General features: G+C 68.8%; 54 protein-coding genes (1 of these 54 cut by a window edge). 39 read left to right on the top strand and 15 right to left on the bottom strand.

Features of this window, described 5'->3' with window-relative positions:
- Nucleotides 1–139 carry the 3' portion of a putative toxin-antitoxin system toxin component, PIN family gene (locus ACT9AS_RS09250; RefSeq protein ID WP_445099858.1) on the top strand. The gene continues 350 nt to the left of window position 1, outside the view, so the window shows 139 of its 489 coding nt (coding positions 351–489); the start codon falls outside the window, past its left edge; it ends in the stop codon at nt 137–139.
- Between the two features lie 159 nt (nt 140–298).
- Here the strand turns inward: ACT9AS_RS09250 and ACT9AS_RS09245 are convergent, their stop codons facing one another.
- The 4 genes from ACT9AS_RS09245 to ACT9AS_RS09230 form a co-directional block, all read right to left on the bottom strand.
- Complete coding sequence (locus tag ACT9AS_RS09245) at nt 299–2,593, bottom strand: DUF5916 domain-containing protein (RefSeq protein ID WP_445099857.1); 2,295 nt, start codon at nt 2,591–2,593, stop codon at nt 299–301.
- A 218-nt stretch (nt 2,594–2,811) separates the two neighbouring features.
- On the bottom strand, nt 2,812–3,984 hold the full coding sequence (locus tag ACT9AS_RS09240) for a DUF3734 domain-containing protein (RefSeq protein WP_445099856.1): 1,173 nt from the start codon (nt 3,982–3,984) through the stop codon (nt 2,812–2,814).
- A 10-nt stretch (nt 3,985–3,994) separates the two neighbouring features.
- Nucleotides 3,995–4,795, bottom strand: a complete 801-nt coding sequence (locus ACT9AS_RS09235) for a 3-hydroxybutyrate dehydrogenase (protein ID WP_445099855.1) — start codon at nt 4,793–4,795, stop codon at nt 3,995–3,997.
- A gap of 360 nt (nt 4,796–5,155) precedes the next feature.
- Nucleotides 5,156–5,635, bottom strand: a complete 480-nt coding sequence (locus ACT9AS_RS09230) for an SET domain-containing protein-lysine N-methyltransferase (protein ID WP_445099854.1) — start codon at nt 5,633–5,635, stop codon at nt 5,156–5,158.
- Nucleotides 5,636–5,792: 157 nt separating this feature from the next.
- Between ACT9AS_RS09230 and ACT9AS_RS09225 the strand changes: the two genes are divergently transcribed.
- The 10 genes from ACT9AS_RS09225 to ACT9AS_RS09180 all read left to right on the top strand — a co-directional run bounded on the left by ACT9AS_RS09225 (nt 5,793) and on the right by ACT9AS_RS09180 (nt 18,011).
- Nucleotides 5,793–6,254 carry an SUF system Fe-S cluster assembly regulator gene (locus tag ACT9AS_RS09225; protein ID WP_445099853.1) on the top strand — a complete coding sequence of 154 codons (462 nt, stop codon included), beginning with the start codon at nt 5,793–5,795 and terminating at the stop codon, nt 6,252–6,254.
- A 60-nt stretch (nt 6,255–6,314) separates the two neighbouring features.
- Complete coding sequence (gene sufB / locus ACT9AS_RS09220; protein ID WP_445099852.1) at nt 6,315–7,790, top strand: Fe-S cluster assembly protein SufB; 1,476 nt, start codon at nt 6,315–6,317, stop codon at nt 7,788–7,790.
- A gap of 141 nt (nt 7,791–7,931) precedes the next feature.
- Complete coding sequence (gene sufC / locus ACT9AS_RS09215; RefSeq protein ID WP_445099851.1) at nt 7,932–8,696, top strand: Fe-S cluster assembly ATPase SufC; 765 nt, start codon at nt 7,932–7,934, stop codon at nt 8,694–8,696.
- Nucleotides 8,696–10,003, top strand: coding sequence for a Fe-S cluster assembly protein SufD (sufD, locus tag ACT9AS_RS09210; RefSeq protein ID WP_445099850.1), 1,308 nt, complete (start codon nt 8,696–8,698; stop codon nt 10,001–10,003). The genes sufC and sufD overlap by 1 nt, the downstream gene beginning before the upstream one ends.
- A 62-nt stretch (nt 10,004–10,065) precedes the next feature.
- Nucleotides 10,066–11,277, top strand: coding sequence for a SufS family cysteine desulfurase (locus tag ACT9AS_RS09205; RefSeq protein WP_445099849.1), 1,212 nt, complete (start codon nt 10,066–10,068; stop codon nt 11,275–11,277).
- Between the two features lie 90 nt (nt 11,278–11,367).
- Entirely contained in the window at nt 11,368–11,895 is a 528-nt protein-coding gene (locus ACT9AS_RS09200; protein WP_445099848.1) for a GNAT family N-acetyltransferase, read from the top strand.
- The gene (locus tag ACT9AS_RS09195) at nt 11,892–12,212 is read left to right on the top strand and encodes a Rieske 2Fe-2S domain-containing protein (protein WP_445099847.1); all 321 of its coding nucleotides are present in this window, start codon (nt 11,892–11,894) and stop codon (nt 12,210–12,212) included. Before ACT9AS_RS09200 ends, ACT9AS_RS09195 begins: the two co-directional genes overlap by 4 nt.
- Nucleotides 12,213–12,310: 98 nt before the next feature.
- Nucleotides 12,311–14,635 carry a catecholate siderophore receptor Fiu gene (locus ACT9AS_RS09190; protein WP_445099846.1) on the top strand — a complete coding sequence of 775 codons (2,325 nt, stop codon included), beginning with the start codon at nt 12,311–12,313 and terminating at the stop codon, nt 14,633–14,635.
- 122 nt (nt 14,636–14,757) lie between these two features.
- Nucleotides 14,758–15,450, top strand: coding sequence for a Fe2+-dependent dioxygenase (locus tag ACT9AS_RS09185; protein ID WP_445099845.1), 693 nt, complete (start codon nt 14,758–14,760; stop codon nt 15,448–15,450).
- On the top strand, nt 15,450–18,011 hold the full coding sequence (locus ACT9AS_RS09180; protein WP_445099844.1) for a PepSY domain-containing protein: 2,562 nt from the start codon (nt 15,450–15,452) through the stop codon (nt 18,009–18,011). Before ACT9AS_RS09185 ends, ACT9AS_RS09180 begins: the two co-directional genes overlap by 1 nt.
- Nucleotides 18,012–18,033: 22 nt before the next feature.
- On the opposite strand, the gene ACT9AS_RS09175 is transcribed toward ACT9AS_RS09180, so the two are convergent.
- On the bottom strand, nt 18,034–18,624 hold the full coding sequence (locus ACT9AS_RS09175) for a HutD family protein (RefSeq protein ID WP_445099843.1): 591 nt from the start codon (nt 18,622–18,624) through the stop codon (nt 18,034–18,036).
- A 197-nt stretch (nt 18,625–18,821) separates the two neighbouring features.
- Entirely contained in the window at nt 18,822–19,121 is a 300-nt protein-coding gene (locus ACT9AS_RS09170) for a helix-hairpin-helix domain-containing protein (protein WP_445099842.1), read from the bottom strand.
- A gap of 194 nt (nt 19,122–19,315) precedes the next feature.
- Between ACT9AS_RS09170 and ACT9AS_RS09165 the strand changes: the two genes are divergently transcribed.
- Both ACT9AS_RS09165 and ACT9AS_RS09160 read left to right on the top strand, forming a co-directional pair.
- The gene (locus tag ACT9AS_RS09165; RefSeq protein WP_445099841.1) at nt 19,316–20,821 is read left to right on the top strand and encodes a M20/M25/M40 family metallo-hydrolase; all 1,506 of its coding nucleotides are present in this window, start codon (nt 19,316–19,318) and stop codon (nt 20,819–20,821) included.
- A 59-nt stretch (nt 20,822–20,880) separates the two neighbouring features.
- Nucleotides 20,881–21,144, top strand: coding sequence for a GlsB/YeaQ/YmgE family stress response membrane protein (locus tag ACT9AS_RS09160; RefSeq protein ID WP_445099840.1), 264 nt, complete (start codon nt 20,881–20,883; stop codon nt 21,142–21,144).
- Nucleotides 21,145–21,216: 72 nt separating this feature from the next.
- Here ACT9AS_RS09160 and cysN read toward each other — a convergent pair whose 3' ends face one another.
- Nucleotides 21,217–23,121 carry a sulfate adenylyltransferase subunit CysN gene (cysN, locus tag ACT9AS_RS09155; RefSeq protein ID WP_445099839.1) on the bottom strand — a complete coding sequence of 635 codons (1,905 nt, stop codon included), beginning with the start codon at nt 23,119–23,121 and terminating at the stop codon, nt 21,217–21,219.
- Nucleotides 23,122–23,129: 8 nt separating this feature from the next.
- Nucleotides 23,130–24,041: a sulfate adenylyltransferase subunit CysD gene (cysD, locus tag ACT9AS_RS09150; protein ID WP_445099838.1), complete on the bottom strand. Its 912-nt coding sequence runs from the start codon at nt 24,039–24,041 to the stop codon at nt 23,130–23,132.
- A gap of 151 nt (nt 24,042–24,192) precedes the next feature.
- Here cysD and ACT9AS_RS09145 point away from each other — a divergent pair, with 151 nt between their 5' ends.
- From ACT9AS_RS09145 to ACT9AS_RS09135, 3 genes are read left to right on the top strand one after another with little or no spacing between them, the layout of a single operon-like run.
- The gene (locus ACT9AS_RS09145; RefSeq protein ID WP_445099837.1) at nt 24,193–26,007 is read left to right on the top strand and encodes an assimilatory sulfite reductase (NADPH) flavoprotein subunit; all 1,815 of its coding nucleotides are present in this window, start codon (nt 24,193–24,195) and stop codon (nt 26,005–26,007) included.
- Between the two features lies 1 nt (nt 26,008).
- Complete coding sequence (gene cysI / locus ACT9AS_RS09140) at nt 26,009–27,742, top strand: assimilatory sulfite reductase (NADPH) hemoprotein subunit (RefSeq protein WP_445099836.1); 1,734 nt, start codon at nt 26,009–26,011, stop codon at nt 27,740–27,742.
- Nucleotides 27,739–28,512, top strand: coding sequence for a phosphoadenylyl-sulfate reductase (locus ACT9AS_RS09135; protein WP_445099835.1), 774 nt, complete (start codon nt 27,739–27,741; stop codon nt 28,510–28,512). The genes cysI and ACT9AS_RS09135 overlap by 4 nt, the downstream gene beginning before the upstream one ends.
- 63 nt (nt 28,513–28,575) lie before the next feature.
- On the opposite strand, the gene ACT9AS_RS09130 is transcribed toward ACT9AS_RS09135, so the two are convergent.
- Nucleotides 28,576–29,562: a LysR family transcriptional regulator gene (locus ACT9AS_RS09130; protein WP_445099834.1), complete on the bottom strand. Its 987-nt coding sequence runs from the start codon at nt 29,560–29,562 to the stop codon at nt 28,576–28,578.
- Nucleotides 29,563–29,813: 251 nt separating this feature from the next.
- Here ACT9AS_RS09130 and cysG point away from each other — a divergent pair, with 251 nt between their 5' ends.
- From cysG to murU, 4 genes are read left to right on the top strand one after another with little or no spacing between them, the layout of a single operon-like run.
- Nucleotides 29,814–31,271, top strand: a complete 1,458-nt coding sequence (cysG, locus tag ACT9AS_RS09125; RefSeq protein WP_445099833.1) for a siroheme synthase CysG — start codon at nt 29,814–29,816, stop codon at nt 31,269–31,271.
- Between the two features lie 53 nt (nt 31,272–31,324).
- Nucleotides 31,325–32,302, top strand: a complete 978-nt coding sequence (gene cysK, locus ACT9AS_RS09120; protein WP_445099832.1) for a cysteine synthase A — start codon at nt 31,325–31,327, stop codon at nt 32,300–32,302.
- A gap of 56 nt (nt 32,303–32,358) precedes the next feature.
- The gene (locus ACT9AS_RS09115) at nt 32,359–33,375 is read left to right on the top strand and encodes a phosphotransferase (RefSeq protein WP_445099831.1); all 1,017 of its coding nucleotides are present in this window, start codon (nt 32,359–32,361) and stop codon (nt 33,373–33,375) included.
- 13 nt (nt 33,376–33,388) lie between these two features.
- The gene (gene murU, locus ACT9AS_RS09110; RefSeq protein ID WP_445099830.1) at nt 33,389–34,129 is read left to right on the top strand and encodes an N-acetylmuramate alpha-1-phosphate uridylyltransferase MurU; all 741 of its coding nucleotides are present in this window, start codon (nt 33,389–33,391) and stop codon (nt 34,127–34,129) included.
- Nucleotides 34,130–34,221: 92 nt separating this feature from the next.
- Here murU and hda read toward each other — a convergent pair whose 3' ends face one another.
- Genes hda through ACT9AS_RS09095 form a run of 3 tightly spaced genes read right to left on the bottom strand, consistent with a single transcriptional unit; the run spans nt 34,222 to nt 37,225 of the window.
- Entirely contained in the window at nt 34,222–34,950 is a 729-nt protein-coding gene (hda, locus tag ACT9AS_RS09105) for a DnaA regulatory inactivator Hda (RefSeq protein WP_445099829.1), read from the bottom strand.
- Nucleotides 34,947–36,095, bottom strand: a complete 1,149-nt coding sequence (locus ACT9AS_RS09100; RefSeq protein ID WP_445099828.1) for an AI-2E family transporter — start codon at nt 36,093–36,095, stop codon at nt 34,947–34,949. The genes hda and ACT9AS_RS09100 overlap by 4 nt, the downstream gene beginning before the upstream one ends.
- Before the next feature lie 14 nt (nt 36,096–36,109).
- On the bottom strand, nt 36,110–37,225 hold the full coding sequence (locus ACT9AS_RS09095; protein WP_445099827.1) for a DUF2066 domain-containing protein: 1,116 nt from the start codon (nt 37,223–37,225) through the stop codon (nt 36,110–36,112).
- A gap of 231 nt (nt 37,226–37,456) precedes the next feature.
- Here ACT9AS_RS09095 and purM point away from each other — a divergent pair, with 231 nt between their 5' ends.
- From purM to ACT9AS_RS09075, 4 genes are read left to right on the top strand one after another with little or no spacing between them, the layout of a single operon-like run.
- Nucleotides 37,457–38,524 (top strand): phosphoribosylformylglycinamidine cyclo-ligase, encoded by a 1,068-nt coding sequence (purM, locus tag ACT9AS_RS09090; RefSeq protein WP_445099826.1) that lies wholly within the window; start codon nt 37,457–37,459, stop codon nt 38,522–38,524.
- 8 nt (nt 38,525–38,532) lie between these two features.
- A complete protein-coding gene (gene purN / locus ACT9AS_RS09085) occupies nt 38,533–39,249 on the top strand; it encodes a phosphoribosylglycinamide formyltransferase (RefSeq protein WP_445099825.1) in 717 nt (238 codons plus the stop codon).
- 9 nt (nt 39,250–39,258) lie between these two features.
- Nucleotides 39,259–40,044 (top strand): DUF3108 domain-containing protein, encoded by a 786-nt coding sequence (locus ACT9AS_RS09080; protein ID WP_445099824.1) that lies wholly within the window; start codon nt 39,259–39,261, stop codon nt 40,042–40,044.
- Between the two features lie 6 nt (nt 40,045–40,050).
- A complete protein-coding gene (locus tag ACT9AS_RS09075) occupies nt 40,051–40,773 on the top strand; it encodes a DUF3108 domain-containing protein (RefSeq protein WP_445100340.1) in 723 nt (240 codons plus the stop codon).
- 184 nt (nt 40,774–40,957) lie between these two features.
- On the opposite strand, the gene murA is transcribed toward ACT9AS_RS09075, so the two are convergent.
- The gene (gene murA, locus ACT9AS_RS09070; protein ID WP_445099823.1) at nt 40,958–42,229 is read right to left on the bottom strand and encodes a UDP-N-acetylglucosamine 1-carboxyvinyltransferase; all 1,272 of its coding nucleotides are present in this window, start codon (nt 42,227–42,229) and stop codon (nt 40,958–40,960) included.
- Between the two features lie 3 nt (nt 42,230–42,232).
- Nucleotides 42,233–42,484, bottom strand: a complete 252-nt coding sequence (locus ACT9AS_RS09065) for a BolA/IbaG family iron-sulfur metabolism protein (RefSeq protein ID WP_445099822.1) — start codon at nt 42,482–42,484, stop codon at nt 42,233–42,235.
- 126 nt (nt 42,485–42,610) lie between these two features.
- Here ACT9AS_RS09065 and ACT9AS_RS09060 point away from each other — a divergent pair, with 126 nt between their 5' ends.
- The 14 genes from ACT9AS_RS09060 (at nt 42,611) to mgtE (ending at nt 54,409) form a co-directional block, all read left to right on the top strand.
- Complete coding sequence (locus ACT9AS_RS09060; protein ID WP_445099821.1) at nt 42,611–43,651, top strand: KpsF/GutQ family sugar-phosphate isomerase; 1,041 nt, start codon at nt 42,611–42,613, stop codon at nt 43,649–43,651.
- Nucleotides 43,652–43,654: 3 nt separating this feature from the next.
- Entirely contained in the window at nt 43,655–44,236 is a 582-nt protein-coding gene (locus tag ACT9AS_RS09055; RefSeq protein WP_445099820.1) for a KdsC family phosphatase, read from the top strand.
- A complete protein-coding gene (lptC, locus tag ACT9AS_RS09050) occupies nt 44,233–44,808 on the top strand; it encodes an LPS export ABC transporter periplasmic protein LptC (RefSeq protein WP_445099819.1) in 576 nt (191 codons plus the stop codon). Before ACT9AS_RS09055 ends, lptC begins: the two co-directional genes overlap by 4 nt.
- The gene (gene lptA / locus ACT9AS_RS09045) at nt 44,798–45,388 is read left to right on the top strand and encodes a lipopolysaccharide transport periplasmic protein LptA (RefSeq protein WP_445099818.1); all 591 of its coding nucleotides are present in this window, start codon (nt 44,798–44,800) and stop codon (nt 45,386–45,388) included. Before lptC ends, lptA begins: the two co-directional genes overlap by 11 nt.
- Nucleotides 45,388–46,107, top strand: coding sequence for an LPS export ABC transporter ATP-binding protein (lptB, locus tag ACT9AS_RS09040; RefSeq protein ID WP_445099817.1), 720 nt, complete (start codon nt 45,388–45,390; stop codon nt 46,105–46,107). The genes lptA and lptB overlap by 1 nt, the downstream gene beginning before the upstream one ends.
- A 54-nt stretch (nt 46,108–46,161) precedes the next feature.
- Entirely contained in the window at nt 46,162–47,592 is a 1,431-nt protein-coding gene (locus ACT9AS_RS09035; protein ID WP_445099816.1) for an RNA polymerase factor sigma-54, read from the top strand.
- Between the two features lie 81 nt (nt 47,593–47,673).
- A complete protein-coding gene (hpf, locus tag ACT9AS_RS09030; protein ID WP_445099815.1) occupies nt 47,674–48,000 on the top strand; it encodes a ribosome hibernation-promoting factor, HPF/YfiA family in 327 nt (108 codons plus the stop codon).
- Between the two features lie 5 nt (nt 48,001–48,005).
- The gene (locus tag ACT9AS_RS09025; RefSeq protein WP_445099814.1) at nt 48,006–48,497 is read left to right on the top strand and encodes a PTS sugar transporter subunit IIA; all 492 of its coding nucleotides are present in this window, start codon (nt 48,006–48,008) and stop codon (nt 48,495–48,497) included.
- Nucleotides 48,498–48,507: 10 nt separating this feature from the next.
- Nucleotides 48,508–49,473, top strand: a complete 966-nt coding sequence (gene hprK / locus ACT9AS_RS09020; protein WP_445100339.1) for an HPr(Ser) kinase/phosphatase — start codon at nt 48,508–48,510, stop codon at nt 49,471–49,473.
- Entirely contained in the window at nt 49,474–50,358 is an 885-nt protein-coding gene (gene rapZ / locus ACT9AS_RS09015; protein WP_445099813.1) for an RNase adapter RapZ, read from the top strand. It abuts the gene before it with no gap.
- 46 nt (nt 50,359–50,404) lie between these two features.
- A complete protein-coding gene (locus ACT9AS_RS09010; protein WP_445099812.1) occupies nt 50,405–50,797 on the top strand; it encodes a PTS sugar transporter subunit IIA in 393 nt (130 codons plus the stop codon).
- 22 nt (nt 50,798–50,819) lie between these two features.
- Entirely contained in the window at nt 50,820–51,089 is a 270-nt protein-coding gene (locus tag ACT9AS_RS09005; protein ID WP_445099811.1) for an HPr family phosphocarrier protein, read from the top strand.
- Between the two features lie 8 nt (nt 51,090–51,097).
- Nucleotides 51,098–52,819, top strand: a complete 1,722-nt coding sequence (ptsP, locus tag ACT9AS_RS09000) for a phosphoenolpyruvate--protein phosphotransferase (protein WP_445099810.1) — start codon at nt 51,098–51,100, stop codon at nt 52,817–52,819.
- A 228-nt stretch (nt 52,820–53,047) separates the two neighbouring features.
- Entirely contained in the window at nt 53,048–54,409 is a 1,362-nt protein-coding gene (gene mgtE, locus ACT9AS_RS08995; RefSeq protein ID WP_445099809.1) for a magnesium transporter, read from the top strand.
- A gap of 15 nt (nt 54,410–54,424) precedes the next feature.
- On the opposite strand, the gene ACT9AS_RS08990 is transcribed toward mgtE, so the two are convergent.
- The gene (locus ACT9AS_RS08990; protein WP_445099808.1) at nt 54,425–55,372 is read right to left on the bottom strand and encodes an integron integrase; all 948 of its coding nucleotides are present in this window, start codon (nt 55,370–55,372) and stop codon (nt 54,425–54,427) included.
- 249 nt (nt 55,373–55,621) lie between these two features.
- On the opposite strand from ACT9AS_RS08990, the gene ACT9AS_RS08985 reads away from it, so the two are divergent.
- Nucleotides 55,622–55,954 carry a hypothetical protein gene (locus tag ACT9AS_RS08985; protein ID WP_445099807.1) on the top strand — a complete coding sequence of 111 codons (333 nt, stop codon included), beginning with the start codon at nt 55,622–55,624 and terminating at the stop codon, nt 55,952–55,954.
- Nucleotides 55,955–56,083 lie beyond the last annotated feature (129 nt).

The following is a 56,083-nucleotide window of genomic DNA, read 5'->3' as shown; positions in this document are numbered from 1 at the left end:
CCGCTGGCTGATCAGTCGCGACAACCACCTGCTGTCACTGGCACGCCGCTGCCGGCGCGAGGGCCTGTTCGAAATCCTCACTCCCGAGCAATGGGACCCCACCCGTATGCGCTCGGCCCCACCTGTAGGAGCGACGTAAGTCGCGACCGCACGGCGGAACCGGGAATCGAAACACGTCACGAGGCCGGCAACCCGCGCCGAGGCGCTGATGCGCGCAGCACGCGCCACCGGGACACCAGTGAAATCGCGACTTACGTCGCTCCTACATCAAGGCGGGCCATGCGTTGCCGCCGGCCGGCTACAGCTCGAACCGGTACGCCAGCTTCACCAGCAACTGCTCGCTGTCACGCAGGCTGAAACTGTCGAGCAACTGGTCGCGCGGTCCCACCGAGAATTCGTCGAGCATGTAGCCGCCGCGCCCGTAGACCACGTACAGGTCCGACAGCGGCGCGAGCATGTAGCGGTAGCGGACCTGGAAGCCGAGGTTGCGCAGGCTGAAGTCATCGACCTCGTTGCCGGTCAGCGTGGTATCGACCGCCACCGCACTGCCGTCCGGAGCGACCTCCACCGCTTCCATGAGCTGCGCGTCCAGCCCGATCGCCTGCAGCTTCAACCGCAGTTCCTGGCGCTGGCCGATGCTCCAGTCCAGCCCGGCGTTGAACTGCAGCGAGCGCTGCTCGAACCGGCCGACCAGGTTGTCGTGCTGCCAGACCAGCCAGTCCGGGGTGTACTCGGCGTAGCCGCCGACGAACGCGCTGAGTGCGTCGCTGAAGTAGTAGGTCGGGGAAAACTCCAGGCTGTAGCCGACCTCGTCGTTGCCGGACAGGCCACCGCTGCCGGCCCAGGCGTCGAACTCCCACGCCCAGTTGCCCTTGCGCGGCCGGTCGCGTTCGAATGACAGGCTGAAGTTGCCCGGCTGCCGCAGCGGGTTGTTGCCGCGCGTCAGCAGGTCGGAGTAGTACGGCGCGTTGATGTTGAGCTGGAGGTACTCGCTGCCGCCATCGCGGCGCTCGCTGGAGCGGATCAGGCGCAACTGCCGTTGCAACCGCAGGCCGTGGTCGTTGTCCATGCCGATGATGCGGCCGCGGTAGTCGTGCGAGGCGTAGGCCGAATCGGGCGAAAGCCCGGTCAGGCGGCGGCTGACCTGCCAGTGTCCGTAGTTGAGGTTGTTGCGACCGAGGTAGCCGAAATCGTTGACCTCCAGGTCGTCGCCGAAATGCATCGCCAGCCACTGCTGGCGCCAGCCGTCGCCCATCTCGTACTCGACCACGGTGGTCGCGCCGCTGCCACGGGTGGTCCGGCCGTCCTGCTCGATGTCGCTGCCGACCACGTTGCTGGTGATGGTGAGCGCGTCGGTCGGCTGCCAGCGGTGGTCGATGCCGAGCACGCGCGCCTCGCGATCGAGGTACGGACGCAGCACCTGGGTCGCCAGCAGGCCGACGTTCTGGCGCTCGAAGTCATGGTTGAGCCGCAGCGCGCGGAACGAGCGCCCGGCGTCGCCACCTTCTTCCGCCGCCATCAGCCCGTAATTGGTGCCGCCCAGGCTGCCGTTGAGCTTGACCGCCGCGTCGATGTCGCCGGCGCCGCTGCCGTCATCGGCCGCGCCGCCGACGCGACGGGTGTAGATCAGCTGGCTGTTGTCGATCAGCAGGCCGAAATTGAAGATGCCCTGGTTCTCGGTGAAGAACGGCCGCTTGTCGCTGAAGAAGGTTTCCTCGGCGCCGAAGTTGACCACCAGGTCGTCGCTCTCGACCTGGCCGAAGTCGGGGTTGATGGTCGCGGTCAGCTGGGTCTGGCCGTTGGGCTTCCAGAAGATGTCGGCGCCGGCGTCGAAATCATTACGGCCGCCGCTGCCATTGCCGGTGAAGTCGTGCACGCCGACCACGTAGGGCGTGATCGCCAGCAGCGACTGGCTGTAGGCCGGCAGCTCGACCTTGCGGAAATCCGACAGGAACCGCGCACGCTGGAAACTCGCGCCCGGCGCGGCGACGCGCTCGCCGGTCGAGCCGATCACGCGGTCCAGGTACAGCCCGACCGTGCGCGTGCCGTCCTCGGCCTTGCGCATCGGCGCGATGTACCAGGGGATCAGCATCTCGACGTTCCAGCCGGCCTCGTCCTCGCTGACCGCGTGCGTCCAGCTGCCATCCCAGTCGCTGCTGTAGCTGCCTTCGTTGGTGATCACCTCGTCGGCGATGCCGCCGGCCAGGGTGACCATGAAGTTGTAGCCGGTGCGGCCGTCGCCGTCGAAATCGACCGCGACGTTGACCCGGTCGACCTGCGCGTCCTCGTCGCGCCGGGTACGGGTGCGCACCCGCGGCACGTCCGGCGCCTGCAGGCTGCGGAATGCGACCGCCAGGCCATCCGGCGTCGCCAGCACCCAGGCTTCGGTCGCGTACGGCGACGGCTGCAGCGACAGCGGCTGGGTCAGTACGAAGTCGTCGTAATGGCGCGCGCCCTGCCATTCGGCCGGGTCGATGCGTCCATCGACCGTGATCGTGCGACCGCTGGCGGGGGCAACGGTCGTCGGCGCTTCCACCGCGTGGGCGGGCAGCGCCGGGATGGCGAGGAGGGGCAGCAACAGCTGGAAGCGCATGGAAGGTCCGGACAGGGCGGGATTCGGTGCGCAGACTAGACGGGATCGGCCGCCACACCGACTGTCGCAAGTCATGGCAACCATTCGGGCGCGGGGTGCATCGACTTCCCTGAAGCAACGGCAGCGGCCCCATGTAGGAGCGACGTAAGTCGCGATTTCACTGATGCCCGGGATCGCCGTGCATTCGCGACTTACGTCGCTCCTACAACGAGCGGGCTTTATCCGTCGTCTCCAGCCGTCGCATCGTGGGTCACGAAGGTGTTCTCCCCCGTCGGCAACTCCAGCCACTCCGGGTGCGCCAGCGCGCGGCCGATGTCGGCCAGGCCGGACTGCCAATGCTCGCGCATCGCCACCCGGCCGAACTGGTAGTCCTTGAAATGCCCGAACCGCGCACGCTCGCGGTAGATCAAATGGATCACCCCGATGCGGTTGTCGCAGGCCAGTTCGGCGGCGTGGCGGCACCACGGGTTGGACTCGCGCACGTCGGCGGGGATCTCCTCCAGCAGCTCGCGCAGCAGCCGGCGGTAGTGCTGGCCGACGCGCTGGATGTCGGTGACCATCCGGGTGCGGCTGGAGTACTGGATCTCCTTCTCGCGCTCGGCGACGTCGAGCAGCGTTTGCGGCAGCTCGCCGCGCGCGTTCCACAGGTCGACCTGGAACACCAGGGTGTCGGCCTGCGGTTCGGCCTGCAGCAGGTACGACAGCGGGGTGTTGGAGACCAGCCCGCCGTCCCAGTAGAAGCGGCCGTCGATCTCGACCGCCGGGAACGCCGGCGGCAGCGCGCCGGAGGCGAGGATGTGGCGCGCGTCGAGCCGCATCGAGCGGTTGTCGAAATATTCCAGGTTGCCGCTGGCGACGTCGACCGCGCCGACCGACACCCGCACCTCGCCGTCGTTGAGCCGGTCGAAGTCGACCAGCCGTTCGAGGGTCGCGATCATCGGGCTGGTGTCGTACCAGCTCGCGACGGTCGGGCCGGCCGGTTGCAACGGATTCTGCCCCGGCAGCCAACTGGTCCAGCTGCGCGGCTGGTAGAAGCCACGCTGGCCTTCGGTCATCGCGCGCCAGGCTTCCCAGGTGTCGAGCCAGGCGCGGGCATGTTCGTTGATATCGAGGAAGTGCGCCTCCTGCCCCAGCGTGGTCGCCGGCAGGAAATACGGTTGCGAGATCGTCTCCCAGAATTCGTGCAGCGCATCGATCCGCCGCTGCGGCGGGTTGCCGGCGATGATCGCGGCGTTGAAGGCGCCGATCGAGATGCCGGCGACCCAGTCGGGATCGACCCCGGCCGCGTGCAAGCCCTGGAAGACCCCGGCCTGGTAGGAACCCAGCGCGCCGCCGCCCTGCAGCACCAGGGCGATGTGCTCGGGCAGGCGCAGCTTCGGCTTGGCGGCCATCGTCGCGTCGCTACTGCATGTGCCAGCCGTGGCTGACGATGAAACTCTGTCCGGTCAGCGCGGCGCTGGGGAATTCGCACAGGAAGCGCACGGTCTGCGCCACGTCCTCGACCGTGGTGAAGATGCCGTCGACGGTCTGCCCGAGCATGACGTTGCGGATCACCTCCTCCTCACTGATCCCCAGTTCCTTCGACTGCTCCGGGATCTGCTTGTCGACCAGCGGGGTACGCACGAAGCCCGGGCAGACCACGTGGCTGCGCACGCCGCGCTCGCCGCCTTCCTTCGCCAGCGTGCGCGACAGGCCGAGCAGGCCGTGCTTGGCGGTGACGTAGGCCGACTTGAGCTTGCTGGCCTGGTGCGAATGTACCGAGCCCATGTAGATGACCGTGCCGCCACGCGGCTTGCCGTCGTCGCCGGCCTTGTACATGTGCGGCAACGCCGCCTTGGTGGTCAGGAACGCGCCGTCGAGGTGGATCGCCAGCATCTTCTTCCAGGCCGCGAAGTCGTAGTTCTCGATCGGGTTGACGATCTGGATGCCGGCGTTGGAGACGAGGATGTCGACCCCGCCCAGCTCGGCCACGACTTTTTCGGTGCCGGCGTTGACCGCCGCCTCGTCGGTGACGTCCATCGCCACCCCGATCGCGCGGCCACCGGCCTGCTCGATCTCGGCGGCGACGGCCTGGGCGCCATCAAGGTTGATGTCGGCGATCGCGACCAGCGCACCGGCGCGCGACAGTTCGAACGCGATCTCCTTGCCGATGCCACTGGCGGCGCCGGTGACGATGGCGACCTTGCCTTCGATCGAGGTCATGCGGGGGCTCCTTCGTGTGCGATGGAATCGCCCCATGGTAACGGTGGACCGTGACGGCGCCCGGACGGGCCGCCTGCCCGTTTGGCCGATGGCGCCCGGGCACCGCCCCATGTACCCGTTTGGCCGATGGCGACCGGGACCCGCCCCATGTGCCCGTTTGGCCGATGACGACCGGAGCCCGCTCATGTAGGAGCGACGTGAGTCGCGATCGCACGGCGAAACCGGGTATCGACATACAACGGGTATCGACATACAACGAGGGTCGACTACCCGCGCAGACGCGTCTTCGCGCGCAGTTCGTACCACCGGGTATCAGTGAAATCGCGACTTACGTCGCTCCTACACCCGCGGTGGCCGGGTTCAGGCCTTCTTCCTGCGCTTGGGTTGCAGCATCGTGCCGGTGCAGTCCTTCGCCCCGCAGCGGCAGGCCCAGATCTTCTTCATCCGCGGCGTGTGGGCCTCGTCGAGGGTGATGCCGTAGTTGTAGGCCAGCTCTTCGCCCGGCTTGATGGCGCGGGTCGCCTCGATGAACACCCGGTCCTTGCGGCGGTCGTCGCCGTCATGCTCCTCCAGCACGGCCTCGCAGTTGGGCTTGCAGCTGTGGTTGATCCAGCGCGCGGTGCCGCCTTCGTAGTTGGCGTCGATCACGTACTCGTCGTTGAGGGTGAACAGGAAGGTGTGGCCGGAGTCGGCATCGCCGGTGTCGCCCGCGTCGACCTCGGCATGGGTCCGGCGCCGGCCCTTGTATTCGACGATGCGTTCGCCCTTGGCGATCGGCTCAACGGCGAACACGCCATTGCCGTGGATGGCGGAGCGGCGGGCGACGATCTTGCGCGGCATGCAGGTATTCCGGACGGGGACGAAACTCCATTGTGCCGGACTTCCGCGCGGATGAACCCCGGCGGGCCGGCCGCTTGGCCGCGGCCGGCTTAATCAGTACAATTCCGGTACGGATTGATTCGACCCCGATCCGCCTCATCCCACCCGGTCCGCCGCCATGCTTCGCGTCACCAAGCTCACCGACTACGCGACGGTCGTCCTGACCGCCCTCGCCGCCCAGTCCGATGCCGTGCTCAGCGCCTCGGAACTGGCCGAGCGCGCCGGCCTGGAGGCGCCGACCGTCAGCAAGCTGCTCAAGCCGCTGGCGCAGGCGGGACTGGTGGAAGGCTTCCGCGGCGCCAATGGCGGGTACCGCCTCGCGCGCCCGGCCGCGGCGATCAGCCTGATCGAGGTGGTCGAGGCGATGGAAGGCCCGCTCGGCATGACCGAGTGCAGCGTCCACGAGGGCAACTGCACGATCGAGGACCACTGCGGCGTGCGCGCCAACTGGCGGCGGATCAACGACGTCGTGGTCGAGGCGCTGCGCAACGTGACCCTGGCGCAGATGATCGACGGCGTGCCGCCGCCCGCCCCCGCAACACCGTCCAGGCGCATCGACCTGCGCCTGGCCAATGCCTGATCCGGGCAAGCCTGTCCGACCAGGTTTGCCCGCCCCCACATCACGACAGTAGGCAGCCCAATGGCCACCGACATCATCGAAACCCCGCTCCGGCCGGTCGAACAGAACGCCGAGATCCACGCCCAGCTCGGCCGCAAGTACGACGCCGGCTTCGTCACCGACATCGAGTCCGACAGCCTGCCGCCCGGCCTCGACGAGGACGTGGTCCGCGCGCTCTCGGCCAAGAAGGACGAGCCGCAGTGGATGACCGACTGGCGGCTGGAGGCCTATCGCCACTGGCTGACCATGCCGGTGCCGCACTGGGCCAAGCTGAAGATCGCGCCGATCGACTTCCAGGCGATCAGCTACTACTCCGCGCCCAAGGGTCCGAAGTACAAGTCGCTCGACGAAGTGCCGCAGGAGCTGCTCGACACCTACGACAAGCTCGGCGTGCCACTGCACGAGCGCGCGAAGCTGGCCGGCGTCGCGGTGGACGCGGTGTTCGACTCGGTCTCGGTCGGCACCACCTTCCGCAAGGAACTGGCCGAGAAGGGCGTGATCTTCTGCTCGATGTCCGAAGCCATCAAGGAGCACCCGGAGCTGGTCAGGAAGTACCTCGGCAGCGTGGTCCCGGTCGGTGACAACTATTTCGCCGCGCTGAACTCGGCGGTGTTCTCCGACGGCAGCTTCGTGTTCATCCCGGAGGGCGTGAAGTGCCCGATGGAGCTGAGTACCTACTTCCGCATCAACGCCGGCCACACCGGCCAGTTCGAGCGCACCCTGATCATCTGCGAGGACCGCGCGCAGGTGTCGTACCTGGAAGGCTGCACCGCGCCGATGCGCGACGAGAACCAGTTGCACGCGGCGGTGGTCGAGCTGGTCGCGCTGGAAGACGCCGACATCAAGTACTCGACGGTGCAGAACTGGTACCCCGGCGACGAGGAAGGCCGCGGCGGCATCTACAACTTCGTGACCAAGCGCGGCGAGTGCCGCGGCGCGCGCAGCAAGATCCACTGGACCCAGGTCGAGACCGGCTCGGCGATCACCTGGAAGTACCCGAGCTGCGTGCTGATCGGCGACGACTCGACCGGCGAGTTCCACTCGGTCGCGCTGACCCACCACCGCCAGCAGGCCGACACCGGCACCAAAATGATCCACATCGGCAAGCGCACCAAGAGCAAGATCATCAGCAAGGGCATCAGCGCCGGCCGCGGCCAGAACACCTACCGCGGGCTGGTCAAGGTGGGGCCGGGCGCCGAGGGCGCGCGCAACTACACCCAGTGCGACTCGCTGCTGATCGGCAAGGAGTGCGGCGCGCACACGTTCCCGTACATCGAGGTCAAGCACCCGACCGCGACTGTCGAGCACGAGGCGACCACCTCCAAGATCAGCGACGACCAGCTGTTCTATTGCCGCTCGCGTGGCATCGGTGAAGAAGACGCGGTGTCGATGATCGTCGACGGCTTCTGCAAGCAGGTGTTCCGCGAGCTGCCGATGGAGTTCGCGGTCGAGGCGAGGAAGCTGATGGAAGTGAGCCTGGAGGGCTCGGTCGGCTGACCGGCCTACCGCTTCTGCTTTCTGTAGGAGCGACGTAAGTCGCGATGGGAAGTCGGCTTCGCAAACGAATGTCCGATCGCAACTTACGTCGCTCCTACAAAAAAACACAATTCACCCGTTCGCGGGACAACGAGAACAACCATGCTGAAGATCGAAAACCTCCACGCCTCCGTCGCCGGCAAGGAAATCCTCAAGGGCCTGTCGCTCGAACTGCAGCCCGGCCAGGTGCACGCGATCATGGGGCCGAACGGCGCCGGCAAGTCGACGCTGGGCAACATCATCGCCGGGCGCGAGGGCTACGAAGTCACCGAAGGCTCGATCACCTTCAACGGCCAGGACCTGCTCGCGCTGGAGCCGGAGGAACGCGCCGCGACCGGCGTGTTCCTCGCCTTCCAGTACCCGGTCGAGATTCCGGGGGTCAACAACACCTACTTCCTGCGCACCGCGCTCAACGCCCAGCGCAAGGCGCGCGGCGAGGCCGAGCTCGATTCGATGCAGTTCCTCAAGCTGGTGCGCGAGAAGCTCGCCGTGCTGCACCTGAAGGACGAGCTGCTGCACCGCGGTGTCAACGAGGGCTTCAGCGGCGGAGAGAAGAAGCGCAACGAGATCTTCCAGTTGGCCCTGCTGGAGCCGACGCTTGCGATCCTCGACGAGACCGATTCGGGCCTCGACATCGACGCGCTCAAGACCGTCGCGGAGGGCGTCAACGCGTTGCGCTCACCCGAGCGCATGTTCCTCGTCATCACCCACTACCAGCGCCTGCTCGATTACATCAAGCCCGACGTGGTGCACGTGCTGGCCGACGGCCGCATCGTCGAGAGCGGCGGACCGGAACTCGCGTTGCAGCTGGAGGAGCACGGCTACGAGTGGGTGAAGGACCGCATCACGCCGGGGGCCGCCGTCTGATGAGCGCCCTGCTCGACTCGCTTGCATCCTCCTTCGATGCCCTGCCCGCGCGCGACGCCGCCGGGCTCGGCGAAGCCCGCCGCGCCGCGCTCGATGCGGCGCTGCATGACGGTCTGCCGCACGCGCGGGTCGAAGCCTGGAAGTACACGCCACTGCGCGCGCTCGAACGCCGCACGTTCGCCCGCGCCGACGCCAGCCCGGCGTTCGACGACGACGCGCTGGCCTCCATCCCGTCGCCGCGGATCGTATTCGTCAACGGCCGGTTCGATGCCGGCCACTCCGATCTCGCCGGCCTGCCGGAAGGCGTCACCCTGCAGCCGCTGTCGCAGGTGTTGCGCGAGGGTGACGCCCGCGAAGCCAACTTCCTCGCCCGCCGCTTCGACCGCGCCGACGAGGTCTTCGCCAAGGTCAACGCCGCGCTGGCCGACGAAGGCGTGGTGCTGCGCGCCGAGGCCGGGGTCCGTGCCAAAGCCGCCGTCCACCTGGTGTTCGTCGGCGTGCCAACGGACGGTGACCACGCCTGGCACCTGCGCCACCTGGTCGAGCTCAAGGCCGACTCCGAGTTGCGCGTGGTCGAACACCAACTGTCGACCGGCGCCCACCGCCACCTCGGCAACTCCCTGATGCACGTGCACCTCGGCCGTGACGCGCGCCTGCTGCACGCGCGGGTGCAGGACGAGTCGACCGGCGCCACCCTGCTGCACCGCACCGACGCGGTCCTGGCGCGCGACGCCGAGTACCGCCGGCTCGACCTCGAACTCGGCGCCGCGCTGTCGCGGCACGAACTCAACGTCACCCTGCAGGGCGACAACGCCCGGCTGCATGCCAACGGCGTGCTGCTGGCCGATGGCAAGCGCCACCTCGACACCCGCCTCGGCATCGACCACGCCGCCCGCGACACCGCCTGCGAGCTGACCTGGCGCGGCATCGGCACCGACCGTGGCCGCGCGGTGTTCCATGGCGGCATCCTGATCCGCGAGGGCGCCGACGGCACCAACGCCAACCTGTCCAACAAGAACCTGCTGCTGAGCGAGGGCGCGGAGATCGACACCCAGCCGGTGCTGGTGATCCACGCCGACGAGGTGCAGGCCGCGCACGGCGCGACGGTCGGCCAGCTCGACCGGAATGCGATGTTCTACCTGCGTTCGCGCGGCATTCCGGAGCCGACCGCGCGTGCGCTGCTGACCGCGGCGTTCTGCCGCGAGACGTTGTCGGTGTTCGAGGATGCCGGGGTGCGCGAGGCGGTGGCGGCGCGGTTGGATGCGGCGCTGGCGCGGTCGGTGGCGGCTGCGATGGAGGTGGTATGAATCAGGAGCAGAAGCGCCCTCACCCCAACCCTCTCCCGCGAGCGGGAGAGGGAGCCAAGCGCGTGGATTGGGCCAGTATCCGGAATGACTTCCCGGTCCTGAAGCGGCAGGTCCACGGCAAACCGCTGGTCTACCTCGACTCGGCCAACACCGGGCAGAAGCCGGCGGTCGTGATCGACACCGTCGATGACTTCTTCCGCAACCACAACGCCAACGTCAGCCGTGCGGTGCACGCACTCGGCAGCGAGGCGACCGAAGCCTACGAAGGCGCGCGCAGCAAGCTGGCGAAGTTCCTCAACGTCCGCGCCGACGAGCTGGTGCTGTGCAGCGGCACCACCTTCGCGATCAACCTGGTCGCCTACAGCTGGGCGCTGCCGCGGTTGCAGCCGGGCGACGCGATCGTGCTGACCCGGATGGAGCACCACGCCAACATCGTGCCGTGGCAGCTGGTCGCCGAGCGCACCGGCGCGACGATCAAGGTCGCCGACATCGACGAGCACGGCGACCTCGACCTCGACCACCTGTACTCCCTGCTGACCCCCGAGGTGAAGCTGCTCGGCGTGGCCCACGTCTCCAACGTGCTCGGCACCGTCAATCCGGTGCGCGAGATCTGCCGCGAGGCGCGCAAGCGCGGCATCGTGACCGTGGTCGACGGCTCGCAGGCCGCGCCGCACCGGCCGCTGGACGTGGCCGCGATCGGCTGCGACTTCTACGCGATCACCGGCCACAAGATGGCCGGCCCGACCGGCACCGGCGTGCTGTGGGCGCGACGCGAGCACCTGCAGGCGATGCCGCCGTTCCTCGGCGGCGGCGAGATGATCAAGGAGGTGCGCTTCGACGGCACCGTGTTCAACGACGCGCCGCACAAGTTCGAGGCCGGCACCCCCAACATCGCCGGCTTCATCGGCCTGGGCGCCGCGGTCGATTACCTGTCGGCGATCGGCATGGCCAACGTCGAGGCACGCGAGCAGGAACTGTTAGCCTACGCGACGAAGCGGCTGGACGAGGTCGAAGGCGTGCGCATCTTCGGTCGCGCCCGCGAGAAGGCGGCGGTGATCAGCTTCCTGGTCGAAGGCGCGCATGCGCACGACCTCGCCACCCTGCTCGACCTGGAAGGCGTCGCGGTGCGCTCCGGCCACCACTGCGCGCACCCGCTGATGCAGCACTTCGGCGTGCCCGCGACCTGCCGCGCCTCGTTCGCGTTCTACAACACCTTCGAGGAGATCGACGCCTTCATCGCCGCCCTCCAGAAGGTCCGCAGGCTGCTGTTGTAGGAGCGACGTGAGTCGCGATTTCCCCGACACCCGGATTCGCCGTGCAATCGCGACTTACGTCGCTCCTACGGAAGCTGCAACTTCATCGCCATGCAAGAAACCACTTTTCGCGACGCCATCCAGGCCGACGTCCCCGCGCTCGTCGGGCTCGTCACCTCCGCCTACCGCGGCGAGGCCAGCCGCGTCGGCTGGACCACCGAGGCCGACCTGCTGGACGGCAACCGGATCGTGCCGGAGGTGCTGCTGGCCGACATCGCCCGCCCGCGAAGCCGCATCGTACTGGCCGAACGCGACGGCGCGCTTCTCGGCTGCGCCCACGTCGCCGAAGAGGATGACGCCGGCTACTTCGGCATGTTCGCGGTGCGCCCCGAACTGCAGGGCAGCGGACTGGGCCGGTCGATCCTCGCCGAGGCCGAGCGCATCGCCGCCATGGACTGGCAACTACCGCTGATGCGAATGACGGTGATCGACCTGCGCACCGAGTTGATCGACTGGTACGTGCGCCGCGGTTACCGCCGCACCGGACAGACAAAGCCCTTCCCCGCCACCGACCCGCGCTTCGGCCTGCCGCTGCGCGACGACCTGCGCTTCGAAGTGCTGGAAAAGGATCTGCGATGAGCGACTGGGTCCGCGTCTGCACCACCGCCGAGCTGCTGCCCGGCGAATCCACGGTCGCCTGGGATGGCGACACCCCGATCCTGGTGCTCAACTACGACGGCGACTTCCACGCGCTCGAGGACAAGTGTTCGCACGAGGATTTCGAGTTGTCGGCCGGCAACTTCGACGGCGAAGAGGCCACCATCGAATGCGTGCTGCACGGGGCGAAGTTCGACGTGCGCGATGGACGTGCCCTGTGCGCGCCGGCCTATGAACCGGTGGTGCGCTTCCCGGTCAAGGTCGAAGACGGCGTGGTCTGGACCCGCGACGACCGCTGAGTCCGTGCGGCAGCAAGCCTGCTCATGTGTAAATATTATTGCGAATCATTCTTGTTTGCGTTTAACATTGTCCGGCTAACCTCCCCAAGGCAATGGACATGGCCCACATCAAGAGTCGCAAGCACACCTTCTCCCGCGCGGCATCGCCGCAGTCGCTGACCGCCGCTTCGCTGGTCGCCGGCCTCGCGCTCGGCGCGCCGATGGCCGCCTCGGCCCAGGCCACCGGCGGCCCCGCCGCCGACGCCCAGACCACCACGCTCGACCAGGTGCTGGTCGAGGGCAAGCGCGTCAAGACCTACTCCTCCGGCCACCTGTCGTCGCCCAAGTACACCCAGCCGCTGGTCGATACCACCCAGACCATCAACGTCATCGGCAGCGACCTGTTCAACGAACAGGGCGCGACCACCCTGACCGAGGCGCTGCGCAACAGCCCGGGCGTCGGCACCTTCTATGTCGGCGAGAACGGCAACACCACCACCGGTGACAGCGTCTACCTGCGCGGCTTCGACACCTCCAGCAGCATTTTCGTCGACGGCGTGCGCGACCTCGGCTCGATCTCGCGCGATGTGTTCAACGTCGAGCAGATCGAGGTCGCCAAAGGCCCGGCCGGTACCGACCACGGCCGTACCGCGCCGAGCGGCGCGATCAACCTGGTGACCAAGCACCCGTTCCTGCGCGATAGCGTTTCCGGCCTGGTCTCGGCCGGGACCGAAGACCAGAAGCGCGTCACCGCGGACTGGAACAAGACCTTCGGCAACGGCAACGCGTTCCGCCTCAACCTGATGGCGCAGGACAGCGGCGTGCCCGGCCGCGACGTGGTCGAAAACAAGCGATGGGGCGTTGCGCCGTCGCTCGGCTTCGGGCTCGACAGCGCCACCCGCGTCTACATCGACCTGCTGCACGTGCAGCAGGAGAACCTGCCCGACGGCGGCGTGCCGACCATCGGCCTGCCCGGCTACTCCTCGCCCGACCCGACCCGTCCGGAGATCGCAGCCGCGCCCACGGTCGACCCGGAGAACTTCTACGGCACCCTGTCGGATTACGACGACGTCACCGCCGACATGGCCACCGTGCGCGTCGAGCACGACCTCTCCGACAGCGCGCGCCTGATCAACACCACCCGCTGGGGCCGCACCCAGCAGGACTACCTGCTGACCGCGTTCATGGGCTCGACCGCGAACCTGGTCACCCCCGACATCGACGACCCGTCGACCTGGACGATCGCGCGCAGCCTGCCGACGTTCAAGGACAACCGCAACGAGATCCTCACCAACCAGACCAGCCTGACCGCGCGCTTCGACACCGGCCGGGTGCAGCACGACCTCAGCACCGGCATCGAGCTGACCCGCGAGGAACTGCAGACCCAGGGCATCGACGGAATCGGCGACAGCGCCTGGCCGGCCGCCAACCTGTACAACCCGGACCCGGCCGTCGGTGGCTTGCAATGGGCCTACACCGGCGCACGCGGCGACGGACGCACCGACACCGCCGCGGTCTACGCCTTCGACACCATCAAGCTCGACCCGCAGTGGCAGCTCAACGGCGGCATCCGCATCGACCGTTACAGCACCGAGTTCAGCAACCTGGTGCCGTGTGGCGGCCGTCGTGGCCCGGATTGCGGCGCGTTGCCGGATGGTTCGATCGTCCCGGGCGTCGACGCCGAGACCTCCGACACGCTGTTCAACTGGAAGCTCGGCGTGCTCTACAAGCCGGCCGACAACGGCAGCATCTACGCCAACTACGCGATCTCGCAGCAGCCTCCCGGCGGCGGCAGCCTGGAGTTGAGCGACCGCGACAACAACGCCAACAACCCGCTGTTCGACCCGCAGAAGGCGCGCACCGCCGAGATCGGCACCAAGTGGAACCTCGCCAACGACAGCCTGCTGCTGACCGCCGCGCTGTACGACACCGAAGTCACCAACGAGATCGTGCAGGACCCGGTGGACCAGCAGTACTACCAGAACGGCCGCAAGCGCGTGCGCGGCGTGGAGCTGAGCGCGGTCGGCCGCATCACCGACGCGTGGATGGTCTCGACCGGCTTCACCACGATGGACGCCGAGGTGGTCGAGGGCCCGACGGTTTCCGTCGACGGCTCGACCGACCTGGCCTACACCCCGAGCAGCGCCTTCACCGCCTGGACCACCTACCGGTTTCCGTTCGGGCTGACCCTCGGCGGCGGCGCACGGTACTCGGGCGAGATGAAGCGCGGCAACGACGGCGCGGTCGGCACCCCGGCATTCACCGAGGACTACTGGGTGGTCGACGCGGTGGCCAGCTACGCGGTCAACGAGCACCTCGACCTGCGCCTGAACCTCTATAACCTGTTCGACGAGGACTACGTGGCGGCGATCAACAAGAGCGGTTACCGCTACACCCCGGGTGCGCCGCGTTCGGCGATGCTGAGCGCCAGCTTCCGGTTCTAGTCAACCCGGCCTAGTCAACCCGGTCCAGTCGATCCGGCCCGGCAACGGGCCACACAATCCGGCGATGCGGCACGGACGCCTTCCCGCTGCGGGGAGGCGTCCGTGTGTTCAAGGAGAACCCCATGCTGTTGCACGTCCCCGCCGTCCTCGACCCCGGACAGCTCGCGCACTTCCGGCAGGCGCTGGATGGCGCCGACTGGACCGACGGCAAGCAAACCGTCGGCCCGCAGGGCGCGAAGGTCAAGCGCAACCTGCAACTGCCGGAAGCCTCGCCGCTGCGCGCGCAACTGGGCGAAGCGGTGCTGGCCGCGCTGGCCGCGAGTCCGTTGTACTTCTCCGCGGTATTGCCGGCACGGACGTTGCCGCCGCGCTTCAACCGGTACGAAGGTGGCGGCCAGTACGGCTTCCATGTCGATGGCTCGGTGATGGCGATGGCGGTTCCGCCCGGTTCGCCACCGGTAAACCTGCGCACCGACGTCTCGTGCACGCTGTTCCTGTGCGAGCCCGACGAGTACGACGGCGGCGAGCTGATCATCAACGACACCTACGGCGAGCACGAGGTCAAGCTGCCCGCCGGCGACCTGATCGTGTATCCGTCCAGCAGCCTGCACCGGGTCGCGCCGGTGACGCGCGGTGCGCGGCTGGCATCGTTCTTCTGGGTGCAGAGCCTGGTCCGCGACGACAGCCAACGCCAGATGCTGTTCGAGATGGACGCATCGATCCAGGCACTGACCGCTTCCAATGCCGACCCGGAGGCCGTGCTGCGGCTGACCGGCGTCTACCACAACCTGTTGCGCCGCTGGGCGGAGACCTGATGTCGAGTTCAACCTTGTCCAACCTCACCTTCCGCAACGCGGTATTCCAGGTCCACTGGCTGCTCGGCATCACCGCCGGCGTGGTGCTGGCGCTGGTCGGCTTCACCGGCGGCATGCTCAGCTTCGAGGATGAGCTGCTCAAGGCGCTCAACCCCGGGGTGATGACGGTCGAACCCCGTGGCGCGGCGCTGTCGCCCGAAGTCCTGATCGAGCGCGTGCGCGCGCAACGGCCGGACGATGCGATCGCCTCGCTGCAACTGTCGAACGAGCCGGACGACAGCGCCGTGGTGGGCTTCGCGGCGAAGGACGGCGGTCGCCGCGGCAAGCGCGTGCACGTCGACCCGTATGACGGCCAGGTGCTGGCCGAGCCCCGCTACAAGGAATTCTTCAGCGTCACGATGCGGCTGCACCGCTGGCTGGTTGCCGACGACGTCGGCAAGCAGATCGTCGGTGCCTCCACCGTCATCCTGGTGTTCTTCTGCCTGTCGGGCCTGTACCTGCGCTGGCCGCGCCGCTGGGGCAGCCTGCGCACCTGGCTGGGACTGGACTGGCGGCAGAAGGGCCGCAACTTCCTGTGGCACCTGCATTCGGTGGTCGGCACCTGGGTGCTGGTGGCGTACCTGGTGATGGCGCTGACCGGCCTGTGGTGGTCCTACGGCTGGTATCGCGATGCGGTCAACGACTGGGCCGGCCGGCAGGAGCGCGCACAGCCACGCGAAACCGCCGATCGCGGCACCCCGCCGCCGCTCGACATCGACTCGGCCTGGCAGGCGTTCAACGACAGGGCACCGGCCTGGAGCACGGCCACCCTGGGTTGGCCGAAAGGCGACGAGCCGTTGAGCTTCCGCTACCTCGACGCCGACCCCGCCCACGAGCGTGCGCGCAACGAACTGCAACTGGACCGCTGGAACTTCGACGTGGTCGCGCACCAGCGTTACGACGATGGCACGTGGCGGCAGAAGATCGGCGCCAGCATGTTCGCGCTGCATCGCGGCAGCTTCTTCGGCACCGGCGGCGTGGTGGTGTTCATGCTGGCCAGCCTGCTGATGCCGCTGTTCACCATTACCGGCTGGATGCTCTACCTCGACCGCCGGCGCAAACAGCGCGCGGCCAAGGCACTGGCGCGCAGCGTCGATGCGGGCGTTCCGTCGGCAGCGGACACCACCACTGCCGACGCCATCCTGATCGCCCACGCCAGCCAGACCGGCACCGCCGAACGGCTGGCCTGGCTGACCGCCGCCGCCCTGCAGGAAGCCGGTTGCGCGGTCGAGGTCCAGCCGCTGGGCAAGGTCGAGCCGTCCGCCCTCGCCGACGGTCGCCGTGCGTTGTTCGTCGTGTCGACCTTTGGCGAAGGTGAGGCACCGGACGCCGCGCGCGCGTTCGTCCGGAAGATGCGTGGCGACGCGTCCTCGCTGTCGGGTTTGCACTACGGCGTGCTTGCGCTCGGCGACCGCGAGTATGGCGACAGCTATTGCGGCTTCGGCCGCGCACTCGACCAGTGGCTCCACCACGCGGGCGCGCGCCCACTGTTCGACCGCATCGAGGTCGATGGCGACGACGCCGGCGCATTGCGCCACTGGCAACACCACATCGGCCAACTGGGCGGCCGCGGCGACCTGCCCGACTGGAGCGCACCGCAGTACGGCCAATGGCGGCTGGTCGAGCGCCGCTTGCTCAACGCCGGCAGTCCCGGTGGACCGGCCTTCCATCTCGCGCTCGTGCCCGAGGTCGCCGCCGACATGGACTGGCAGGCCGGCGACATCGCCGAGGTCGGCCCGCGCCACGCGGCGGCGACCGTCACCGCGTGGCTGGCCGACGGCGACCTCGACGGCGATGCGCGGGTGCAATGCGACGACCGCACCGACACCCTCGCCGCCGTCGTCGCCCGCTCGCAGCTTCCCGCGGCCGACAGCGTGCGAGGCCGCACGCCGCAGCAGCTCGCCGAAATGCTCAAGCCGCTATCGCATCGCGAATACTCGATCGCCTCGCTGCCGGACGACGGCAGCCTGCAGTTGCTGGTCCGGCAGATGCGCACGCCCGACGGCCGGCTCGGCAGCGGCAGCGGCTGGCTGACAGACCACGCGGCGCTCGATGGCGCCGTCGACCTGCGCATCCGCAGCAATCCATCCTTCCATCCACCGGCTGACGACCGCCCGGTGCTGCTGGTCGGCAACGGCACCGGCCTGGCCGGCCTGCGCGCGGTGCTGAAGGCGCGTATCAAGGCCGGCCAGCACCGCAACTGGCTGGTGTTCGGCGAGCGCAGCGCCGCGCACGACGGCTTCCATCGCGACGAGATCGAACGCTGGCGCGACGCCGGGCAGCTGCAACGGCTCGACCTGGTGTACTCGCGCGACCAGGCACAGCGCCGCTACGTCCAGCACCTGCTGGGCGAGGTCGCCGACGACCTGCGCCAGTGGATCGGCGACACCGGCGCCATCTACGTCTGCGGCAGCCTCGAAGGCATGGCTCCCGCGGTGGATGCGGTGCTTGCGGATATTTTCGGCGTGGAAGCTCTGGAAGCGATGGCGGCCGACGGAAGGTACCGGCGCGACGTGTACTGAGGCGAAGCGTGCCGGGGGACGGTCAGCGCGGCGCGATGCGGATCAGCAGCGCCTCGCCGCCGCCCTCGAGCACGTGACGCAGGCGATCCTCGCCCGCCGCGAGGATCGCGGTGTCGCCGGTCGCCATTGCCGGCAGGCCGGAGTCGTCGGCAAACCGCGCCTGCCCGGCGACCAGGTGCACCGCCCAGGTCGATCGCGGTTCGGCGAAGATCACCATCGGCCCCACCAGTGGCCGGTGCCACAGATCGGCCTGCACGCGGTCGCGCCGCCACATCAGGTTGAAGTCGTGGGTGAGGCCGTCGACCAGTTCGCCGGTGACCGCGCGCTCACCGGCAAACCGGTGGCTGTCGTGCGGCGGCTGCAACTCGACCGTCCCGCCATCGTCGAACCGCAGGCGCAACCCGTTGCCCGCCAGCAGCACCAGTTCGCGGTCGATGCCGGGAAACGTCGAGAACGCCGCGTCGCGCTCGATCTCGGCGATCGACAGGCGCCAGTCCCAGTCGTCGGCATCGCCGCTGCGGCAGATCTCGCGGGTCCAGCCAAGCTGGTTGCGCCAGCGCTCGCGGCGGTACTCGTTGGCGGGGATGACGCGCGAGCCGGGGACGACACTCATGGGCGGACTATCCGGTGGAGTGCGGCCAGTCTAGCGACGCGCTTTTCATACGCGCAGAAAAGGTGCCGACCACCGCGGATCCTTCCGTGGTGGCCGGCGCACATCCATGTCCGGGAAACTCCCGATGTCCCCTGGGCGTCCAGCCCGTGTCCGCGGATCGGGGCGTCGGGCAGGTAGCATGCCCGGGCCCGTCCGCTTTACTTGCCCTTCTTGCCCTTGCTGGCGGCACCACCCACGACGATCCGGTCGCGGTTCTTCTCGATCGTGCTCAGGCCGATGCCCTTGACCATCGCCAGCTGCTCGGCGCTGCGGAACGCGCCGTTGGCTTCGCGGTAATCGACAATGGCCTTGGCCTTGGACGGGCCGACATTGACCAGCACCTCGTCGAGGGTGGCGGCATCGGCGGTGTTGATGTTGACCTTGTCGGCAGCGAATGCGGAGCCGGCGAACAGCAGCGACAGCAGCAGCGAGCGGGCGACGACGGAAAGCGATTTCATGGGAACTCCTTGGGGAAGTTGATTTCGGTTCCGGCGGGCAATCCTTTGCCGGTGAGCAAAGTTTCCGCTCCCGCAACCTCGTCGCCCATTGGCCAAACCTCCATCCGCGTGCCGGAGGATGTCGCGGCGTCGTGTAGGAAAAGCCCTACGACGCAGCGCTACAATGGCTTTCTTTGCATTTGGAGATCCCGCCCATGGCTGCCAGCACGTTCGATTCCGCGCTTGTCGAGAGCTTCGTGGGGGGCAAGTGGGACGACGAGATCGTTCCGCAACTGGTGGATTACATCCGCATCCCCAACAAGTCGCCGATGTTCGACGCCGACTGGGTCGAGCACGGCTACATGGAGCAGGCCGTCACCTTGATGGAAACCTGGGCGAAGGCGCAGCCGATCGCCGGGATGCAGGTCGAGGTGGTCCGGCTGGAAGGCCGCACCCCGCTGATCTTCGTCGACATCCCGGCCGCCAATGGCGGCAGCGACGAGGACCCGGTGCTGCTGTATGGCCACCTCGACAAGCAGCCGGAGATGACCGGCTGGGACGACGACCTCGGCCCGTGGAAGCCGGTGATCAAGGGCGACCGGCTGTACGGCCGTGGCGGCGCCGACGACGGCTACGCGATCTTCGGTTCGCTGACCTCGATCCTGGCGCTGCAAAAGCAGGGCCTGCCGCATGCGCGCTGCGTGATCCTGATCGAGGCCTGCGAGGAGTCCGGCAGCTACGACCTGCCGGCCTACGTCGACCACCTCGCCGGCCGCATCGGCAAGCCGTCGCTGGTGGTCTGCCTGGACTCGGGCTGCGGCAACTACGAGCAGCTGTGGTGCACCACCTCGCTGCGCGGCCTGGCTGGCGGCAACTTCACGGTGAAAGTGCTCGACGAAGGCGTGCACTCGGGCGATGCGTCCGGCGTGGTGCCGTCGAGCTTCCGCCTGCTGCGCCAGCTGCTGTCGCGGCTGGAGGACGAGGACACCGGCCGGATCATCGTCGAGGGCCTGCACGTCGAGGTCCCCGCCGAGCGGCTGGAGCAGGCGCGCAAGTGCGCCGAGGTGCTCGGCAGCGCGGTGTTCGACAAGTTCCCGCTGCTCGACGGCATGCAGCCGATGAGCGATGACCTCGGCGAGCTCGTGCTCAACCGCACCTGGCGGCCGGCGCTGTCGGTGACCGGCATCGACGGCATCCCGCCGCTGGCGTCGGCCGGCAACGTGCTGCGCCCGCATACCGCGGTCAAGCTGTCGCTGCGGCTGCCGCCGACGCTGGACGGCAAGAAGGCCGGCGAGATCCTCAAGCGCACCCTGCTCGACAACCCGCCCAACGGCGCCCATGTCGAACTGGAGCTGGAGAAGTCCTCGACCGGCTGGAACGCGCCAGCGCAGTCGCCGTGGCTGAGCCAGGCGATCGAGGACGCCAGCCAGGCGTTCTTCGGCAAGCCGGCGATGTACATGGGCGAAGGCGGCTCGATCCCGTTCATGGGCATGCTCGGCGAGAAGTTCCCCGGCGCGCAGTTCATGATCACCGGCGTGCTGGGTCCGCACTCCAACGCGCACGGCCCCAACGAGTTCCTGCACATCCCGATGGGCAAGCGGGTCACCGCCTGCGTCGCCCACGTGATCGCCGCCCACCACCAGGCCGGCCAGCGCGGCGAGACCACCGGCGTGGCGGCCGCGGCCAGCACCCAGGAGCGCGGCGAGCACGGTTGCTGCTAGTGCGGGAGCGCTTGCTGCTAGGATCGGACCGCGGTACCAACCAAGGCTGAGGAGCAATCATGTTCGATGGCATTCTGGGGTACATCATCGGCGGCGCCGTGATCGGCGTCCTCGCACGTTTCTTCAAGCCCGGCGCCGACCCGATGGGCTGGATCATGACGATCCTGCTCGGCATCGTCGGCGCGGTCGCCGGCGGTTACATCGCCGACATGCTCGGAGTCTCCAACCGGTTCATGGTGTGGGTGATCGCGATCATCGCGGCGATCATCCTGCTCGCCATCTACCAGATGGTCACCGGCAAGAAGGTCGACCGGCCGGGCTGACCGTCCTGCCCTGCGTCAGGCTCGATCCAGACACCCCGGCTCCGGCCGGGGTGTCTTCGTTGAGGGCCCGCATCAGGCGCCCGGCGTGCGCAGCAGGCGCTCGACCACCGCGGTGGCATTGGCCTCCGCATCCCCGGCTACCGTGTCGAGCACCAGCTCGGCCGCCAGCGGCGCCTCGTACGGCGACTCGATCCCGGTGAAGTTGCGGATCCCGCCCGCCCGCGCCTTGGCGTACAGACCCTTGACGTCGCGCTGCTCGGCGACCTCCAACGGGGTATCGACGAACACCTCGAGGAACTCGCCCTCGGCGAACATCCCGCGCGCCATGTCACGCTCCGCGCGGAACGGCGAGATGAAGCTGACCAGCACGATCAGGCCGGCATCGACCATCAGCCTGGCGACCTCGGCGACCCGGCGGATGTTCTCCACCCGGTCGGCATCGGTGAACCCCAGGTCCTTGTTGAGGCCGTGGCGGACGTTGTCGCCATCGAGGATGTAAGTGTGGTGGCCCTGCGCCAGCAGGCGCTTCTCGACCAGGTTGGCGATGGTCGACTTGCCCGAGCCGGACAGGCCGGTGAACCACAGGCACCTGGGTTGCTGGTGCTTGATCCGGGCGCGCGCGGCCTGGTCGACGTCGACGTGCTGCCAGTGGATATTGCCGGCGCGGCGCAGCGCGAACGCCAGGGTGCCGGCGGCGACGGTGGCGTTGCTGGTCCGGTCGATCAGGATGAACCCGCCCAGCGCGTGGTTGTCGGCATAGGGCTCGAACGCGATCGACTGGTCCAGCATCAGGTTGCAGAACGCGACCTCGTTGAGGTCCAGCTGCTTGGCCGCCAGATGGTCCTGGGTGTTGACGTCGACCCGGTGCTTGATCTCGGTGACCTGCGCGCCGACGGTGCGGCTGCCGATCCTGAGCCAGTACGGCCGGCCCGGCAGCAGCGGCTGCCCGCCCAGCCACAGCAGGTGCGCGGCGAACTGGTCGGCGACCTCGGGCAGGTCGGTGGCGGCGGCGATGACGTCGCCACGGCTCACGTCGATCTCGTCGGCCAGGGTCAGGGTGACCGCGCGGCCCGGCGCGGCCTGGTCGAGGTCGCCATCGGCGGTGACGATCGCGGCGACCCTGCTGCGCTGTCCCGACGGCAGCACCGCGATCTCGTCGCCGACGGCAACGGGTGCGCCCAGCACGCTGCCGGCGAAACCGCGGAAGTTCTGGCTGGGGCGGCACACCCACTGCACCGGCAGGCGGAAGCCGCGCGCGCCGGACTCGCGGCCGGCGCCGGGCGGCCCGACCTCGACCTGCTCCAGTTGCTCCAGCAGCGACGGCCCGCGGTACCACGGCGTGGCCTCCGAGGGCCCGAGCATGTTGTCGCCCTGCAGCGCCGACACCGGGATGCAGGTCACCCCGGTGATGCCGAGCTGGCCGGCCAGCTCGCGGTAACCGGCGGCGATGGCCTCGAAGGTCGCCTCGTCGTAGTCGACCAGGTCCATCTTGTTGACCGCCAGCACCACGTGGCGGATGCCCAGCAGCGAGACGATGTAGCTGTGGCGGCGGGTCTGGGTCAGCAGGCCCTTGCGCGCGTCGACCAGCACGATGGCGAGGTCGGCCGTGGACGCGCCGGTGGCCATGTTGCGGGTGTACTGCTCGTGTCCCGGGCAGTCGGCCACGATGAACTTGCGCTTTTCCGTGCCGAAGAACCGGTAGGCCACGTCGATGGTGATGCCCTGCTCGCGCTCGGCGGCCAGGCCGTCGACCAGCAGCGCGAAGTCGATCCCGTCGCCCTGGGTACCGTGCCGCCGGCTGTCGGCTTCGAGCGCCGCCACCTGGTCGTCCAGCAGCAGTCGGGTGTCGTGCAGCAGGCGGCCGATCAGGGTGCTCTTGCCGTCGTCGACGCTGCCGCAGGTGATGAAGCGCAACAGGCTTCTGGTCTCGTGCTGCTGCAGGTACGCGGCGACGTCGGCGCGGGCGTTGTTGCTCATGGCATCCATCAGAAGTAGCCCTCCTGCTTTTTCTTTTCCATCGAGGCGGAGGCATCCTGGTCGATCACCCGGCCCTGGCGCTCGGACGTGGTCGACACCAGCATCTCGGCGATGATTTCCTCCAGGGTTTCGGCGTCCGACTCGATCGCGCCGGTCAGCGGGTAGCAGCCCAGGGTGCGGAAGCGGACCTTCTTCATGGTCGGCTTTTCACCCGGACGCAGCGGCAGGCGTTCGTCATCGACCATGATCAGGGCGCCGTCGCGCTCCACCACCGGGCGCTTGCGGGCGAAGTACAGCGACGGCACCGCGATGTTCTCGCGGAAGATGTAGAGCCAGACATCCAGCTCGGTCCAGTTGGAGATCGGGAACACCCGTACCGACTCGCCCTTGTGGATACGGGTGTTGTAGAGGTTCCACAGTTCGGGCCGCTGCGACTTCGGGTCCCACCGGTGCTGCGGGTTGCGGAAGCTGAAGATGCGTTCCTTGGCCCGCGACTTCTCCTCGTCGCGGCGGGCGCCGCCGATCGCGGCATCGAACTGCCATTTGTCCAGCGCCTGCTTCAACGCCTGGGTCTTCATGACGTCGGTGTGGACGGTGGCGCCGTGGCTGACCGGCCCGATGCCCTGGGCGACGCCATCGGGATTGGTATGCGTACGCAGCTCCACCCCGGCCTCATGCGCACGGCGGTCGCGGAAGGCGATCATCTCGCTGAACTTCCAGCCGGTATCGACGTGCAGCAGCGGGATCGGCGGCCGGGCCGGGTAGAACGCCTTGAGCAGCAGGTGCAGCAGCACCGAGCTGTCCTTGCCGACCGAGTACATCATCACCGGGTTCTGGAACTCGGCCGCCACCTCGCGAAGGATGTGGATGCTTTCGGCTTCGAGCCGGTCGAGGTGGTCGAGCTGGTCGGGGGCGGTCATGGCACAGGGGCGGATCTGGATGAGGCCCGCAGTATCAAAACCGGCACCGGGCGGTGGAACTGGGGAAATCGCATAAGTGGATAACCGGCAATCCTTTCCGCTGCCGGCAGCCGGTATCTAGGCTCGCTTCATCCAGTATCCGAGCCCCGTCATGTCCGCCGCTGCCCCGATCCCGATTTCCCTGCTGTCGCCCGGCAAGGCCGAACTGCTGCACCGGCTGACCGATGACCTGGCCGGCACCGAACTGTGGTGGCTTTCGGGCTACGCCGCGGGGCTGGCCCGCGGGCATGCGCTGCCGGCAGCCGCAACCGCGCCGGTCGAAACCGTCGGCACCGATACGCCGTCGACGACGGTGCTGTATGGCAGCCAGACCGGCAATGCCAAGCGCCTCGCGGAAAAGCTGGTGCACCAGCTGGAAGCCCGCGGCGTGCCGGTGCGCTTGCTGCGCGCCGATGGCTACCCCACCCGCGAGTTGAAGGACGAGCGCCAGCTGTTCGTGGTGATCAGCACCCAGGGCGATGGCGAGCCGCCGGACGACGCGCGGGCGCTGGTCGAGTTCATCGTCGGCAAGCGCGCGCCGAAGCTGCCGCAACTGCGCTTCGCCGTGCTGGGGCTGGGCGACTCCAGCTATCCGCAGTTCTGCTCGATCGGCCGCCAGCTCGACACGCGGCTAGCCGAGCTTGGAGCCATCCGCGTGTTCGACCGCGGCGACGCCGACCTCGACATCGACAGCGTGGCGAATCCGTGGCTGTCGAAGGCGGTCGAGGCCGCGGCCGAACTGCAACCGGCCCGCGCACCCAGCGCCACCGTCACCGCATTGCGGCCGATGGCGCCGGCGTTCGACCGCGACACCCCGTTCGCGGCCGAAGTGCTCGCCAACCAGCGCCTCACTGCCCGCGCCGGGCCGCGCCACCGCAGCGATCGCGACATCCGTCATGTCGAACTGTCGCTGGAAGGTTCGGGCCTGCACTACGAGCCCGGCGACGCGCTCGGGGTGTGGCCGCGCAACCCGCCGGCGCTGGTTGCCGCCGTGCTCGACACCCTGGGCCTCGACGGCGACACCGCGGTCAGCCATGGCGGCGACGAGCGCCCGCTGGCCGAATGGCTGGGCGGCAGGCGCGAGGTGACCCGCCTCACCCGGCCGTTCTTCGCCGCCCATGCCGCCCTCACCGGCAGCGAACCTCTCGAGCGCTTGCTGCAGCCGGACAACGCGGCGGAACTGACCGCATTGCTGGGCGAGCAGCAACTGCTCGACCTGCTGCGCGCCTACCCCGGCCAGTGGAGTGCGGAGGCGCTGGTCGCCGCGCTGCGACCGCTGGCTCCGCGCATGTATTCGATCGCTTCGAGCCGGAAGGCGGTCGGCGACGAGGCCCACCTGACCGTCGCCCACATCGAGTACGCCTTCGCCGGCGAAACCCGCTGGGGCGCGGCCTCGCACTTCCTCGCCTCGCGCACCGACGACGACCGGGTGCCGGTCTTTATCGAGCACAACGAGCGCTTCCGGCTGCCGGCCGACCCCTCGCGTGACGTCGTCATGATCGGGCCCGGTACCGGCGTCGCGCCGTTCCGCGGGTTCGTCCAGGAGCGCACCAACATCGGCGCCGGCGGTCGCAACTGGCTGCTGTTCGGCAACCCGCATTTCCGCACCGATTTCCTCTACCAGTCCGAGTGGCAGCAAGCACTCAAGGACGGCCAGCTGCACCGGCTCGACCTCGCGTTTTCGCGCGACCAGGCCGACAAGATCTACGTGCAGCAGCGCCTGCTTGAACACGGCCGCGAGTTGTATGCGTGGCTCGACGGCGGCGCGCACCTGTACGTCTGCGGCGACGCCACCCGTATGGCCAAAGATGTCCATGCCGCGCTGATCGATGTCATCGCCGAACACGGTGGCAAATCGCGCGAGGACGCCGAGTCACACCTCAACGAAATCCAGCAACAGGGGCGCTACGCCCGGGACGTGTACTGACATGGGCAGCCATTCCGTCGAAGAGATCAAGCTCGCAAGCCGTGGCCTGCGCGGCAGCCTGGCCGAGTCGCTCGCCGACGCGGCCACCGGCGGCCTGCGCGACGACGACAAGGTGCTGATGAAGTTCCATGGCAGCTACCAGCAGGACGACCGCGACCTGCGCGAGGAGCGCCGCCTCGCCAAGCTCGAGCCCGCGCACAGCTTCATGATCCGCACCCGTACCCCGGGCGGCGTGCTGACGCCGGAGCAGTGGCTCAAGCTCGACCGTATCGCCACCACCTATGCCGAGCGCGGCTTCCGCATCACCACCCGGCAGACGTTCCAGTTCCACGGCATCGTCAAGAGCGAGCTGAAGGCGACGATGCGGGTGATCCACGACGCGGTGCTCGACACCATCGCCGCCTGCGGTGACGTCAACCGCAACGTCGTCATCGCCACCAACCCGCAGCAGTCGGCATTGCATGCGCAGGTCTACGCGCAGGCGACCGCGGTGGCCGGCCACCTGCTGCCGCGTACCCGCGCCTGGTACGAGACCTGGCTCGACGAGGAACGCGTCGCCGGCACCAACGAGGTGGAGGAGCCGATCTACGGCAAGGCCTACCTGCCGCGCAAGTTCAAGATCGGTTTCGCGATCCCGCCGTACAACGACATCGACGTGTTCGCGCAGGACCTGGGCTTCATCGCGATCATCGAGCCCGACGCCGCCGGCAACGACGTGCTGGCCGGTTACAACGTCGCCATCGGCGGCGGCATGGGCGCGACCCATGGCGACCCGGGCACCTACCCGCGGGTCGCCGACGTGATCGGCTTCATCGCCCCCGACCGGGTGACTGCATTGGCCGAGGCGGTGATGGCCACCCAGCGCGACCTCGGCAACCGCGAGCTGCGCAAGCACGCGCGCTTCAAGTACACGATCGACGACCACGGCCTGGAGAAGATCAAGGCGGAAATCGAGCAACGCGCCGGCTTCGCGCTGGCGCCGCCGCGGCCGTTCGCGTTCGCCCACAACGGCGACCGTTTCGGCTGGGTCGATGCCGCCCCCGATGGTGAAAGCAACGGTGATGTCGCGCGCGCGCACCTGACCCTGCGGATCCTGTCCGGCCGCATCGTCGACAACGACGAGGCAAACCACCTGAGCGGTCTGCGCGCGATCGCCGCGCTGCTGCCGGACGACGCCCGGTTCCGGCTGACGCCGAACCAGAACCTGATCATCGCCAACGTGCCGGCGGCATTGCGCGACAGGATCGATGCGCTGGTCGCGCAATACGCGCTCGACGGCTACCTCACCGCCAGTCCATTGCGCCGCAACGCGCTGGCCTGCGTCGCGCTGCCGACCTGCGGCCTGGCGATGGCGGAGTCCGAGCGCTACCTGCCGCATGTCCTGGATACCTTCGAGGCGTTGCTGGCCACCCACGGGCTGATCGATGTCCCGATCAACCTGCGCCTGAGCGGCTGCCCCAACGGCTGCTCGCGCCCCTACCTGGGCGAGATCGCACTGATCGGCAAGGCGCCGGGCCGCTACAACCTCATGCTCGGCGCCGACCACCGCGGCGAACGTCTCAACACGCTGTACCGGGAGAACGTCGACGAGGCCGGCATCCTCGCCGCGCTCGACCCGTTGCTGGCGGACTACGCGGCGGCGCGCGAGCCCGACGAGGGTTTCGGCGACTACCTGGTGCGCAGCGGAGTGGTGGCACCGCCGCCGCGGCGGATCGCGATCGAGGTGCAATCATGACCGTGACCGCAACCGCGCCCGTCGCCGAATCCGCTTCCACCCGCTCGCCCGGCACGCCATCGACAACCTCCGCGCGTGCGCTGCGCGAGGTCAACCACTGGCTGGCCGGACGCAGTGCCGAGCAGCGCATCGCCTGGGCGCTCGAAAACGTACCCGGCCCGCATGCACTGTCGTCGAGCTTCGGCGCGCAGGCCGCGGTATCGCTGCACATGGCGACGCGGCTTGCCCCGGACCTGCCGGTGATCCTGGTCGACACCGGTTACCTGTTCCCGCAGACCCGGAGCTTCGCTGCGGAACTGCGCACACGGCTCGGCCTGAACCTGCGGACCTACCGTCCCGACCCCGCCCGCGCCTGGACCGAGGCCGAGGTCGCCGGCCTCGACCGCGCCGGCATCGACGGCCTCGACCGCTACAACCGGGTGCACAAGGTCGAACCGATGCGACGCGCGTTGCGCGAGCTGGGGGTGAACACCTGGATCGCCGGATTGCGCCGCAGCCAGTCCTCCAGCCGCGCCGCGATCGACATCCTCGAACGCCGCGACGGCCGCTGGAAACTGCATCCGCTGGCGGACTGGAACGACCGCGACATCTGGCAGTACCTGCAGCGCCACGACCTGCCGTACCACCCGCTGTGGCACGAGGGCTATGTCTCCATCGGCGATACCCACAGCACCCGCCGCCTGCAGCCGGGCATGCGCGAGGAAGACACGCGCTTCTTCGGCCTGAAGCGCGAATGCGGCCTGCACTTCGACGCGCAGACCACGACGTAAAAGCACGGGGCGCGGTATCAGCCGCGCCCCGTGGATCCATTCCTTCGATGTATTGGCCGGCAATCAGACCGTGATCGGCTGGCTCAACTCCACCCAGCTCGGCGCCTGCGGCCAGTCCGCCGGCTGGTTGCCTTCAACCACCCGGCGCAGGTCGCGCGGGTCGATCTGCGGCGCCAGCGCATGCAGCAGTTCCAGGGCGTACTCGCGTAGCACCCGCGCGCGCGGGATGACCGCCCATGTCACGCATTCGGGCAGGCTCGGCGGTGCCGGCAGCGCCCGCAGGTCGTCGTCGGCGCCGACGCCCAGCGCCATCTCGGCCAGTACGCCGACGCCCAGCCCGGCGCGCACGTAGGTCTTGATCAGGTCGGCGTCGCGCGCGGTCATCGCCAGTTGCGGTTCCAGCCCGGCATGGGCGAAGGTGCGCCGCAGCGACGAGTCCGGCCGCACCGAGGATTCGTAGCTGACCAGCGGCAGCGCGGCCAGTTCGGCCAGACTCGGCGCCCGGTCCAGCTTGGCCAGCGCATGCGAAAGCGGCACCAGCACCCGGCGCTGCCAGCGGAACAGCGGCACCGCCAGCCCACCCTCGGGCGCGCTGCCCGACGTGCTGACGATGGCGAGGTCGGCCTGGCCGTGCGCGACCTGTTCCATCACCTCGCCTTCGGCCGCGGCCTGCAGGTGGACCGTGACGCGGGGAAACGCGCGCTTGATCCGGGCGATCGCGGCCGGCAGCACGAAGCGGGCCTGGGTGTGGGTGGTCGCCAGCACCAGCTCGCCGACGTGCTCGCCGCGCTGGTTGGCGGCCAGGCTGCGGATGTTCGCCGCCTCAGCCAGCACCCGCCGCGCATGCGCCAGCACGCGGCCGCCGGCAGGCGAGACCTTTTCGAGGCTGCGGCCCTTGCGCACGAACAACTGGAAGCCAAGCTCGTCCTCAAGTTGCTTGAGCTGCTTGGACAGGCCCGGCTGGGTCGCATGCACGCGCTCGGCGGCCTGGGTGATGTTGAGGCCTGAGTCGGCGATGGCCACCAGATAACGCAACTGGGTCAAGGTCATGATCGGGACGTCCAGGGCGGGGGAGAGGCGGTGCAGGTGCCAAGGGCGCGGCGAAAACAACGGAGAATCGGCTTGATCGTCTGCATATCTATCGCTCCATTCGGATACAGGGATTTATAACCTACACCGGGTTCGCGTGGGCATCCAGCACTTATGCCATTGCGCCATGCCGGCAGAGGTGGCGGTCATTTCCGTGGGCACGTCGCGGTCGGTAGCGTCGACCGTCCATTCCCGCCTTCCGCATCGCAGCCATGACCGTCGCTCCGCCATCACCGGCTTCATCGCCATTGCTGTTCCCGCTGTTCGCCGACCTGCGCGAACGCCGGGTGCTGGTGGTCGGTGGCGGCGCGGTGGCCCGGCGCAAGGTCGCCGCGCTGCTGGAGGCCGGCGCCCGGGTCACCGTTGGCGCCCCGCAACTCGACCTGGCGCTGGCCGAGTGGGCGACGCAGGGCCGGATCGAGCACAGGTCCGGCCGCTTCGATCCGAACTGGCTCGACCGGATGTGGCTGGTGATCGCCGCCACCGACCACGGCCCCAGCAACCGCGCGGTCGCGACCGCCGCCGACGCGCGGCGGATCTGGGTCAACGTGGTCGACGATGCCGGGCTGTCGAGCTTCCAGGTGCCGGCGCGGGTGGAGCGCGGACCGTTGCAGATCGCGATCTCCAGCGGCGGCGGCGCACCGATGCTGGCGCGCGCGTTGCGCGAGCGCCTGGAGCGCCAGCTCGACGAATCGCTCGGCGCGCTGGCCACGCTGCTGACACGCCACCGCCAGCGCATTCGCGCCCGCTTTGACGACATCGGGGCACGACGGCGGTTCTTCGACCGCGTGCTGGCCGGCCCGCTGTCGGGGTTGCTGCGCCGCGGCGACCACGAGGCCGCCGAACTGGAATTCGACCGGGCACTGGCCGCCGCGACACCGCGTCCGGCAGGCTCGGTCGCACTCGTCGGCGCCGGCCCCGGCGACCCGGGCCTGCTGACCCTGCGCGCGTTGCGCCTGCTCAACGAGGCCGACGTGATCCTGCACGACCGCCTCGTCAGCGCCGACGTGCTGGCACTGGTACGCCGCGACGCGGAACAGATCGAGGTCGGCAAGCAGGCCGGCAACCACCACACCACCCAGGACGGCATCCACGCACTGATGCTGGAACACGCCCGCGCCGGCAGGCGCGTGGTGCGCCTGAAGGGCGGCGACCCGTTCGTGTTCGGCCGTGGCGGCGAGGAGTTGCAGGTCCTGCGCGAGCACGGGATCGATTACGAAGTGGTGCCCGGCATCACCGCCGCCGTTGCCTGCGCCGCGTATGCCGGCGTTCCGCTGACCCACCGCGACCACGCCCAGTCGGTGCGGCTGCTCACCGCGCACTGCAAGGACTCGCACGACACCCTCGAGTGGGCCGGACTCGCTGCCGGGCGGCAGACGCTGGCGGTCTACATGGGCGTTTCCGCGCTGGCGGACTTCGGCACGCGCCTCATCGCCCACGGCCGCCATCCGGCGACGCCGTTCGCGCTGGTCGAGAACGGCTCGAGGCCGGACCAGCGGGTGGTCACCGGCCACCTCGCCAACCTCGCCGACACGGCCCGCATGCATGACGTGCAATCGCCCGCGCTGCTGATCGTCGGCGAAGTCGCCGGCCTGGCCGAGCGGTTGCACTGGTTCGGAGCCGCACCGCTGTCCGGCGCGACCGCAGCTCCGCTGGCACACGCCGCGTAGGCGCCGCGCTCAATCCCAACTCCACCCCATTCTCACCCACAAGGGGACCTCACATGGCCATCCACGAAAGCATCCTCGACACCATCGGCTCCACCCCGATCGTCCGCCTCAACCGCGTCGCTCCCGACCACGTCTCGCTGTACGCCAAGGTCGAGTCGTTCAACCCCGGCGGTTCGGTCAAGGATCGGCTGGCGATCGCGATCATCCTCGATGCCGAACGCAGCGGCGCGCTCAAGCCCGGCCAGACGGTGGTCGAGGCGACCTCGGGCAACACCGGCGTGGCCCTGGCCATGGTCTGCGCGGCGCGCGGCTACCCGTTCGTGGCGGTGATGACCGAGACCTTTTCGGTCGAGCGGCGCAAGCTGATGCGTGCCTATGGCGCCAGGGTGATCCTGACCTCGGCCGCCGAACGCGGCGTCGGCATGGTCCACCGCGCCGCCGAACTCGCCGAAAAACACGGCTGGTTCCTCGCCAGCCAGTTCCAGAACCCGGCCAACCCCGCGTGGCACCGGCAGACCACCGCACCGGAAATCCTGCTGGATTTCGCCGGGCGCCAGCTGGACTACTTCGTCAGCGGCTGGGGCACCGGCGGCACCCTGACCGGGACCGGCGAAGTGCTCAAGGCGGCCCGCCCGCAGCTGCAGGTCATCGCCGCCGAGCCGGCGGTCGCGTCGCTGCTGGCCGGCAAGGAATGGCAGCCGCACAAGATCCAGGGCTGGACGCCGGACTTCGTGCCGGCGGTGCTGGACGCCTCGATCGCCGACCGCGTTCTCCCGATCGACGACACCGTCGCCCGCGACACCGCGCGTCGCCTCGCCACCGAGGAGGGGCTGTTCGTCGGCCTGTCGGCCGGTGCGACGGTCGCCGCCGCATTGCGGGTCGCCGAACAGGCACCGCGCGGCTCGGTGCTGCTGGCGATGCTGCCCGACACCGGCGAGCGCTACCTGTCGACGTTCCTGTTCGAAGGCGTCGCCGAAGGCTCCGACGACGCCTGGCTGGAATCGCTGGAGGATGAGCGCGTGGTGGCCTGAGGCCTCGCCGTCCCGGTAACCTGTGGGCCCTGCGGCCGATGCCGCCCGGAGCCTGCATGACCCAGCCTGTTGACTGCGCCGATCGCGCCACGGCGCGCCTGTCCTGGGCCCGCGCCACCACCGGTGACGCCGGGCTCGGGCTTGTCCGCGCCTCGTTCGATGCCGGCTTTCGCAGCTACTGGCGCACCAGCGCCGGCGACGCGCCCGGCGCGCCCACCCTGATCGTGATGGACTCGCCGCCGGACAAGGAGGACGTCCGTCCCTGGCTGCGGATCCGCGAGTTGCTCGAAAGCGCGGGCGTCCGGGTGCCCGAGGTGCTGGCGGCCGACGTCGAAGGCGGCTTCCTGCTGCTTGAAGACCTGGGCGTCGACACCTTCCTGCAGGTGATCGACAGCGACAACGCCGACGTCCTGTTCGATACAGCGATCGACCAGTTGCTCAGGCTGCAGGCGCTGCCCTGCCCCGCCGACCTGCCGGCCTACAACGAGGCCATGCTGGCCTTCGAGTTGCGCCTGTTCGACGAGTGGTACCTCGGCCGCCACCTCGGCGTGGCGCTCGACTGCGGCGAACTGGAGGCACTGGACCTCGCCTACCGTCATCTGGTCGACGCCGCGCTCGCGCAGCCGCAGGTGTTCGTGCATCGCGACTTCATGCCGCGCAACCTGATGCCGGTACCCGGCAACCCCGCCGATGGACCGGCGGTGCTCGACTTCCAGGGCGCGGTGCGCGGCCCGATCGCCTACGACCCGCTCAGCCTGTTCAAGGACGCATTCCTGAGCTGGCCCGAGACACGGGTCGACGGATGGCTGGACCGTTACCACGCCCGCGCCCTGGCCGCCGGGCTGCCGGTGCCGGCGCTCGCCCCCTTCCGCCGCGACGCGGACCTGGTCGGCATCCAGCGCCACCTCAAGATCCTGGGGATATTCGCGCGCCTGCATCATCGCGACGGCAAGCCGAAGTACCTGGTCGACGCGCCGCGCTTCGTCGCCTATCTCGACGCGGTGCTGCCGAAATATCCCGAACTCGCGCCGCTGGCCGCGATCATCGACCGCCACGTGCGGCCGGCGCTTTGATGAAGGCGACGGCATGAAAGCACTCGTCCTTGCCGCCGGCCTCGGCGAACGCATGCGGCCGCTGACCGACCGCACGCCCAAGCCGTTGCTGGAAGCCGGTGGCAAACCACTGATCGCCTGGCACCTGGAAAAGCTGGCGGCACGGGGCGTGCGCGACGTCGTGGTCAACACCAGCTGGCTGGCCGACCAGTTCCCGCCAGCGCTCGGCGACGGCTCGCGCTGGGGCCTGCGACTGCATTTTTCATACGAAGGCCCCAGCCCGCTGGAAACCGGCGGCGGCATGCATCACGCGCTGGGCCTGCTGCGCGACGCCGCGGCGCCCGACGCGCCGTTCATCGCGGTCAACGGCGACATCTGGACCGACTACGACTTCGCGTCGCTGCCCGACGACCCCGCCGGCGCCGCCCACCTCGTGATGGTGGACAACCCCGCGCACCACCCCGCCGGCGACTTCGCGCTGGACGACGGCGGCCGGCTCGCGGTGGAAGGCGAATCGCGACTCACGTTCGCCGGCATCGGGCTGTACCGGCCATCGTTGCTGGCCGACTGGAAACAGGTCATCGGTGCGGACGAGGACACCGGGCGGCAGCCGCCGCGTTTCAAGCTGGCGCCGTTGCTGCGCGCGGCGATGTCGCGTGGGCAGGTCGGTGGCGAACACCATCGCGGCCGCTGGACCGACGTCGGCACGCCGCAGCGGCTGGCCGAGCTGGACGAGTCGCTGCGCCACGCCGCGCGATATCGGGGCCCCGTGTAGGAGCGACGTAAGTCGCGATCGCACGGCGATCCCGGGCATCAGTGAAATCGCGACTTACGTCGCTCCTACAGCGGAACCGGTTTTCACCGTTCTCATCCCAGCAACTGCCGCAGGAACGGCACGGTAATCCGCCGCTGGGCCGCCAGCGACGCGCGATCAAGCCGGTCCAGCAACGCGGTCAGCCCGGCCATGTCGCGCTCCACCCGCTTCAGCAGCCAATCCAACGCGGTCTCCTCCAGCACCCAGCCGCGCCGCCGCGCACGCTGGCGAAGCACCTCGCGGCGGCCCTGCTCGTCGAGTGGCTGCAGGTTGATCCGGCTGCATTGCGACAGCCGCGAACGCAGGTCGGGCAACCAGGCACCCAGCGCGTCGGGCGTCGGGCGGGCGGCGTAGATGATCCGGCTGCCTGCCGCGCGCGCGCGGTTGTGCGCGTCGAACAGGGCGATCTCGTCGTCACGGTTCCCGGCAACCGCCTCCAGCCCGTCCAGCGCCAGCAGATGGTTGCCTTCCAGCGCATGCAACGCCTCGCCCAGGCGACCCGCCGCGGCGGTCAGCGGCAGGTAGGCCGCACGCCGTCCCGAAGCCTCGGCAGCGGCACAGGTCGCAAGCAGCAGGTGGGTCTTGCCGACGCCGGCGGGACCGGCCAGGTACAGCCAGTCCCCGCTGCCGCCTTCAGCCAATGCCCGCAACTGCTCGATGGCGCCCGCGGCGGCGTCGACAAAGGTGTCCAGACGCTGGTCGGGGGGGTAGCGCAATGCCAGCGGCAATTGCGGCCCGGGCGACGCGGGCGTCGACCGGTGCCCGGGCGCGTCCGGTTTCACTCGCCTTCCGGTTCGCGCGGATACGTGCCCGCCGCGCCGCCCATGACGATCGCCGGCTGTTCGCCGGCGTACAGCCGGCTGTGGGTGTAACGCTCCTGCGCATAACGCAGCAGCACGTTGGCGATCGCGGCCACCGGCAGCGCCAGCAGCATGCCGAGGAAGCCGAACAGCTGCCCACCGGCCAGCACCGCGAAGATCACCGCGACCGGGTGCAGCCCGATGCGGTCGCCGACCAGCTTGGGCGTCAGCCAGTAACTCTCGATCACCTGGCCGAGGCCGAACACCACGAGCACGCCCGCGACGTGTTGCCAGTCGCCGAACTGCACGAGCGCGGCGATGCAGCCGAGGATGATGCCGCTGGCGGGCCCCACGTACGGTACGAACGTCAACAGGCCGGCGATGATGCCGATCAGGATCCCCAGGTCGAGGCCGACACCCCACAGCCCGACGCCATACATCACCCCGAGGATCAGCATCACCAGGAACTGGCCACGCAGGAACCCGCCGAGCACCTCGCTGGACTCGCGCGCCAGGCGGCTGGTGGTGGCCAGGTGGTCGCGCGGCACCAGCGATGCCACGCGGGCGACCAGCAGGTCCCAGTCGCGCAGGAAGAAGAACGTGATGATCGGCAGCAGCGCGACGTTGGCGACCAGCGCCAGCAGCGCGAAACCCGAGCGCGACATGTAGCCCAGCAGGGTGGATGCGACACCGCCGGCGCGCTCCCAGTTGTCGCGGACCAGGTCGATCAGGCTGCCGATGTCGAGCCAGCGGGTCAGCTCGATGCCGGTGCGGGCCTCGGCCCACGGCAGCGCGGTCTGCATGAACCAGGCCCGGTATTTCGGCATCGACAGGACCAGGGTGTGGATCTGGTCCTCGATGGTGGGTACCAGCAACACCAGCGCCAGGATCACCAGCAATGCCATCGCGGTGAACACGAGGGCGACCGCGGCGTTGCGCGAGCGACCGGCTCGTTGCAGCTTGTCGGCCAGCGGGTCGCCCAGCCACGCCAGCATCGCGGCCAGCACGAAAGGCGTCAGGATCGGCGCCAGCAGCCACAGCAGCCAGCACAGCCCCAGGCCGAGTGCGGTCCATTGCAGGCGCCGGAGAAACCGGGCGATGTCGTCCAGCGGATGGTTACGGTCCATCGATACGGATTCCTTCAGCGCAGGCGGTACGCGGTCGGGGCGCTCTCGCCGGGGAGCGGGAGCGGGCTGTCCAGCGGGTCGACGACCCCGCCATCGACACCCATGTCCGCGCTATCGACGGGATCGCCGGACCCGCTTGCCACCAGCACGTCGCCGCCCTCGACCATGCGTGCCAGGCCCGACAGCCCGGACACCAGGTCGAGGTTGAACTCGACCGACTGCGGCGTCGCGCTCAACGGCGTGATGCCACGCACCACGGCAAGCTGCTGCAGGTACCCCGACAGGCGCACGTAGTCATCGGCGCTGTCGAGGCCGCTGAAGGCGACCCGGTAGGTACCCGGCGGCCCCGCCTCGGAACGCTTGGCATAGCGCTTCATCAACGCGTCGGCCGCGCCGTCGGCACCGGTCGCCATCACCTGCCGGGCGTCGGAACCCTCTTCGCTCCAGCGCGACAGCACCTTGCCGTTGTCGACGAAGACCCAGTCGGCCTTCCAGCCGCCGCCGTTGCGGTAGAGCTTGCCGATCAGCTGCATCGGCGGGCTGTAGCGGCGGGACGCGCGCGCGACCGCGGCGGTGTCGCCACGCCAGATCGCACCGACCACGGCCTGCTCGGCGGCGCTGCCATTGGGCAGGCCGAGCCGGTAGCCGCGCTTCTTGGCCCGCTCGAGCGTCGAATTCGCCGCGGCGGCCTTCGGCAGGCCGACCAGGCGCGGGCCACTGCCGTCGTCGATCGCCAGCCACAGCACCGGTTTCGGGCGCGGTTGCGGCCAGATCGCCAGGCCCATTGCGGCTGCCAGCGAATCGACCTTGTCCTGGTCGAACCGCACCACCAGCATGGTGTCGAAGCTGGGCGCGCCACTGGCGGACACGCCTTCGTCCTGGCGGTAGTCGAAGCCTTCGACGTAGCGCTCGGCACGCCGCAACGCCTGCGCCATGCCGGGCTGGGATGCGGCGTTGGCGTCGCCCGAGAGCTTGGCCAGCACCTGCGCCAGCGCGCGGGCAAAGCCGGTGTCGCGCTCGGCCGCGTTCTGGGTATTGACCTCCACCTCGGCCGAATACACGCCGCGCGCCGCGGCACGCGTGCCCTCGACCCGCTGCGCCGAGGCGGTGAAGCTGGCCAGCAACAGCATGGCCACCCCAAGCGCGGGCAGCCATCGCAGGCCGTTACTCCGGACTTTGCGGCCGGTAGCCGCATCGGTTGCCACAGCGTTTGCGCGCGCCATCGTTATCCCTGGGGGTGGGTGATGACGAAATGGTGCCCCACGGGACCCGGCACGTCCATTGAAGCCACGCCTGGAAGGCGCGGCGGGCGGGGGTCGCGGCTGCTAAAATCGCGGATTCCCCGCGCTTCCGAGCCCGACGTGACCGCCTCCACTCCCGACGCACCCACGCCCCCCACCCCGCTGACCTACCGCGACGCCGGTGTCGACATCGATGCGGGCAACGAACTGGTCGAGCGGATCAAGCCGCTGGTCAAGCGCAGCTTCCGGCCCGAGGTGATGGGCGGGCTGGGTGGTTTCGGCGCGCTGTTCGATCTCTCCAGCAAGTACCGCGAGCCGGTGCTGGTCTCGGGCACCGACGGCGTCGGGACGAAGTTGAAACTTGCGCAGCAGCTCGGCCGCCACGACACCATCGGCATCGACCTGGTCGGCATGTGCGTCAACGACGTGCTGGTGCAGGGCGCCGAGCCGCTGTTCTTCCTCGACTACTTCGCCACCGGCAAGCTCGACATCGACACCACGGTGGCGGTGGTCGGCGGCATCGCCAGGGGTTGCGAGCTGTCCGGCTGCGCGCTGATCGGCGGCGAGACCGCCGAGATGCCCGACATGTACGGCCCCGGCGAGTACGACCTGGCCGGCTTCACCGTCGGCGCGGTCGAGAAGTCCGAGTTGCGCGACGGCGCCCGGGTCGAGGCCGGCGACGTCCTGCTCGGCATCGCCTCGTCGGGCCCGCACTCCAACGGTTACTCGCTGATCCGGCGGATCTTCGACCGCGCCGGCCGTCCGTCCGATGTCGAGGTCGGCGGCGTGCCGTTGCTCGACGCGCTGATGGCGCCGACCGCGCTGTACGTCAAGCCGGTGCTGGAGCTGCTGCGCGGCGCGCACGGCGACGCCATCCACGCAATGGCGCACATCACCGGCGGCGGCTTGAGCGAGAACATCATCCGGGTCATTCCCGAGGGCCTGGGCCTGCGGATCGAGGCATCTGCGATCGTGCTGCCGCCGGTGTTCGACTGGCTGCAGCGCGAGGGCGCGGTGGCCGACGCGGAGATGTGGCGCACCTTCAACTGCGGCATCGGCTTCGTGCTGGTGGTGCCGCAGGGCGAAGTGGCCGCGGTCGAAGCCGAGCTGCAACGCCTGGCGCTGGTCCATCGCCGGATCGGCGAGGTCGTCCCGGCCGCCGACGGCGAGCGCGTGCGTATCGGCTGACGCGCGCCGTGGCCTTCCGCATCGCGGTCCTCGCCTCCGGCCGCGGCAGCAACCTGCAGGCGATCATCGATGCGATCGCCGACGGCCGCCTCGTGGCGGAGCTTGCCGGGGTCTTTTCGGACAAGCCATCGGCGTTCGCGCTTGAGCGCGCGCGTGGCATCGGCGTGCCGGCGACCGCGGTCCGTCCGCGCGATTTCGCCAGCCGCGCCGAGGGCGACGCGCATCTTTTCAACCTGGTCGATGCCGTCGCCCCCGACCTGATCGTCTGCGCCGGTTACATGCGACTGCTCGGCGCACGCGAAGTCAGCGCGCGGCACGGCCGCATCATCAACATCCACCCGTCGCTGCTGCCCGCGTTCAAGGGCCTGCGCACCCACCAGCAGGCGCTCGACGCAGGCGCCAGCGTGCATGGCGCCAGCGTCCACTACGTGACCCCGGAGCTCGACGGCGGACCGGTCATCGCACAGGCCCGCGTCGCGGTCGAACCCGGCGACGACGCCGAGCGACTGGCGCAGCGCGTGCTGGGCCGTGAACACCCGCTGTTGCTGGCGACGTTGCAATGGCTGGTGTCCGGCCGGATACGCCTGGCCGGCGCCGCGAACGGATCGCGGGTCGAACTCGACGGCCAGCCACTGTCGGCTCCGCTTCAGCTTGGCGCTGGCAATGTCCTCGCCGAACCTGGGCAACCGGCAACGCCGGCGCCCCCTCATCCCGACTTTTCCTGACAAAACCGCATGCTCCGGATCCTGCTCCCCGCCGCCCTCGCCCTGCTGCTGCCGCTTTCAGCGACTGCGCAAACCGCACCGCAGGGCGCCGTAGCGCCGGCAGCCGCGCCCGCCGACTCCACCGACACCCCGGCTTCCGAACCGATGCTGCAGCCCTTCGTCGCCAATTACCTGGTCTACAAGTCCGGCAAGCCGCTCGGCGAGGCGACCATGCAACTGGTCCGGCAGCAACCGCCGCGCTGGCGGGTCGACCTGGTGATGCGCGGCACGCGCGGCCTGTTCGGCCTGGCCGGTATCAACGCCGAGCAGAGCACCGTGTTCGACGTCGCCGGTGAAACTTACCGCCCGCTGACCCAGGCCACGGTCAACAAGACGATATTCACGCGCAAGCAAACCATCGGCTTCTACGATTGGCGTTCGAATGCGGCACGCTGGGAGGGCGAGGTGGATGAGGACCATCCCGGCCCGATCGCGCTGGAGACCGGCGACATGACCGGCCTGCTGATCAACCTCGCGCTGATCCGCGACGCCGAGCCGGGCAAGACCCTGCACTACCGGTTCGTCGACGATGGCAGGACCCGCCAGCACACGTACGTGGTGGCCGACGAAATCGAAAGCCTCAGCGTCGGCAACCTGTCCTACAAGGCGATGAAGGCCACCCGGGCCAAGGACGCCAACGAGGAGACGGTGATCTGGGTGGCCCGCAACGTCCCCACCCCGATCCGCATCCTGCAACGCGAAAACGGCGAAGACACCTATGACTTGCGCCTGGTCGAATACAGAGGAGTTGATTGAATGCCGATGACGACGACGCACGCACGCACCCTGGACAAGCCCCGCTCGCGGTTGCACGCACTGATCGCAGCGACCGCCGCGGCCACGGTACTGGCCGTGGCCAGCCTTCCCGCGCAGGCGGTCGAGCCGTTCACCGCCGACTACCAGGCCAGCTACATGGGCATGCAGGCCAACGGCAAGATGACCCTGGCCCCGGCCGGCGACGACCGCTGGCGCTACAGCCTCGACATCAGCAACTCGCTGGCGTCGCTGAGCCAGAGCACCGTGTTCGAGGAGAACGGCGGCCAGTGGCGTCCGGTCAGCAGTAAGGACTCGTCCAACGTGCTGGTCAAGAAGTCCGACAAGAACGCGACCTACGACTGGTCCAGGGGCGTCGCCAGCTGGAGCGGCGACGTCAAGGCCGACCGCGCCGGCCCGGTCAAGCTGAAGGCCGGCGATCTCGACGCATTGATGATCAACCTCGCGCTGGTGCGCGACCTGGAAGCCGGCAGGCCGCTGGACTACCGCATGGTCGACAACGGCCGGGTCAAGCAGATGAGCTACAAGGTCGCCGGCAAGGAGAAGATCAGCGTCGGCGGCGAGCAGAAGCAGGCGACGAAACTGGTCAACACCGATGGCGACAAGCAGACCATCGCCTGGGTCGTCGACGGCATGCCGGTGCCGGCGCGGATCCTGCAGCGCGAGGATGGCGAGGACGCGATCGACCTGCGGGTGAAGTCGGTGCACTGACGCCCGGCCGAACCAGCTTCGAGTCCCGAACGCCCCGCAATGCGGGGCGTTTTTTCGTAACGACGTTGCCCGGCCTTTTGTAGGAGCGACGTAAGTCGCGATCGCACGGCGATTCCGGAGATCAGTGAAATCGCGACTTACGTCGCTCCTACATCGGAGACCCTGCGTCGGAGCGCACCGGCACTCACCCGATGCGGCGGATCTTCGCCCCCAGCCCCGACAGCTTCTCCTCGATGTTCTCGTAACCGCGATCGAGGTGGTAGATACGGTCGATGGTGGTCTCGCCCTGCGCCACCAGTCCGGCCAGGATCAGCGAGGCAGACGCGCGCAGGTCGGTCGCCATCACCGGCGCGCCGCTGAGCTGGTCGACGCCGCGCACCACCGCGGTGTGGCCGTCGACGCGGATGTCGGCACCGAGGCGCAGCAATTCGTTGACGTGCATGAAGCGGTTTTCGAAGATCGTCTCGTTGATCACGCCAACGCCGTCGGCGACACAGTTCAGCGCCATGAACTGCGCCTGCATGTCGGTCGGGAACGCCGGATGCGGCGCGGTGGTGATGTTGACCGCCTTCGGGCGACGGTCGTGCATGTCGAGGGTGATGCGGTCGTCGATGCAGTCGATTTCAGCGCCCGCCTCGACCAGCTTGTCCAGCACCGCCTTCATCGTGTCCGGCCGCGCACAGCGCGCGGTGATGCGTCCGCCGGTCATCGCCGCGGCAACCAGGAAGGTGCCGGTTTCGATCCGGTCCGGCACCACCGAATGGGCACCGCCGTGCAGACGTTCGACTCCCTCGATAACGATCCGCCCGGTGCCTGCGCCCTCGATCTTCGCGCCCATCGCCTTCAGGCATTCGGCGAGGTCGACGATCTCGGGTTCCAGCGCGGCGTTCTCGAGGGTCGTTGTGCCTTCGGCCAGCGTGGCCGCCATCAGCACGTTCTCGGTGGCGCCGACGCTGACCATCTCGAACACGTGGCGCGCGCCCTTGAGGCGATCGGCACGGGCATTGATGAAGCCGTTCTCCACCGTGATCCGCGCGCCGAGCGACTGCAGGCCCTTGATGTGCAGGTCGACCGGGCGCGAGCCGATCGCGCAGCCGCCGGGCAGCGACACCTCGGCGTGGCCGTACTTGGCCAGCAGCGGACCGAGCACCAGCACCGAGGCCCGCATGGTCCGCACCAGTTCGTACGGCGCGACCTGGCTGTGCACGGTGGTCGGGTCCACGGTGATGCTGCCATTTCCACCGGCGGCGCGTTCGTCGAAGCCGACGCCGGCACCGATCTCCGCAAGCAGCTTGGCCGTGGTCACCACGTCATGCAGGTGCGGCACGTTGCTGATCGCCACCGGCGCATCGGCCAGCAAGGTCGCGCACAGGATCGGCAGCACCGCGTTCTTGGCACCGGAAATCCGCACCTCGCCATTGAGCGGGACGCCGCCCTCGACCACGATCTTCTGCATCGGTCAGGCCTGTCCGGGCGTTGCCGAGGCATGCTCGGTCGGCGTCAGCGTCTTCAACGCCAGCGCGTGGATCTCGCCGCCCATGCGCTCGCCCAGGGTCGCGTAGACCATCCGGTGGCGGGCCAGCGGCAGTTTGCCGGCGAATGCATCGCTGACCACGGTCGCCTCGAAATGCACGCCGTCATCACCACGCACGTCGGCGCGGGCGCCGGGCAGGCCTTGTTCGATCAGGGATTTGATGGTGTCTGGGTTCACTTCGAGTATCCACGTGGGTATGCGGCTGAAAGCCGCTGAAACCGCGCAAGGCGGGGCGCGGGTTTTTGCGCGGCGATACGCGTAAAATCGACCGTTCTAGCCTAGCGGAAAGCCCCCTGCTCCGAAATGGCAACATTCCCCAGCACTCCCAGCAACACGACGGCCGACGGCAACCGGCTGTCCGCCGACGGCCCACCCGACGCCGCCCTGGCCGCCAGCGGCCGCCGCGTATTCGAGATCGAGGCCCAGGCGCTCGCCGCCGTGTCCGAACGCCTCGATGGCGACTTCAGCGCCGCCTGCCGGCTGATGCTCGGCGCCCGCGGCCGGGTGGTCTGCACCGGCATGGGCAAGTCCGGCCACGTCGCCCGCAAGATCGCGGCGACCCTGGCCTCGACCGGCACCCCGAGCTTCTACGTCCATCCGGGCGAAGCCGGCCACGGCGACCTGGGCATGATCACCGACGCCGACGTGGTGATCGCACTGTCGTACTCGGGCGAGAGCGACGAGGTACTGATGCTGCTGCCGGTGCTCAAGCGCCAGGGCAACAGGCTGATCACGATGACCGGCCGTCCGGGCTCGACCCTGGCCCGCGCGGCCGACGTGCACCTCGACGTCAGCGTGCCGGCCGAGGCCTGCCCGATCGATCTGGCGCCGACCTCCAGCACCACCGCGTCGCTGGCGATGGGTGACGCGCTGGCGGTGGCGTTGATGGAGGCGCGCGGCTTCACCGCCGACGACTTCGCCCGCTCGCACCCCGCCGGCGCGCTCGGCCGCCGCCTGCTGCTGCACATCGCCGACATCATGCACGGCGGCGACGACGTGCCGCGGGTCGGCCCGAGCGCCACCGTCAGCGAGGCGCTGGTGGAGATGAGCCGCAAGCGGCTGGGCATGACGGCGATCGTCGAGCCGGACGGAAAACTGCTTGGCCTGTACACCGACGGCGACCTGCGCCGCAGCCTGGACGACAGCAACGTCGACCTGCGCACCACCCGCATCGACGCGGTGATGACCCGCGCGCCGAAGACCATCGACTCCGAGGCGCTCGCGGTCGAGGCGGCGCAATTGATGGAAGCGCACAAGATCGGCGGCCTGCTGGTGGTCGATCGCGAACAGCGCGTGGTCGGTGCGCTCAACATCCACGACCTGCTGCGCGCGCGGGTGGTCTGAGCGATGCCCTACCAGCACCACAACGACTATCCCGCCGCGATCCGCGAGCGTGCCTCGCGGGTGCGGCTGGCCTGCTTCGACGTCGACGGCACCCTGACCGACGGACGCCTGATGTTCGACAGCGAAGGACGCGAGACCAAGGCCTTCCACGTACACGACGGCCTCGGCCTGGTGCTGCTGCGCAAGGCGGGCATCGAGGTCGCCTTCATCACCGCGCGCGAGAGTTCCATCGTCCAGTACCGCGCCGCCGAGCTGGGGCTGACCGAGGTACATACCGCGGTCAAGGACAAGCTGGCGCGGGTCGGCGAAATCGCCACGCGGCTCGGCATCGGCATGGACGAGGTATCGTTCATGGGCGACGACCTGCCCGACCTCCGGGTCATGTTGCAGGTGGGTTTTTCCGCCGCGCCATCCAGCGCCCACCCGTGGGTACGCGAACGCGTGAACTGGCGCACCGCCGCCGCGGCCGGACAGGGCGCCGCCCGCGAATTCTGCGACCTGCTGCTGGCCGCGCAGGGCCGCGTCGAAGCGTTGCTGGATGACGTCTGCCAAGTCGAGGGCGTGCGCGTCGAGGGCACCGCATGAGGCTTCCCGACGTGAGCTGGCGCGTGTTGGTGTCGCTGGTGCTACTGGCGGTGGCCGCGGTCAGTGGCTGGTCGCTGTGGTCCAAGCGCAGCGCGCCGCCCGAGGAAGCGATGGCCGCCAGCGGCCGGCCCGATTACGTGCTGCACGACTTCGAACTGGTCGCGCTGGATGCGCAGGGCCGCGAGTCGTTCACCCTGCGGGCGCCGGAGCTGGCGCGCGACCCGGCCACCGAAACGATGGAAATCGCCACCCCGCTGTTCCTGATCCCACCGCGTGGTGGCGAAGGCGATGCCTGGGAAGTACGGGCCAGGCGCGGCTGGGTCAGCGCCGAAGGCGATGAACTGCGCCTCGACGGCGCGGTCGAGGCCGAGAGCGACGGCCGCACCGAGCCCAAGGTGACGATCAACACCGAACAGCTGAACGTCTTCCCCGAGGACGACCGGGTGACCTCGCCCGTCGCGGTCACCATTAATCGACCCGGCTCTATACTTCGCGGCAATGGTCTCGAGGTGAACCTGGCCAGCAAGCAGTACACCCTCCAGTCCGAGGTCCGCTCCCGCTATGTCCCCTGACAACTTCCCCCAGCGCGCCAGCGTGCGGCGACTTGCCGGCTGGATGCTCGTCGCCGTGGCGATGGTCGCCAGTCCGTTGGCCATGGCGCGCAAGTCCGATCGCAACAAGCCGATGGACATCAACGCCGGCAAGCAGGTCGGCAGCCTCGACGACGCCACCCCGACCGTACTGTCGGGCGGCGTGACGATCGACCAGGGCACGCTGCACGCCGAAGCCAGCCGCGCCGAAATCAGCACCCGTGGCGGTGAAATCTCGCGGGTGGTGTTCAACGGCGGCCCGGCGCGCTTGAAGCAGCAGCTCGACGACGGCACGCCGATGAACGCCGTCGCCAACAAGATCGACTACAACGTCAACAACGAAACCGTGGTGTTCACCGGCAACGTCAGCATCAAGCAGCCGCGCGGCACGCTCAGCGGCGAGCGCGTGGTCTACAACATGGCCAGCGGCCAGGTCACCAGCGGTGGCGAAGGCAACGGCCGGGTCAGCATGCGGATCATGCCGAAGAACGCGGATGGCGATGCCCAGCCGGCCGAGCCCGACAACGACGAAAGTACCGACTCGCCCGCGGAGGGTGACTGATGCTGGTCGCCCAGGGCCTGCGCAAGGCCTACCGCTCGCGCGAGATCGTGCGTGATTTCGGGCTGACCCTCGACGCCGGCGAAGTGGTCGGCCTGCTCGGCCCCAACGGCGCCGGCAAGACCACCTGCTTCTACATGATCGTCGGCCTGGTGCCGGCCGACGCCGGGCAGATCACGCTCGACGGCAAGGACATCACCGGCGACCCGATGTACGTGCGTTCCAAGTACGGCGTCGGCTACCTGCCGCAGGAACCGTCGGTGTTCCGCAAGCTCAGCGTCGCCGACAACCTGCGGGTGGTGCTGGAACTGCGCGACGACCTCGACAAGGCCGGCCGCGAGCGCGAACTCGAAGCGTTGATGGAGGAACTGCAGGTCACCCACGTCGCCGACCAGCTCGGCGCCAGCCTCTCCGGCGGCGAGCGTCGCCGGGTCGAGATCGCCCGAGCGCTGGCAAGCAAGCCGCGGCTGATGCTGCTCGACGAACCGTTCGCCGGCGTCGACCCGATTTCGGTCGGCGAGATCCAGCGAATCGTGCGCCACCTCAAGAATCGCGGCATCGGCGTGCTGATCACCGACCACAACGTCCGCGAGACCTTGGGTATCTGCGACCGTGCGTATATCCTCAATGAAGGCGGCGTGCTCGCGCAGGGGGCTCCGGACGCGCTGCTCGCCAATCCCGACGTGCGTCGCGTCTACCTGGGCGAAACCTTCCGCCTGTAATGATGCTGCAACGCAACGGCCGTCGGACCCGTCAGGTCGCGTTTGCAATCCATCATGAAGCCCCGTCTCCAAACCTCCCTCGGCCAGCACCTGGTGATGACCCCGCAGTTGCAACAGGCGATCCGCCTGTTGCAGATGTCGGCGATCGAACTGGAGGCCGAGCTGGTCAATGCGGTGGAAAGCAACCCGCTGCTGGACTGGACCGAAACCGCGATCAGCAGCGACCGCACCGACGGCACCAGGCTGGACGGCGACGGTCATGCGTCCGATTCCAGCCTCGATACGCCCGCCCCGCCCGAGGCCGACTGGGGCGCGAACGACGGCGAAACCTGGTACCAGCGTGTCGGCCCCGGCGACCCGGGTGACGAGGGCTCGGCCGCCGAACAGGTGGCCGAGGCCGAGACCCTGCACGACCACCTGCTGTGGCAACTGCACCTGAGTCCGCTGTCACCGCGTGACCGCCAGATCGCGGTCGCCCTGATCGAATCGATCGACGACAACGGCTACCTGCGCGAGCCACTGGAATCGATCGCCGCCGGCCTCGAAGCCGAACTCCATGCCAGCGGCGATGAAATCCAGACGGCGCTGTGCCAGATCCAGCGTTTCGATCCGGTCGGCGTCGGCGCGCGCGACCTGGCCGAATGCCTGCGCCTGCAACTGGAGCAACTGCCCGAAGACACGCCGGGCCGCGACCTGGCCTGGACACTCGCCAATGGCCCGCTGGAACGGCTGCCGCGAATCGGCGTCAGCGGCCTGGCCAGCGAGATGAAGCTCGACGAGGGCGAGGTCGACATCGCGGTCCAACTGCTGCGCTCGCTCGACCCGCGCCCCGGCGCCCAGATCGGCGCGATCGCGACCGACACCTACGTCGCCCCGGACGTCGTCATCTGGCGCCAGCATGGCCTGTGGCGGGTCGCGTTGTCGGACAGCATGCGTCCGCGGGTGAGCATCCATCGCGGTTACGAGGGCATGATCCGCCACGCCAGCGCATCCGACGCCAGTTACCTCAAGGGCCACCTGCAGGAAGCCCGCTGGCTGCTCAAGAGCCTGGAAGCACGCGGCGACACTTTGCTGAAAGTCACCCGCTGCCTGTTGCGCCAGCAGGCCGGCTTCCTCGAGTTCGGCGACAGCGCGCTGCGGCCGCTGACGCTGCGCGAGGTCGCCGCCGAAATCGGCCTGCACGAATCCACGGTTTCGCGCGCGATCGCGCGCAAGTACGCGCGCACACCGCGAGGAACCATCCCGCTGCGCGGTTTCTTCGCCTCCGGCATCGGTACCGGCGGTGGCGGCGAGGCCTCCAGCACCGCGATCCAGTCGATGCTGCGGCAACTGATCGAGGCGGAGAACCCGCGCAAGCCGCTGTCGGACGCGCGCCTGGCCGAAAGCCTGAAAGCGACGGGCATTCCGGTCGCCCGCCGCACCGTGGCCAAGTACCGCGAAGCGATGGGAATCGCGTCCTCGCAGGACCGCGTGCGGATGGCGTGACGCCGGTCGCCGACCGCCCGCCATTCACGCCGGGCTGGGCTATGCTGGAGACCCAAGCCGCGACGTAACAGGAGGTCTCCGATGCGTATCGAAACCCACGGCCAGCATGTCGAAGTCACTGCCGCCCTGCGCGACTACGTGGAAACCAAGCTGGAACGGCTTGGACGCCATTTCGACCAGCCGTTCGACGTCCGCGCCCAGCTCAGCCTCGACAAGCCCAACCACCGCGCCGAGGCGACCGTCAACCTTGCCGGGGGCATCCTGCATGCCGATGCCACCGCGATCGACATGTACGCCGCGATCGACCTGCTCGCCGACAAGCTCGACCGCCTGCTGATGAAACACAAGGAAAAGCAGATCGCCCACAACCGCGGCGAGAGCCTCGCCCGCAGCGGCGAATTCGGCTAGCCCCCATGCCATTGCACGAGTTGCTGAGCGTCGACCGCATTGCGATCCTGACCGAGCCGGGCAACCGCGTCTCGGTCATCGACGCCGCGGCCCGGTTACTGGCCGACCCGCTGTACGCCAGCGGCAATGCCGCCTGCGCCGCCATCCGCGAGAGCCTGCAGGCGCGCGAGCGCCTGGCCAGCACCGCGATCGGCCACGGCGTGGCGATCCCGCACGGCCGGGTGGCCGGGATCGGCGAGAGTCGCGGCGCGTTCCTGCGGCTGGCCGAACCGGTCGACTTCGGCGCCGTCGACGGTGAGCCGGTGGACCTCGTGCTGGCCATGGCGATCCCGGAACACTCGCTGCAGGAGCACCTGCAACAACTGGCGGAACTGGCGGAGCATTTCTCCAGCGCCGGCTTCCGTGACCGCCTGCGCGCGGCGCCAACCGTCGCCGAGCTCGGCGGCTGCCTGCTGGACGGGGTCGACACCCGCGCCCAACGATCGACGGTGGCCTGACACGATGCCGATGTGCAACGCCCGGATCAGCGCCGGCGAGCTGTTCGAGCAGCAGCGCGACCGCCTCGACCTGAAGTGGGTCGCCGGCCAGGAAGGCCGCGACCGTGTCCTGGAATCGGTCGAAACCGTCGCCCGTCGCCCGTCGCTGGCCGGCTACCTCAACGCGATCTATCCCAACAAGGTGCAGATCCTCGGCACCGAAGAGCTGGCGTGGCTGGATGCGCTGGACTCGCGCCACCGCTGGGAAACGATCGAGCGGATCATGCAGTTCCGGCCGCTGGCGCTGGTGATCAGCAAGGGCCAGGATTGTCCCGCCGACCTCGCCGAGGCCGCCGAGGAGTCGCGCACGCCGCTGTGGAACTCGCCGCTGCGTGGCCACGAACTGCTGAACCACCTGCAGTACCACCTCGCCCGGACCCTGGCGCCGCGGATCACCCTGCACGGGGTGTTCATGGAGATCTACTCGATCGGCGTGCTGATCACCGGCGATGCCGGCGCCGGCAAGAGCGAGCTGGCGCTGGAACTGATCAGCCGCGGCCACCGGCTGGTCGCCGACGACGCCCCCGAGTTCACCCAGATCGCCCCCGACGTGCTCGACGGCACCTGCCCGGAAATGATCCAGGACCTGCTGGAAGTGCGCGGCCTGGGCGTGCTCAATATCCGCGAGATGTTCGGCGACACCGCAGTCAAGCACAACAAGTACCTGCGCCTGATCATCCACCTGACACGACCGGCGGACGAGCCGGCCGATGCCCCGGCACCGACCGGGCTGGAGCGGCTGACCGGCGAGAACAGCGCCCGACGCGTGCTCGACCTCGACGTGCCGACCACCCACCTGCCGGTGATGCCCGGCCGCAACCTGGCGGTGCTGGCCGAGGCCGCGACCCGGCTGCACAGCCTGCGGATGAAGGGCATGGACCCGGCGGCGGCATTCATCGCCCGGCACAGCAACTTCCTCGAACGCGGCGACGTCTGAATGGCCACCAACGAACCCTCCAGCGCGACCCTGGTGATCGTCAGCGGCATGTCCGGCTCGGGCAAGTCGGTGGCGCTCAAGACCTTCGAAGACCTGGGCTACTACTGCGTCGACAACCTGCCGGCCGAACTGCTGCCGGACTTCGTGCGCAGCGCCACCGGCGACGGCGCGACCGCCGCCCGGATGGCGGTCGGGATCGACGTACGCAACAGCCACAGCGACCTCGGCAACCTGCCCTCGTGGCTGTCGGCGGTCGGGGCAATGGGGCTGGACCCGAAGCTGATCTTTTTCGACACCCGCGACGATGTCCTGCTCAAACGCTATGCCGACACCCGCCGGCGCCACCCGCTGAGCCAGCTGGGGCTGTCGCTGGCGGACGCGATCGCGCTGGAGCGGCAGGTGCTCAAGCCGCTGCGGCAACTGGCCGACATCCAGCTCGACACCAGCGACCTCAACGTCCACCAGATGCGCCGCCATGTCATCACCGAGTTCGGGATCGGCGATGCCAACACGGTGTCGCTGCTGTTCGAATCGTTCGCCTACCGCCACGGCCTGCCGGCCGGCGCCGACTTCGTGTTCGACGCGCGCGGCCTGCCCAATCCGCACTGGGACCCGACCCTGCGGCCGCTGTCGGGCCGCGATTCCGCGGTGGCGCAGCACCTGGCCGCGCAGCCGGAAGTGCAGGAGTTCGCCAGCCAGATCAGCGCTCTGCTGGACACCTGGCTGCCACGGATGCAGTCGGGATCCACCCGCAGCTACATCACCGTGGCTTTCGGGTGCAGCGGCGGCCGCCACCGCTCGGTCTACCTGGCCGAATGGATGGCCGCCCACGCCCGCGAGCGCGGCTGGGACGAGGTCGCGGTGCATCATCGCGAACTGGACTGAGCCGTCCCGCTTCCGGGGATCAACCCGCGTCTGTTAACTTCTCCGGATGGCCGTCGGCATCCTGCTCATCACCCATCCAGGTATCGGTACCGCGCTGGTGGGCGTGGCGACCCGCCTGCTGGATGCGTTGCCGCTGCGCACAGAAGCGCTCGAAGTGCCGTACGACGGCGCCCCGGACGAGTGGCTGCCTCGCGCAAGCGCCGCGTTGCGCAAGGTCGACGGTGGCGACGGCGTGCTGGTGCTGACCGACCTGTACGGTGCGACGCCGAGCAACCTGGCCGCCCGGGTCGCGCAACTGGGCACGCCGGTGCGGCGAGTGTCGGCCCTGAACCTGCCGATGCTGCTGCGCGTGATGAACTACGCCGAGCTGCCGCTGGACGAGCTGCCCGCGGTCGCCGCCGCCGGCGCGCGCAACGGCGTGCGGCTGGACGATGCCTGAGACGGAAACAAGGAACTCCCCCATGATCGAACGTGAACTCACCGTCTCCAACCGCCTGGGCCTGCATGCGCGCGCCACCGCCAAGCTGGTCCAGCTGCTGTCGGGCTACAGCTGCAACGTGACGCTGGTCGCCAAGGGCCGCGAGGTCAACGCCAAGAGCATCATGGGCGTGATGCTGCTGGCTGCCGGCCAGGGCACGGTGGTCAAGCTGCGGGCCGATGGCGACGACGAGGAGGCGGTGGCCGAAGCGATCACCGGCCTGTTCGAGCGTCGCTTCGACGAAGACCAGTAGGAGCGCCGATGCGGCAGGAATTCTCCGGACTCGGGGCATCGCGCGGCAGCGCGCTTGGCCGCGCCCGGGTGCGCCTGCCGCACGTGCTCGACGTGGTCGAGGAGCGCATCGATGCCACGGCGGTCGAGGATGAGCTGAAGCGCCTGCACGACGCGATCGACCGGGTCCGGACCGAGATGCACGTCATGCGCGAGCGCCTGCACGGCGCACTCGCGCGCGAGGTCGGCGAGTTCCTCGACCTGCATGCGCTGCTACTCGACGACCCCGAGTTGCTGCAGGGCCTCGATGAACTGATCCGCACCGGCCGCTACAGCGCCGATTACGCGCTGCGGCTGCAACGCGACCGCATCGCCTCGGTGTTCGACACCATGGACGATGCGTACTTCCGCAGCCGGCTGGACGACATCGACCAGGTGATCGGCCGCGTGCACGCCGCCCTGCACCGCCGCGACGCCGGCATGGAGGGCGTCGCCGGCGAGATCCTGGTCACCGACAACGTCGCGCCCGCCGAGCTCGCCCAGTTGCAGGCGCAGGGCGTGGTGGCGATCGTCACCGCCAGCGGCAGCGCGTTGTCGCACAGCGCGATCCTGGCGCGCAGCCTGCACCTGCCGCTGGTGGTCGGCGTCGCCAACGTGCTGCAGAAGGTCAACGACGGCGACGCGCTGATCGTCGATGGCGGCACCGGCCGGGTGGTGCTGGAGCCTGCGCCCGACGACCTGCGCAGCCACCATGCGCGCCAGCGTGGCTACGCGCGCGAACGGCGCGAACTCAACCGTCTGCGACGCGAACCCAACCGCACCCGCGACGGCAGCGAGGTCGAGATCTACGCCAACGCCGAGTCGCGCGAGGACGTCGCCGAGGCCCATGCGCTGGGCGCCACCGGCATCGGCCTGTACCGCACCGAGTTTCTGTTCCTGCAGCGGATGGAACTGCCCGACGAGGAGGAGCAGTTCCGCGCCTACCGCGACGTGGTGTTGGGCATGAGCGGACGGCCGGTGACCATCCGCACCCTCGACCTGGGCGCCGACAAGGCCGACCGCACCGGCCTGGCGCTGCGCGACGAACCCAACCCGGCGCTGGGCCTGCGCGGCGTGCGGCTGTCGCTGGCACGCACCGGCCTGCTGGAGACCCAGTTGCGCGCGATGCTGCGAGCATCCGGCTACGGCCCGCTGCGGATCCTGCTGCCGATGATCAGCAGCCGCGAGGAGGTCCGCACCGTCCGCGCGGAGATGATGCGGATCGCCCGCGACCTGCGCAGCGAAGGCTACGAGATCGCCGACTACGTGGCATTGGGCGCGATGATCGAGGTGCCGGCCGCGGCGATCTCGCTGTCGACGTTCATCGGCGGGGTCGACTTCCTGTCGATCGGCACCAACGACCTGATCCAGTATCTGCTCGCCGCCGACCGCGACAACGAAGCCCTCGGCGACCTGTACACCGCGCTGCACCCGGCAGTACTGCGGTTGTTGCGCGACGTAATCCGGCTGGCCGCGGCCCGCAACACCCCGGTCGCGGTCTGCGGCGAGCTGGCCGGCGATTCCCGGTTCGCGCCACTGCTGCTGGCGTTGGGGCTGGAGCAGTTCAGCCTGCACCCGACCTCGCTGCTGGAGATCCGCCGGACGATCCGCAACTGCGACCTCGACCGCCTGCGCGCGAACGCCCCGGCCCTGATGCGCGCGCGCGACCGCGGCGAAATCGAACGCTGGCTGGAGGCGCAGCGCGGGCATTGACTCAGTGTGAGGGATGTAGGAGCGACGTAAGTCGCGATTTCACTGACATCCGGGATCGCCGTGCATTCGCGACTTACGTCGCTCCTACATTCACCGCCGGCATCGCCGGACTGTGCAGTCCCAGCTCCACCAGCGATAATGCCGCCATGAACACCTGATTCGGTCGCACTCCGTCCCGGGACACCCGGCGACGCTGCGGCTCTTCCGCCCGCCCCCCGGAGCGTCCGCATGGCCGAAGCCGACCGCCACGACAAGACCTCGCGCCAGCTGCGGCTGCTGTCGGAGGCACTCGACAGCGGCCGCCTCGGCCCGGTCAAGCGGCTGGTCAACACCCTGTCGCCGGCCGAGATCGGCAACCTGCTGGAGTCGCTGCCGCCCGGCAAGCGCGTGGTGGTGTGGGGACTGGTCGACGCCGAGGACGACGGCGAGGTGCTGGTCCACGTCGGCGACGAGGTCCGCGAGAGCCTGCTGGCGCACATGGACCCCGACGAGATCGTGGCCGCGGTCGAGGACCTCGACATCGACGACCTCGCCGACCTGGTCGAGGACCTGCCCGACACCGTCATCGACGAAGTGCTCAAGTCGATGGACCGTGAGAACCGCGAGCGCCTCGAACAGGTGCTGTCCTACCCCGAGGACACCGCCGGCCGCCTGATGAACCCCGACGTGGTGACCGTGCGCACCGACACCACCGTCGACGTGGTGCTGCGCTACCTGCGCCTGCGCGGTGAACTGCCCGAGCACACCGACCACCTGTACGTGGTCAGCCGGCGCCACCAGTACCTCGGCCGGATCGCGCTGGCCGCGCTGCTGACCCACGAGGCCGGCACCCCGATCAACCAGTTGATCGACGACGAGCAGCCCGCGATCGACGTCGAGGAATCGGCCAACGAGGTCGCGCGGCAGTTCTCCGACCACGACTGGCTCAGCGCCCCGGTGGTCGACGACAACCACACCCTGCTCGGCCGCATCACCATCGATGACGTGGTCGACATCATCCGCGAACAGGCCGAGCACCAGGCCCTGAGCGCGGCCGGCCTGGACGAGGACGAAGACCTGTTCTCGCCGGTGCGTCGGGCGTTCCGGCGGCGGTTGATCTGGCTCGGGGTCAACCTGTGCACCGCATTCCTGGCGGCCGGCGTGATCGGCCGCTTCGAGGGTGCGATCGAGCAGATCGTGGCACTGGCGATCCTGATGCCGATCGTCGCCGGCATGGGCGGCAACGCCGGCACCCAGGTACTGGCGCTGATGATCCGCGGCCTCGCGCTGGGCCAGATCGGCTCCTCCAACGTCGGCGTGCTGCTGCGCAAGGAGCTGGCCGTCGCCCTGATCAACGGCCTGTGCCTGGGCATCGGCCTGGGACTGATCGTGCTTTGGTGGTTCCATGACCCGATGCTGTCGCTGGTGATCGGCTGCGCCCTGACCATCAACCTGCTGACCGCCGCGACCGGCGGCGTGATCGTGCCGATGACGCTCAAACGGCTGGGCTTCGACCCCGCGCTGGCCGGCGGCGTGGTACTGACCACGGTGACCGACGTGATGGGATTCCTGAGCTTCCTCGGGCTGGCGACGCTGGTGTTGCTGCGCTGACCGGCCGCGTCCGGCTCAATCGCGATCCAGCGGACTCAACACCCCGCCCGCCCCGCGTCCCAGCACGTGGGTGTAGATCTGGGTGGTCGCGACGTCCTTGTGACCGAGCAGCTCCTGCACCGTGCGGATGTCGTGGCCATCCTCCAGCAAATGGGTAGCGAAGGAGTGGCGGAACGTATGGCAGGTCGCCGGCTTGTCGATCCCCGCACGCGCCCGCGCCGTCTTGACCGCGCGTTGCAGGACCGCCTCGTCGACATGGTGGCGCCGCTTGCGCCCGGTACGCGGGTCCAGCGAATGGCGCGGTGACGGAAACACATACTGCCAACCGAACTCGCGACCCGCGTTGACATACTTGCGTGCCAGCGCGTGCGGCAGGTGGACCTCGCCCAGGCCCAGCAGCAGGTCCTGCCCGTGGATCACCCGCACCCGCTCGACCTGCTCGCGCAACCGCTCGCGCAACCTGCGCGGCAGCGGCACCCGACGGTCCTTGCCGCCCTTGCCATTGCGCACGCAGATCTCGTTGCGGCCGAAGTCCACATCCTTGACCCGCAGCCGCACGCATTCCATCAGCCGCATCCCCGCGCCGTAAAGCAACCCCGCCATCAGCCATACCTGGCCATCGAGCAACGCCAGCAGGCGCGCCACCTCCTCACGCGACAGCACCACCGGAATCTTCCGCGGCCGCTTGGCCCGCACCACCGACTCCATCCACGGCAGCTCGATGCCGAGTACCTGTCGATACAGGAACAACAGCGCCGACAGCGCCTGGTTCTGCGTACTCGCCGCCACGTCATCTCGAGTGGCCAGGGACGACAGGAATGCCTCCACCTCCACCACCCCCATGTCGCGGGGATGACGCTTGCGATTGGCCAGGATGAAGCGCTTGATCCAGTACAGATAGACCCGCTCGGTGCGCAGGCTGTAGTGCTTCAAGCGGCAGCGGTCGCGTACCTGGTCCAGCAAGCGTGGGGGACGCGGCGGGCGGGCCACCGCCGTGGTTTCGTTGCCAGATAACACCCCACTTTTGGGACGATAAGACATGACACTCCACATAAGCCGTTTTCCACGGGCAGCTTCCGGTCGGACCGGCCACGATGTAAGTGGATAAGTCGTTGGTGTCGTGTAGGATTTCCCTGATTGACCACGCCATGAAGCTCAGGCAAGGATTTGGATAACACCCCGCTTTGGGGATCTACTAAGCGTTAGTTGGCTATGAACCTTTGGTCGCTACTGGGGGCAGTACTTTTCGGCGGCGTGTTCGCGTTGTTCGCATTCTGGGGCGTTGAGGGACTTGATTCACAGGTCATACGCGGTGTGGTCGCGTTCTTCCTGTTCGGCTTCTACTGCGCAATCGTAATTTTCGGTACTTCTGACAAGAAGCGGTCTCTCTCGTTGCCGGCCCAGACGCTAATGGGCGTAGCCTTGGCCTGCGCCATTGCGGCAATCTTCGGGGCCACAGCGGAGGGTTACTTCTTAGCAGTGGCACTGGGGTTGGTTTTAGGCTTCACTGCAGACCGATGGGTGGAGCACGTGCAGTTGCCGTAGGCGCCACCTAACAATTCATTCAAGCCGAACCCGCTTCGCGGGTCGGCTTAATTCAGGCGTTAGGCTGCAGCGCCGAAATTTCTCGCGGCGGACACGGCTACTGTCAGAATTATCGGACGGCGCAAGGCG

It is taken from the genome of Lysobacter sp. F60174L2, assembly GCF_052547135.1.
Note: the sequence above shows the minus strand (reverse complement) of the source record. Positions and strands in the feature narration are given on the sequence as shown.

Coding starts and splice junctions, on each gene's coding strand:
- ACT9AS_RS09245 (WP_445099857.1), bottom strand. CDS start 2,593: ATGCGCTTCCAGCTGTTGCTGCCCCTCCTCGCCATCCCGGCGCTGCCC.
- ACT9AS_RS09240 (WP_445099856.1), bottom strand. CDS start 3,984: ATGGCCGCCAAGCCGAAGCTGCGCCTGCCCGAGCACATCGCCCTGGTG.
- ACT9AS_RS09235 (WP_445099855.1), bottom strand. CDS start 4,795: ATGACCTCGATCGAAGGCAAGGTCGCCATCGTCACCGGCGCCGCCAGT.
- ACT9AS_RS09230 (WP_445099854.1), bottom strand. CDS start 5,635: ATGCCGCGCAAGATCGTCGCCCGCCGCTCCGCCATCCACGGCAATGGC.
- ACT9AS_RS09225 (WP_445099853.1), top strand. CDS start 5,793: ATGCTTCGCGTCACCAAGCTCACCGACTACGCGACGGTCGTCCTGACC.
- sufB (WP_445099852.1), top strand. CDS start 6,315: ATGGCCACCGACATCATCGAAACCCCGCTCCGGCCGGTCGAACAGAAC.
- sufC (WP_445099851.1), top strand. CDS start 7,932: ATGCTGAAGATCGAAAACCTCCACGCCTCCGTCGCCGGCAAGGAAATC.
- sufD (WP_445099850.1), top strand. CDS start 8,696: ATGAGCGCCCTGCTCGACTCGCTTGCATCCTCCTTCGATGCCCTGCCC.
- ACT9AS_RS09200 (WP_445099848.1), top strand. CDS start 11,368: ATGCAAGAAACCACTTTTCGCGACGCCATCCAGGCCGACGTCCCCGCG.
- ACT9AS_RS09195 (WP_445099847.1), top strand. CDS start 11,892: ATGAGCGACTGGGTCCGCGTCTGCACCACCGCCGAGCTGCTGCCCGGC.
- ACT9AS_RS09190 (WP_445099846.1), top strand. CDS start 12,311: ATGGCCCACATCAAGAGTCGCAAGCACACCTTCTCCCGCGCGGCATCG.
- ACT9AS_RS09185 (WP_445099845.1), top strand. CDS start 14,758: ATGCTGTTGCACGTCCCCGCCGTCCTCGACCCCGGACAGCTCGCGCAC.
- ACT9AS_RS09180 (WP_445099844.1), top strand. CDS start 15,450: ATGTCGAGTTCAACCTTGTCCAACCTCACCTTCCGCAACGCGGTATTC.
- ACT9AS_RS09175 (WP_445099843.1), bottom strand. CDS start 18,624: ATGAGTGTCGTCCCCGGCTCGCGCGTCATCCCCGCCAACGAGTACCGC.
- ACT9AS_RS09170 (WP_445099842.1), bottom strand. CDS start 19,121: ATGAAATCGCTTTCCGTCGTCGCCCGCTCGCTGCTGCTGTCGCTGCTG.
- ACT9AS_RS09165 (WP_445099841.1), top strand. CDS start 19,316: ATGGCTGCCAGCACGTTCGATTCCGCGCTTGTCGAGAGCTTCGTGGGG.
- ACT9AS_RS09160 (WP_445099840.1), top strand. CDS start 20,881: ATGTTCGATGGCATTCTGGGGTACATCATCGGCGGCGCCGTGATCGGC.
- cysN (WP_445099839.1), bottom strand. CDS start 23,121: ATGAGCAACAACGCCCGCGCCGACGTCGCCGCGTACCTGCAGCAGCAC.
- cysD (WP_445099838.1), bottom strand. CDS start 24,041: ATGACCGCCCCCGACCAGCTCGACCACCTCGACCGGCTCGAAGCCGAA.
- ACT9AS_RS09145 (WP_445099837.1), top strand. CDS start 24,193: ATGTCCGCCGCTGCCCCGATCCCGATTTCCCTGCTGTCGCCCGGCAAG.
- cysI (WP_445099836.1), top strand. CDS start 26,009: ATGGGCAGCCATTCCGTCGAAGAGATCAAGCTCGCAAGCCGTGGCCTG.
- ACT9AS_RS09135 (WP_445099835.1), top strand. CDS start 27,739: ATGACCGTGACCGCAACCGCGCCCGTCGCCGAATCCGCTTCCACCCGC.
- ACT9AS_RS09130 (WP_445099834.1), bottom strand. CDS start 29,562: ATGACCTTGACCCAGTTGCGTTATCTGGTGGCCATCGCCGACTCAGGC.
- cysG (WP_445099833.1), top strand. CDS start 29,814: ATGACCGTCGCTCCGCCATCACCGGCTTCATCGCCATTGCTGTTCCCG.
- cysK (WP_445099832.1), top strand. CDS start 31,325: ATGGCCATCCACGAAAGCATCCTCGACACCATCGGCTCCACCCCGATC.
- ACT9AS_RS09115 (WP_445099831.1), top strand. CDS start 32,359: ATGACCCAGCCTGTTGACTGCGCCGATCGCGCCACGGCGCGCCTGTCC.
- murU (WP_445099830.1), top strand. CDS start 33,389: ATGAAAGCACTCGTCCTTGCCGCCGGCCTCGGCGAACGCATGCGGCCG.
- ACT9AS_RS09100 (WP_445099828.1), bottom strand. CDS start 36,095: ATGGACCGTAACCATCCGCTGGACGACATCGCCCGGTTTCTCCGGCGC.
- ACT9AS_RS09095 (WP_445099827.1), bottom strand. CDS start 37,225: ATGCTGTTGCTGGCCAGCTTCACCGCCTCGGCGCAGCGGGTCGAGGGC.
- ACT9AS_RS09080 (WP_445099824.1), top strand. CDS start 39,259: ATGCTCCGGATCCTGCTCCCCGCCGCCCTCGCCCTGCTGCTGCCGCTT.
- ACT9AS_RS09075 (WP_445100340.1), top strand. CDS start 40,051: ATGACGACGACGCACGCACGCACCCTGGACAAGCCCCGCTCGCGGTTG.
- murA (WP_445099823.1), bottom strand. CDS start 42,229: ATGCAGAAGATCGTGGTCGAGGGCGGCGTCCCGCTCAATGGCGAGGTG.
- ACT9AS_RS09060 (WP_445099821.1), top strand. CDS start 42,611: ATGGCAACATTCCCCAGCACTCCCAGCAACACGACGGCCGACGGCAAC.
- ACT9AS_RS09055 (WP_445099820.1), top strand. CDS start 43,655: ATGCCCTACCAGCACCACAACGACTATCCCGCCGCGATCCGCGAGCGT.
- lptC (WP_445099819.1), top strand. CDS start 44,233: ATGAGGCTTCCCGACGTGAGCTGGCGCGTGTTGGTGTCGCTGGTGCTA.
- lptA (WP_445099818.1), top strand. CDS start 44,798: ATGTCCCCTGACAACTTCCCCCAGCGCGCCAGCGTGCGGCGACTTGCC.
- lptB (WP_445099817.1), top strand. CDS start 45,388: ATGCTGGTCGCCCAGGGCCTGCGCAAGGCCTACCGCTCGCGCGAGATC.
- ACT9AS_RS09035 (WP_445099816.1), top strand. CDS start 46,162: ATGAAGCCCCGTCTCCAAACCTCCCTCGGCCAGCACCTGGTGATGACC.
- hpf (WP_445099815.1), top strand. CDS start 47,674: ATGCGTATCGAAACCCACGGCCAGCATGTCGAAGTCACTGCCGCCCTG.
- ACT9AS_RS09025 (WP_445099814.1), top strand. CDS start 48,006: ATGCCATTGCACGAGTTGCTGAGCGTCGACCGCATTGCGATCCTGACC.
- hprK (WP_445100339.1), top strand. CDS start 48,508: ATGTGCAACGCCCGGATCAGCGCCGGCGAGCTGTTCGAGCAGCAGCGC.
- rapZ (WP_445099813.1), top strand. CDS start 49,474: ATGGCCACCAACGAACCCTCCAGCGCGACCCTGGTGATCGTCAGCGGC.
- ACT9AS_RS09010 (WP_445099812.1), top strand. CDS start 50,405: ATGGCCGTCGGCATCCTGCTCATCACCCATCCAGGTATCGGTACCGCG.
- ACT9AS_RS09005 (WP_445099811.1), top strand. CDS start 50,820: ATGATCGAACGTGAACTCACCGTCTCCAACCGCCTGGGCCTGCATGCG.
- ptsP (WP_445099810.1), top strand. CDS start 51,098: ATGCGGCAGGAATTCTCCGGACTCGGGGCATCGCGCGGCAGCGCGCTT.
- mgtE (WP_445099809.1), top strand. CDS start 53,048: ATGGCCGAAGCCGACCGCCACGACAAGACCTCGCGCCAGCTGCGGCTG.
- ACT9AS_RS08985 (WP_445099807.1), top strand. CDS start 55,622: ATGAACCTTTGGTCGCTACTGGGGGCAGTACTTTTCGGCGGCGTGTTC.